This is a genomic window from Azospirillum brasilense (genome assembly GCF_008365405.1).
GTDB classification, from domain to species: domain Bacteria; phylum Pseudomonadota; class Alphaproteobacteria; order Azospirillales; family Azospirillaceae; genus Azospirillum; species Azospirillum brasilense_D.
Genome location: NZ_QOKV01000020.1, coordinates 1 through 56,183 on the forward strand (window position 1 = coordinate 1; position 56,183 = coordinate 56,183).

Annotated in this window: 56 protein-coding genes (1 of these 56 running past the window's edge); 28 read left to right on the forward strand and 28 right to left on the reverse strand. The window is 68.9% G+C overall.

The window, feature by feature from the left end:
* The 3 genes from DS837_RS32430 to DS837_RS24305 form a co-directional block, all read right to left on the reverse strand.
* Positions 1-1,115: hypothetical protein (locus tag DS837_RS32430; protein ID WP_211102404.1), on the reverse strand; the 1,115-nt coding region annotated here is incomplete at its 3' end.
* A 172-nt stretch (positions 1,116-1,287) separates the two neighbouring features.
* Entirely contained in the window at positions 1,288-1,524 is a 237-nt protein-coding gene (locus tag DS837_RS24300; protein ID WP_149167088.1) for a transcriptional coactivator p15/PC4 family protein, read from the reverse strand.
* Positions 1,525-1,540: 16 nt separating this feature from the next.
* Entirely contained in the window at positions 1,541-1,732 is a 192-nt protein-coding gene (locus DS837_RS24305; RefSeq protein WP_211102405.1) for a helix-turn-helix domain-containing protein, read from the reverse strand.
* Positions 1,733-2,465: 733 nt separating this feature from the next.
* Between DS837_RS24305 and DS837_RS24310 the strand changes: the two genes are divergently transcribed.
* Entirely contained in the window at positions 2,466-3,362 is an 897-nt protein-coding gene (locus tag DS837_RS24310; protein WP_149167090.1) for a diguanylate cyclase, read from the forward strand.
* 321 nt (positions 3,363-3,683) lie between these two features.
* Here DS837_RS24310 and dcd read toward each other — a convergent pair whose 3' ends face one another.
* Positions 3,684-4,268, reverse strand: coding sequence for a dCTP deaminase (gene dcd / locus DS837_RS24320; protein WP_109070429.1), 585 nt, complete (start codon positions 4,266-4,268; stop codon positions 3,684-3,686).
* 159 nt (positions 4,269-4,427) lie between these two features.
* On the opposite strand from dcd, the gene DS837_RS24325 reads away from it, so the two are divergent.
* Positions 4,428-5,330 (forward strand): hypothetical protein, encoded by a 903-nt coding sequence (locus tag DS837_RS24325; protein WP_149167091.1) that lies wholly within the window; start codon positions 4,428-4,430, stop codon positions 5,328-5,330.
* 13 nt (positions 5,331-5,343) lie between these two features.
* Here DS837_RS24325 and DS837_RS24330 read toward each other — a convergent pair whose 3' ends face one another.
* Positions 5,344-5,748, reverse strand: coding sequence for a four-helix bundle copper-binding protein (locus tag DS837_RS24330; RefSeq protein WP_149167092.1), 405 nt, complete (start codon positions 5,746-5,748; stop codon positions 5,344-5,346).
* Positions 5,749-5,908: 160 nt separating this feature from the next.
* Here DS837_RS24330 and DS837_RS24335 point away from each other — a divergent pair, with 160 nt between their 5' ends.
* Positions 5,909-6,658, forward strand: a complete 750-nt coding sequence (locus DS837_RS24335) for a sulfite exporter TauE/SafE family protein (protein ID WP_149167093.1) — start codon at positions 5,909-5,911, stop codon at positions 6,656-6,658.
* On the opposite strand, the gene DS837_RS24340 is transcribed toward DS837_RS24335, so the two are convergent.
* Positions 6,648-7,688 (reverse strand): SDR family oxidoreductase, encoded by a 1,041-nt coding sequence (locus tag DS837_RS24340; RefSeq protein ID WP_149167094.1) that lies wholly within the window; start codon positions 7,686-7,688, stop codon positions 6,648-6,650. The two genes, DS837_RS24335 and DS837_RS24340, sit on opposite strands and share 11 nt — an antisense overlap.
* 206 nt (positions 7,689-7,894) lie before the next feature.
* Between DS837_RS24340 and DS837_RS24345 the strand changes: the two genes are divergently transcribed.
* From DS837_RS24345 to DS837_RS24355, 3 genes are read left to right on the forward strand one after another with little or no spacing between them, the layout of a single operon-like run.
* Positions 7,895-8,131 carry a sulfurtransferase TusA family protein gene (locus DS837_RS24345; protein WP_149167095.1) on the forward strand — a complete coding sequence of 79 codons (237 nt, stop codon included), beginning with the start codon at positions 7,895-7,897 and terminating at the stop codon, positions 8,129-8,131.
* 48 nt (positions 8,132-8,179) lie between these two features.
* A complete protein-coding gene (locus DS837_RS24350; protein WP_149167096.1) occupies positions 8,180-9,418 on the forward strand; it encodes a DUF2478 domain-containing protein in 1,239 nt (412 codons plus the stop codon).
* An 11-nt stretch (positions 9,419-9,429) separates the two neighbouring features.
* Complete coding sequence (locus tag DS837_RS24355; protein ID WP_149167097.1) at positions 9,430-9,756, forward strand: DUF1244 domain-containing protein; 327 nt, start codon at positions 9,430-9,432, stop codon at positions 9,754-9,756.
* A gap of 47 nt (positions 9,757-9,803) precedes the next feature.
* Here DS837_RS24355 and DS837_RS24360 read toward each other — a convergent pair whose 3' ends face one another.
* Positions 9,804-11,054, reverse strand: a complete 1,251-nt coding sequence (locus tag DS837_RS24360) for a molybdopterin molybdotransferase MoeA (protein ID WP_149167098.1) — start codon at positions 11,052-11,054, stop codon at positions 9,804-9,806.
* A 400-nt stretch (positions 11,055-11,454) separates the two neighbouring features.
* Here DS837_RS24360 and DS837_RS24365 point away from each other — a divergent pair, with 400 nt between their 5' ends.
* The 7 genes from DS837_RS24365 to DS837_RS24395 all read left to right on the forward strand — a co-directional run bounded on the left by DS837_RS24365 (position 11,455) and on the right by DS837_RS24395 (position 17,414).
* The gene (locus tag DS837_RS24365) at positions 11,455-12,129 is read left to right on the forward strand and encodes an amino acid ABC transporter permease (protein ID WP_149167099.1); all 675 of its coding nucleotides are present in this window, start codon (positions 11,455-11,457) and stop codon (positions 12,127-12,129) included.
* A 14-nt stretch (positions 12,130-12,143) separates the two neighbouring features.
* The gene (locus DS837_RS24370; protein WP_149167100.1) at positions 12,144-12,797 is read left to right on the forward strand and encodes an amino acid ABC transporter permease; all 654 of its coding nucleotides are present in this window, start codon (positions 12,144-12,146) and stop codon (positions 12,795-12,797) included.
* Between the two features lie 35 nt (positions 12,798-12,832).
* Entirely contained in the window at positions 12,833-13,633 is an 801-nt protein-coding gene (locus DS837_RS24375; RefSeq protein WP_149167101.1) for a transporter substrate-binding domain-containing protein, read from the forward strand.
* A gap of 172 nt (positions 13,634-13,805) precedes the next feature.
* Positions 13,806-14,594 carry an amino acid ABC transporter ATP-binding protein gene (locus DS837_RS24380; protein ID WP_014197340.1) on the forward strand — a complete coding sequence of 263 codons (789 nt, stop codon included), beginning with the start codon at positions 13,806-13,808 and terminating at the stop codon, positions 14,592-14,594.
* Positions 14,595-14,619: 25 nt separating this feature from the next.
* Positions 14,620-15,558, forward strand: coding sequence for a 2-hydroxyacid dehydrogenase (locus DS837_RS24385; protein ID WP_149167102.1), 939 nt, complete (start codon positions 14,620-14,622; stop codon positions 15,556-15,558).
* 12 nt (positions 15,559-15,570) lie between these two features.
* Positions 15,571-16,623 (forward strand): LacI family DNA-binding transcriptional regulator, encoded by a 1,053-nt coding sequence (locus DS837_RS24390; protein WP_149167103.1) that lies wholly within the window; start codon positions 15,571-15,573, stop codon positions 16,621-16,623.
* 26 nt (positions 16,624-16,649) lie between these two features.
* Positions 16,650-17,414 (forward strand): 2-keto-4-pentenoate hydratase, encoded by a 765-nt coding sequence (locus DS837_RS24395; RefSeq protein WP_149167104.1) that lies wholly within the window; start codon positions 16,650-16,652, stop codon positions 17,412-17,414.
* Between the two features lie 70 nt (positions 17,415-17,484).
* Here the strand turns inward: DS837_RS24395 and edd are convergent, their stop codons facing one another.
* Positions 17,485-19,287 carry a phosphogluconate dehydratase gene (edd, locus tag DS837_RS24400; RefSeq protein WP_149167105.1) on the reverse strand — a complete coding sequence of 601 codons (1,803 nt, stop codon included), beginning with the start codon at positions 19,285-19,287 and terminating at the stop codon, positions 17,485-17,487.
* Positions 19,288-19,315: 28 nt separating this feature from the next.
* On the reverse strand, positions 19,316-19,819 hold the full coding sequence (locus tag DS837_RS24405; RefSeq protein ID WP_211102406.1) for a gluconokinase: 504 nt from the start codon (positions 19,817-19,819) through the stop codon (positions 19,316-19,318).
* Positions 19,820-19,985: 166 nt separating this feature from the next.
* Here DS837_RS24405 and gntR point away from each other — a divergent pair, with 166 nt between their 5' ends.
* Both gntR and gndA read left to right on the forward strand, forming a co-directional pair.
* The gene (gene gntR, locus DS837_RS24410; protein WP_486599239.1) at positions 19,986-21,044 is read left to right on the forward strand and encodes an HTH-type transcriptional regulator GntR; all 1,059 of its coding nucleotides are present in this window, start codon (positions 19,986-19,988) and stop codon (positions 21,042-21,044) included.
* A 64-nt stretch (positions 21,045-21,108) separates the two neighbouring features.
* On the forward strand, positions 21,109-22,527 hold the full coding sequence (gene gndA / locus DS837_RS24415) for an NADP-dependent phosphogluconate dehydrogenase (protein WP_149167107.1): 1,419 nt from the start codon (positions 21,109-21,111) through the stop codon (positions 22,525-22,527).
* A 112-nt stretch (positions 22,528-22,639) separates the two neighbouring features.
* On the opposite strand, the gene DS837_RS24420 is transcribed toward gndA, so the two are convergent.
* From DS837_RS24420 to DS837_RS24430, 3 genes are all read right to left on the reverse strand, one after another.
* Entirely contained in the window at positions 22,640-23,443 is an 804-nt protein-coding gene (locus DS837_RS24420; RefSeq protein ID WP_149167108.1) for an oxepin-CoA hydrolase, alternative type, read from the reverse strand.
* The gene (locus DS837_RS24425) at positions 23,440-23,871 is read right to left on the reverse strand and encodes a PaaI family thioesterase (protein ID WP_149167109.1); all 432 of its coding nucleotides are present in this window, start codon (positions 23,869-23,871) and stop codon (positions 23,440-23,442) included. Before DS837_RS24425 ends, DS837_RS24420 begins: the two co-directional genes overlap by 4 nt.
* 61 nt (positions 23,872-23,932) lie before the next feature.
* Positions 23,933-24,913: a S1C family serine protease gene (locus DS837_RS24430; protein ID WP_149167110.1), complete on the reverse strand. Its 981-nt coding sequence runs from the start codon at positions 24,911-24,913 to the stop codon at positions 23,933-23,935.
* A gap of 212 nt (positions 24,914-25,125) precedes the next feature.
* Between DS837_RS24430 and lysM the strand changes: the two genes are divergently transcribed.
* Positions 25,126-25,614, forward strand: coding sequence for a peptidoglycan-binding protein LysM (gene lysM, locus DS837_RS24435; protein WP_282187586.1), 489 nt, complete (start codon positions 25,126-25,128; stop codon positions 25,612-25,614).
* A 52-nt stretch (positions 25,615-25,666) separates the two neighbouring features.
* A complete protein-coding gene (locus DS837_RS24440; protein ID WP_247890106.1) occupies positions 25,667-26,653 on the forward strand; it encodes a hypothetical protein in 987 nt (328 codons plus the stop codon).
* Positions 26,654-26,668: 15 nt separating this feature from the next.
* Here the strand turns inward: DS837_RS24440 and DS837_RS24445 are convergent, their stop codons facing one another.
* From DS837_RS24445 to DS837_RS24470, 6 genes are all read right to left on the reverse strand, one after another.
* Entirely contained in the window at positions 26,669-27,421 is a 753-nt protein-coding gene (locus tag DS837_RS24445) for an ABC transporter permease (protein WP_282187587.1), read from the reverse strand.
* Positions 27,418-28,356 (reverse strand): ABC transporter ATP-binding protein, encoded by a 939-nt coding sequence (locus tag DS837_RS24450; protein ID WP_149167111.1) that lies wholly within the window; start codon positions 28,354-28,356, stop codon positions 27,418-27,420. The genes DS837_RS24445 and DS837_RS24450 overlap by 4 nt, the downstream gene beginning before the upstream one ends.
* Complete coding sequence (locus DS837_RS24455; RefSeq protein WP_149167112.1) at positions 28,353-29,525, reverse strand: ABC transporter permease; 1,173 nt, start codon at positions 29,523-29,525, stop codon at positions 28,353-28,355. The genes DS837_RS24450 and DS837_RS24455 overlap by 4 nt, the downstream gene beginning before the upstream one ends.
* 17 nt (positions 29,526-29,542) lie before the next feature.
* Positions 29,543-30,463 (reverse strand): glycine betaine ABC transporter substrate-binding protein OsmF, encoded by a 921-nt coding sequence (gene osmF, locus DS837_RS24460; RefSeq protein ID WP_149167113.1) that lies wholly within the window; start codon positions 30,461-30,463, stop codon positions 29,543-29,545.
* Positions 30,464-30,578: 115 nt separating this feature from the next.
* Positions 30,579-31,718, reverse strand: a complete 1,140-nt coding sequence (gene hemH, locus DS837_RS24465; RefSeq protein WP_149167114.1) for a ferrochelatase — start codon at positions 31,716-31,718, stop codon at positions 30,579-30,581.
* 41 nt (positions 31,719-31,759) lie between these two features.
* Complete coding sequence (locus tag DS837_RS24470) at positions 31,760-32,527, reverse strand: GntR family transcriptional regulator (RefSeq protein ID WP_247890107.1); 768 nt, start codon at positions 32,525-32,527, stop codon at positions 31,760-31,762.
* A gap of 267 nt (positions 32,528-32,794) precedes the next feature.
* Between DS837_RS24470 and DS837_RS24475 the strand changes: the two genes are divergently transcribed.
* From DS837_RS24475 to DS837_RS24515, 9 genes are all read left to right on the forward strand, one after another.
* The gene (locus tag DS837_RS24475; RefSeq protein ID WP_149167115.1) at positions 32,795-33,796 is read left to right on the forward strand and encodes an ABC transporter ATP-binding protein; all 1,002 of its coding nucleotides are present in this window, start codon (positions 32,795-32,797) and stop codon (positions 33,794-33,796) included.
* Positions 33,797-33,860: 64 nt separating this feature from the next.
* The gene (locus DS837_RS24480) at positions 33,861-35,192 is read left to right on the forward strand and encodes an ABC transporter substrate-binding protein (RefSeq protein ID WP_211102407.1); all 1,332 of its coding nucleotides are present in this window, start codon (positions 33,861-33,863) and stop codon (positions 35,190-35,192) included.
* A gap of 163 nt (positions 35,193-35,355) precedes the next feature.
* On the forward strand, positions 35,356-36,279 hold the full coding sequence (locus tag DS837_RS24485) for an ABC transporter permease (protein WP_137104899.1): 924 nt from the start codon (positions 35,356-35,358) through the stop codon (positions 36,277-36,279).
* 3 nt (positions 36,280-36,282) lie between these two features.
* Entirely contained in the window at positions 36,283-37,122 is an 840-nt protein-coding gene (locus DS837_RS24490) for an ABC transporter permease (RefSeq protein WP_149167116.1), read from the forward strand.
* Positions 37,123-37,135: 13 nt separating this feature from the next.
* Positions 37,136-37,882 carry an aspartate/glutamate racemase family protein gene (locus tag DS837_RS24495; RefSeq protein ID WP_149167117.1) on the forward strand — a complete coding sequence of 249 codons (747 nt, stop codon included), beginning with the start codon at positions 37,136-37,138 and terminating at the stop codon, positions 37,880-37,882.
* A 14-nt stretch (positions 37,883-37,896) separates the two neighbouring features.
* Positions 37,897-38,739 carry a GNAT family N-acetyltransferase gene (locus tag DS837_RS24500; protein ID WP_149167118.1) on the forward strand — a complete coding sequence of 281 codons (843 nt, stop codon included), beginning with the start codon at positions 37,897-37,899 and terminating at the stop codon, positions 38,737-38,739.
* Positions 38,740-38,856: 117 nt separating this feature from the next.
* A complete protein-coding gene (locus tag DS837_RS24505; protein ID WP_149167119.1) occupies positions 38,857-39,264 on the forward strand; it encodes an RcnB family protein in 408 nt (135 codons plus the stop codon).
* A 103-nt stretch (positions 39,265-39,367) separates the two neighbouring features.
* Entirely contained in the window at positions 39,368-41,326 is a 1,959-nt protein-coding gene (locus tag DS837_RS24510) for an O-linked N-acetylglucosamine transferase family protein (RefSeq protein WP_149167120.1), read from the forward strand.
* Positions 41,327-41,435: 109 nt separating this feature from the next.
* Positions 41,436-41,693, forward strand: a complete 258-nt coding sequence (locus DS837_RS24515; protein WP_035676379.1) for a hypothetical protein — start codon at positions 41,436-41,438, stop codon at positions 41,691-41,693.
* Here the strand turns inward: DS837_RS24515 and DS837_RS24520 are convergent.
* From DS837_RS24520 to DS837_RS24570, 10 genes are all read right to left on the reverse strand, one after another.
* Complete coding sequence (locus tag DS837_RS24520; protein ID WP_247890108.1) at positions 41,663-42,601, reverse strand: response regulator; 939 nt, start codon at positions 42,599-42,601, stop codon at positions 41,663-41,665. The genes DS837_RS24515 and DS837_RS24520 overlap by 31 nt on opposite strands.
* Positions 42,602-42,965: 364 nt before the next feature.
* A complete protein-coding gene (locus DS837_RS24525; protein ID WP_247890109.1) occupies positions 42,966-43,682 on the reverse strand; it encodes a response regulator transcription factor in 717 nt (238 codons plus the stop codon).
* An 82-nt stretch (positions 43,683-43,764) separates the two neighbouring features.
* Entirely contained in the window at positions 43,765-46,632 is a 2,868-nt protein-coding gene (locus DS837_RS24530; RefSeq protein WP_247890110.1) for a response regulator, read from the reverse strand.
* Positions 46,633-47,084: 452 nt separating this feature from the next.
* Positions 47,085-47,846 carry a hypothetical protein gene (locus DS837_RS24540; protein WP_149167125.1) on the reverse strand — a complete coding sequence of 254 codons (762 nt, stop codon included), beginning with the start codon at positions 47,844-47,846 and terminating at the stop codon, positions 47,085-47,087.
* A 148-nt stretch (positions 47,847-47,994) separates the two neighbouring features.
* Positions 47,995-48,768 carry a hypothetical protein gene (locus DS837_RS24545; protein ID WP_149167126.1) on the reverse strand — a complete coding sequence of 258 codons (774 nt, stop codon included), beginning with the start codon at positions 48,766-48,768 and terminating at the stop codon, positions 47,995-47,997.
* A gap of 21 nt (positions 48,769-48,789) precedes the next feature.
* The gene (locus tag DS837_RS24550; protein ID WP_149167127.1) at positions 48,790-50,043 is read right to left on the reverse strand and encodes an ATP-grasp domain-containing protein; all 1,254 of its coding nucleotides are present in this window, start codon (positions 50,041-50,043) and stop codon (positions 48,790-48,792) included.
* The gene (locus DS837_RS24555; protein ID WP_149167128.1) at positions 50,040-50,825 is read right to left on the reverse strand and encodes a GNAT family N-acetyltransferase; all 786 of its coding nucleotides are present in this window, start codon (positions 50,823-50,825) and stop codon (positions 50,040-50,042) included. Before DS837_RS24555 ends, DS837_RS24550 begins: the two co-directional genes overlap by 4 nt.
* Position 50,826: 1 nt before the next feature.
* Entirely contained in the window at positions 50,827-51,864 is a 1,038-nt protein-coding gene (locus tag DS837_RS24560) for an ABC transporter substrate binding protein (RefSeq protein ID WP_149167129.1), read from the reverse strand.
* A complete protein-coding gene (locus DS837_RS24565; protein ID WP_149167130.1) occupies positions 51,861-53,837 on the reverse strand; it encodes an MFS transporter in 1,977 nt (658 codons plus the stop codon). Before DS837_RS24565 ends, DS837_RS24560 begins: the two co-directional genes overlap by 4 nt.
* Positions 53,834-54,652, reverse strand: a complete 819-nt coding sequence (locus DS837_RS24570; protein WP_149167131.1) for a hypothetical protein — start codon at positions 54,650-54,652, stop codon at positions 53,834-53,836. The genes DS837_RS24565 and DS837_RS24570 overlap by 4 nt, the downstream gene beginning before the upstream one ends.
* Before the next feature lie 374 nt (positions 54,653-55,026).
* Here DS837_RS24570 and DS837_RS24575 point away from each other — a divergent pair, with 374 nt between their 5' ends.
* Together DS837_RS24575 and DS837_RS24580 are read left to right on the forward strand one after the other, a co-directional pair.
* Positions 55,027-55,998, forward strand: coding sequence for a response regulator transcription factor (locus tag DS837_RS24575; RefSeq protein ID WP_149167132.1), 972 nt, complete (start codon positions 55,027-55,029; stop codon positions 55,996-55,998).
* A gap of 162 nt (positions 55,999-56,160) precedes the next feature.
* Positions 56,161-56,183, forward strand: the 5' portion of a protein-coding gene (locus DS837_RS24580; RefSeq protein WP_149167133.1) for a helix-turn-helix domain-containing protein. The gene runs 1,144 nt beyond the window's last position; 23 of the gene's 1,167 nt are visible here — the first part of the coding sequence; the start codon lies at positions 56,161-56,163; the stop codon falls past the right edge of the window.

Genomic DNA, 56,183 nt, shown 5'->3' on the forward strand with positions numbered 1-56,183 from the left:
CCAGACTCTATCGAAGAACCGCGATGACCGCCCCGCTGTGGATAACCGGCCCGCCTACGCCAGCCATGGGAAGGCGCTGCGGCGGGCCGCTTCCCCACAGCTACACCACGCTTCGGGACACGACCAGCTCTTGCAATGTTGTGACGCGACCATAACGGGGTGGCATCCTGTTGCTGCTCTTGTTTGCCATGTGACGATTCCTCTACCGAAGTCAGCAGGTCAATGAGCCTCTGGCGCGGGCCGTCGCCTAGATCAGTGCGGCCAGCGGCAAAATTCGAGAGCGTAGAGCGTTCGACACCTACGGCTCTGGCGATGCCTGAGACGCCGCCGCGTCCGAGATCCAAAAGGCGGGATTTCAGGGCACAGCGGAGGGTGTCATCTGGAGGAACGACCACGGGCTGTGTCTCGAGATCGAAGGCGGTGGCGGTAAACGTTTGTCCATCGCCGGGCGGTTCGCTGTGGGGGGCCAAGATATATATAGCGGTTCCCGCATAGGGTACTTCGTTTAGTGATTGATTTTGCATGGTTTCTGAATCGTCGGAGTTCCCTACGCGGGAACCGTTTAAGTTCCCTACGCGGGAACTTGCGTTCCGTTTATCTCCCGCCGACCGTTTAGACCGTTCACTCCGCCCCACACGCGAGGCTGATCGGGCTTCAGTTGCAGTTCTCTCAACCTCTCTGGCCATTTCAGCCGTGATCGTCTTCCACTCGTTGCTTGGCGCCACATAGTACGAGCGCTCCCCAGGCCGTCCTTTAACGCTCGAATGATAAAAGGTAAGCCGGTAAAGGCTGGCGTGGTTCTCCACCACACCCTTTTGCCCTCCCTGCTGAACCTCAATTAGCCGCAACCCCTCGGCTTCTTGTATGGTTGCCTTGATGTATTTCCGGGGAATCCCGAATCTATCAAGCTGATCGTAAGTGGCCTTCAACTTCCCGTTTTCATAACCACCATGGGCCATGTGTTCGATTTGCAAGAACTCGATAAGGCGAACACAGTAAATCGACCGAGCTCGCCATGCCGGCGAACTCATCAATTCTGTTGACGCCCAGACCCAAGCTTGATCGCTAGGGGGGCCGCCGACATCCTTGATCTTCGGACTTAAAGGCTTTCCCATCGCACCATTCCTTCACGACCAGCGCCCCACCGCGCCCGGTGGGGTTTCGGCCAACTCTTTGAAATTGCGAGAAGGCGGCGGTCTGAGTTCGACCACAGTCCGGCCGCAGTTCGCCCACAGTCGATGTGACTGGGAGCAAACTTCCGGCTGGCGGGTGTTGCGCCTGCCCCCATCACAGCAGCCCCCGCCGCCGGGCCTCAGCTTCCGCGTCCTGGAGGCCGGCGATGATCTGCGGGAGCAACGCCACGCCGAACGTGACGCCCTTCTTCGTGGGGCCGATTTCGCTGGTGCTGCGGTACTCGACGAAGGTGCGGAGGTCGCACAGCGGATGGCCGTTGAACTCGGTCAGGGTGACGCGCAGTTCCTCCGCCACGTTCTTCTGGATGGCTGAGATGATTATGTCGGACACAGCTAGGCCTCCCTGCTTATCGTTTTACGGGGCGCCGAGGAAGATTAGCCACGTACTTCTCCAGAGAATTAGTCAAAATCAGCGTTTTGCGCCCAATTTTTACAGCATCAATTTTTCCCTCATTGAGAAGCTCATAAAACTTTGTCGTCCCGACACCAATTTTTGCTTTAGCTTCAGCAACAGTCATAGCGATAGGATTCGTCTGCATAGCAGGCTCCTTATGCACTTCATGCATATGAATGTTTCGCGGGGTGTTGTTGGATTGCGCTTTAAAGCGCTGGTGTTCGCATGAGTTCAACTATGCGAGTCGGAATCTCGCGGTCAAGCCTCTAGCCACCCCAAATTCCATTTTGTTTTTTGAGAATTTTGAAAACATCAGAAAATCAAGACGTTGAGATTTTCCAATTGAGGAAACACTCGCTTCAGCAACTTAATAATCAATCTGCTAATCTCATGTTTTGCGTTTTTTTGCTCGCTCTCAACATAGTGCGCGAGCTGGAGAACGACTTGGAGATCAAGCCGGAGAAGGAGTTGGAGAAGGAGTTGGAGAAGGAGCTGGAGAAGGAGCGGGGAAGGAGCCGCCGTAGGTGTCTAACATTTTCTGCTAAAGTGTCGCTGAGGTTCGCGGCACTTCGCTCTTCATCGGCGCCTGTTGATGGGCTTTTTGATGGGTAACAGAGACATGTCTATGTTAAATAGTTGATTTTATTCAAGTGTAAGTGGACACCCCATCCGCCACCCAATCTTCTGCCCGGAATGCAAAGCACCACCCCTCGTTCGAAATCTTCCAATTTTCAACGCACCGCGCTTGCATTCGCGCGATTTTCCCAACCGGGTCGGTGCTTGCAACCCCTTGATGCAAGCTCATTCGAAAATCCATACGGTTGTAATGTTTCCTTCAGGGCTTTGTGCTTCTCTGGAGCAATGGTCTCGGAGGCCGCATGCGGATTTTGGTGGTGGACGATTCGCGCATGGCGCGTACGGTGCTGTGCCAGCAGCTTGAAGGCTTCGGCCATCAGACGGCCTTCGCCGAAAGTAGCCACGCAGCGTTGGCACGTTGCCGTGATGAGCCCATCGACATCGCGCTCGTCGACTTCCGCGTCGGCGAGATGGAAGGGGTGGAGGTCTGCTGGCACCTGCGCGCGGCGCAGCGGGAACGACACCTCTATCTCATGCTGATGATCCCCGGCAGCATCACCAACCAGTTCTTCGAGGTCGTGGAGAACGGGGCCGACGAGTTCCTGCGCAAGCCGCTGGACCTGACATGGCTGCGTGCCCGGCTGCTCGCCGCCTCCCGCGTGGTCGACATGCAGCGCCAGCTGGAGCGGCTGGCCACCACCGATTCGCTGACCGGGGCGCTGAACCGCGGCCGTTTCATGGCACGCGCCGCCGACGAGGTGGCACGGGCGCAACGCAACGGCCAACCGCTGTCGGCGATCATGCTGGACATCGACCACTTCAAGAAGGTCAACGACACCTACGGCCACGCCACAGGGGACGAGGCCATCCGCAGCGTGGTCCGGGTCTGCCGCTCCATGGTGCGCGGCGCCGACGTCCTGGGCCGGCTGGGCGGCGAGGAGTTTGCCATCCTGCTGCCCGAAACGCCGCCGCAGGGAGCGGCTCTGCTCGCGGAGCGACTGCGCCGGGCGCTGGCGGAAACCGACGTGCGCATCGCCAACGGCGCCGGGTCCGCCCTCACCTTCACCGTCAGCATCGGGGTCAGCGCGCTCCGACCGGGGGAGACCAGCGTCGCCGCGGTGCTGGCGCGGGCGGACGAGGCGCTGTACCGCGCGAAGAACAGCGGCCGCAACCGCGTGGTGTGCGACGCGGCACTGTGATCCGACATCAAGCCGTCAGGTTTTCGGCACCAGCCAGGGCCGCGCCTCGACGTCCGCGCGGTCGAAGGCGTCGATGGCGTCCTGGTGGCGCAGGGTCAGGGCCACGTCGTCGAGGCCTTCGTACAGGTTTGGTCAGCAGCGATGTCGGGGATGCCAATGATCCAGACGCGATCAATCGGGCGCCTGCGGCACCGCCCACCGAAATCGGCGGGGTCCGCACCCCGAATGTGACGGAGATGGGAAAAGCTCGGTAAGACGGCGCCCAAAAGAAAAAGGCGCCTCGGAGGGGAGGCGCCTTTTCGTCGTACTTGTGGTTTGCCGTCAGGACTGTTCCAGATTGATCCGGCTTGGCAGCGGATCGAGCTGGTCGCGGTATTTGGCGTCGGGGCGCGCAGCGTAGGGCTTCGAAGTCGGCGACATCAGCGTCTCGAAGCTGAGGGCGCAGATGCGCATGCCCGGCCGCAGCGCCAGCGGCAACCGTCCGCAATTGAAGAATTCCAGCGTGATGCGACCGTTCCAGCCCGGATCGATGGTGTGCGCCGTGGCGTGCACCATCAGGCCCAGGCGGGCGAGGCTGCTGCGCCCGTCCAGACGGCCGGCGATGTCGTTGGGCAGGCCGATGCGCTGAACCGTGATGCCAAGCACCAGTTCGCCCGGATGCAGGAAGAACGGCTCGCCGACGGGAACCTCGACACGATCCATCAGCTTGTCGGGAACCTGGCTGGGATGGCCCTCGGGTGGGGCGAGGTCGACGAAGGCCGCCTTGCCCGGCGGGAAGACCTGGAAGGCGTTCCCGAGCTGGAGGTCGACCGACATGGCGCCGATCTGGCTCTCGGCCGGCAACGGGTCGATCTCGATGCGTCCTTCGGCGAGGTATCGGCGAATATCGACGTCTGACAGCTTCATTCTTTCCGACCCTCCTGTCGAAACCGCAATCGGCGCGGCTCCGGTCGCTTCCCTGGCGCACTCTATAGCCGGATCGACGCCTCTCGACAACACAATCACCAATCCCTTAGATGGCACCAGTCCCTTAGATGGGGCCGCTTTGCACAAGGGGTGATGGGAATGGCGGTATCCTCGATCGACGCGCCGGCAACGGACTCATCGGCGACAAACCAGGAGGCCGACCAGGAGGCCGAGTTGCGGCGCCTGTCCGTCATCCTGGGCGAGGTCCCGCCCGTGAACGCCCGGCCCGATGCGGTTTCGCTGTTCCGGACTCGCGTCACCGAACATGGGGAGCGGGTCCGCGCACTTCGCAACTCCGTGTCGCCGCTGTTCGTCGTCAACGGCGACCTCGCCGCCTACAGCGCCGAGGACGGCCCCCTGCCGGACCTGATCCTGGTCGGCGACAACCCGGGGCGCCGGGAGTACGAGCAGTCCGTCTATCTGTGCGCCCAGGGGCGCGCGGGGGCCATGGCGCACAGCTTCTTCGACGGCATCTTCGGCGCCGGGTCCTTTCGCAGCAAGGTGATGGTGCTGAACAAAAGCTCCTTTCACACGCCGCGCACGGTGGGGCTGAACGAGGCGATGCGCGGCGATCCGGGACTCGCCGAGGCGATCCGGCGCGACCAGGAGGAGAACGCGCGCCTGATCGCCGACTCGGTGGCCCTGCTCGGCGTTCCGGTCGTCACCATCGGCATGGAAAGCGGCGGGACGACCTTCCAGAGCTTCCGCAAGACGCTGGAGGCCCGCTATCGCGCCCTCGGCACCCCACCGGCGGTCTTCCAGAAGAAGCGCCTCGCCAGCCCCTTCCGCAAGGTGCCGCACTTCTCGCTGTCGAAGATTTTCTGCCGCAACGCCGATTCCGCCTGGAACGCCGCGTTGGACGGCTTCCTCACACGCCACGCGGCAATTCCAGGCCTGCGAACGGAAAACGGCAACGTGTCGTCCAAACGGCTGCTCGGGCTGGGCGATGGCCCGTTGCTCGCCGATTACCTGGACAGGGTGATCCTCGGCCACGGTGGGTGATCCTGCGCCTCCGTCAATGGCTTACGCCTTGCGCAGCCTTGCGGCAAGCGTCCTCACAGGTCCGGCAGGACTCGGCGCAGATGCGGCAATGCTGGTGCATGCCGGCGTGCCGCTCGCACTCTTCGGCGCACAGGCGGCAGGCGGTGGCGCAGGCATCGAGCATGGCGCGGATCACCGCCTCGTTGGAGCCGCTGCGCCGGGTGGCGACGGAGCCGGTCGCCGCGCAGACATCGGCGCAATCCATGTTCAGGCGGATGCACTGGACCAGTTCGGCCACCTGATCCTCGCCCAGGCAGGCGTCGGCGCAGGTGGTGCAGGTCTGCGCGCAGTCATAGCAGGCTTCGATGCAGCGGATGAGCGCGTCGTTGGTGTTTCCGCGGACATGCGGGTGCGTGCTGATCATCTCGCGGGCGTGCATGGGCAGCCTCCGAAGGGCAGGGGTGTGGGGATGTGGGCATCGGCGCCCTCCCCCACCAACAGCGCCGCACCGCCATGGTTCGGAATTCTTCCGCTCTTTCCCTGGTCCCACCCACCCGCGCCGGTTTACAAGCGACCGGTACGGCTTGGGGGAATTGCGGGTGTTCAACGAGACGGTCGGTCTGACGGCGCTGATCCTGGCCGTCGCCACGCTGTACGCCGCGGTCGGACAGGCCGGAGCCTCGGGTTATCTGGCGGTCATGGGCATTGTCGGGCTCGACCCGGCGACGATGAAGCCGACGGCCCTCGCCCTCAATCTCCTGGTGGCGACCATCGGCACCGTCCGTTTCGCCCGCGCCGGGCTGTTCGACTGGCGGGCCTTCTACCCGTTCGGCGTGCTGGGGATGCCCTTCTCGTTCCTCGGCGGCACGCTGCACCTGCCGCCGCACCTCTATTACCCGCTGGTCGGGACGATCCTCCTCTTGGCGGCGCTGGAACTGGCGCGGTCCACCTGGGCGGCGCGCGGAATGCCCGAACGGGCGGATAGAACCGCGCCGCCGTTTCTGCCGGCGCTCGCCGCCGGGGCTGCCGTGGGGTTCCTCTCCGGGATGACCGGCACGGGCGGCGGCATCTTCCTGGCGCCACTGATCCTGCTGATGGGTTGGGTCGAGACGCGTCGCGCCGCCGCCGTCTCGGCCGCCTACAATCTGCTCAACTCGGCGGCGGCGCTGGCCGGGACCTGGACGACCGCGACGACCATGCCCGCGGCCCTGCCCTGGTGGCTGGCGGCCGCCGGGATGGGTGGGGCGGTCGGCGCATGGTTGGGCAGCCGCCACCTGCCGACCGCCACATTGCGTTATCTGCTGGCGGCGATCCTCGCCTTGTCCGGCCTCAAGATGCTCACGGCCTGACCCTCGAACCCTCCCACGCCCGCCGCTCCCAGACATGGGCGGGCAGACGGCTCATCAGCGCGATGGGCAGCACGAACAGGGCGAGATTGGTCCAGGAGATGGCCCGGCGCCCGTCCGTCCGTCCCTGCGGCGCCTGCGCGGCGGCGCGCTCCATCCAGCCGCCGCTCGCCTCCCGGTAATCCGGCATGGCCTTCAGAACGCCGCCGGAGGTGTCGTGGGCCGGACGGTTGTCGAACATGTCGCGGTCCATCCGGTGGGCCAGCATGCGGTCGGCCAGCGCCGGCGCCACCACCTGCGGCAGTGCGGCGGAACGCCCCGCGGCTCCGACGAACAGCTCCGGCCGGGGGTTCTCGGCCAGGCGCAGGATGGCCTCGGCCACCTCCTCCGGCGGGCGCAGCGGCGTCATCGCCTTGACGGCGCGACCGGTGTAGTTGGCGCCATGCTGCCACAGCGGCGTGTCGACAGGACCGGGCAGCACGGTGCAGACTTGGATGCCGGGGTCCTCCACCAGTTCCTGCCTCAGCGTCTCGGAGAAGCCGCGCACCGCGAATTTGCTGGCGGAGTAGGCGGCGGCGTAGCGCTGCCCGATGATCGAGGCCAGCGAGGCGACGTTGATGACCGTCCCCTCCTCACGCTCCAGGAAATGCGGCAGCACGGCGCGGCAACCGTTGGCGGTGCCGAAGAAGTTGGTGCGCATCACCTCCTCGAAGACATCCTGCGGAGTCTCCTCGAAGCGCCCGAAGGCGATCACGCCCGCGTTGTTCACCCAGACATCGATCCCGCCGAACACCTCGATGGCGCGCTCGGCTAGCCGGTTCATCTGCTCCTGGTCGCGCACGTCGGTGGGCACGACCATCGCCCGCCCACCGGCCTCGATGCACTCCTCGGCGACCTCGTGCAGGGCGGCGTGGCGCCGCGCCGCCAGGACCACCGCGGCGCCGTGGCGCGCGAATTCCAGGGCGGTCGCCCGGCCGATCCCGCTGGACGCCCCGGTGATGACCACCACCTTGTCGAAATGCCGACCGGCCATAAGCGTTGCTCCCGCATTGTTCGTTCGAATCCGTTTCCTTGGCTAACACCCCAGCCCGGCAAAGGTGCCCCGGCCCTCCGGAACGCCCAACCATCCGGAACGCCCAACCATCCGGAACGCCCAACCATCCGGAACGGTGGAGACGGAGGCGCGAACCCGGTACAGTCGCGGCGTTCGGTGACGATGCGGAAGAAGAGGTTACGTTCGTGGCGGCCAAGGAACTCGACGTGAAGGGGCTGCATTGCCCGCTGCCCATCCTGCGGACGCGCGCCCTGCTGGACAGGATGGCCGAGGGGGAGGAGGTGATCGTCTACGCCACCGACCCGGCGTCGATCATCGATTTCAAGCATTTCTGCAACACGACCGACAACGTGCTGCTGGCGCACGAGACGCGCGGGGACGTGTTCGTGTACCACATCCGCCGCGGCGCCTCCGCCGCCTGATGCCCGTCCTTGCCTTGGCCGTCGTCCATTCCTGAAGGAGCCCGCCCCATGCCGACCCTGCGCCCCGCGGTTTCGCCCCCGCTGCGTCCCGGCGCGGTGGTCCATGGCCCCGGTTCCGCCGCCGTCGACGCGATGATCGACCGGTTCGTCACGGAACTGCAGCGGCGCGGCTTCCGCGTCGGCGGCGTGATCCAGCGCAACACCGGCGCGCCCGGCGACTGCGCCGACCTGATGGAGCTGGTGGACGTCGCCACCGGCAAGGCCTACGACATCTCGCAGCATCTGGGCCGCCAGTCGCAATCCTGCCGCGTCGACCCCCAGGGGGTGGCCGAGGCCAGCCAGGCGCTGCGCCGCGCCATCGCCGAGCGCGCCGACCTGCTGGTGGTCAACAAGTTCGCCGGGCTGGAGGCCCACGGCGAAGGGCTGGCGGACGAGCTGCTGGCCGGCATCGCCGAGGGTATTCCGGTGCTGACCAGCGTCGGCAGCCGCTTCCTCAACGAATGGCAGAGCTTCACCGGCGGCTTCACCTCGCTGATCTCGCCGGACGAGGACGCGCTGTGGCGCTGGTGGGGAGCGCACCGGCTCTACGACGACCTGTTGCACGGGGTGGAGGACGCCGAGGTCCGCGCCATCACCATCGGCGCCAAATGGATCATGGTGGAGACGGACGGCGCGACGGGACCCGGCATCGGGCTGGCCGCCCGCCCGCAGTCGGCGCCACCGCCCGATCCGGCGCGCTGGGCCGGGGTCGGCCTCGCCGGGCTGGCCGCCCACGCTGCGCGCTCCTGGGACCCGCAGGAGGCCGCGGTCGGCATGGCCGCGCTGAACGCCCACTACAACCGTCCGGACCTGACCGGCTCCGCGGCCAACGGGCTGGACCTGTTCGCCGGCATGGAGGGGCGCGTCGTCGTTTTCGGGGCCTTCCCCCAGATTGCCCGGCGCCTGCCCAACGCCCATGTGGTCGAAATGAACCCCAGCGACGGCGAGTATCCGGAGGCCGCCGGGGAATGGCTGCTGCCGGGGGCGGAGGGCGCGGCGATCACCGCCTCCACCCTGACGAACCGCACCCTGCCCCGCCTGCTGTCGGTGGCCGAGGGCACCCGCGTCGCCCTCGTCGGACCGGGGACGCCGTTGACGCCGCGGCTGTTCCGCTACGGCGTCGCCGCGCTGGCCGGCTTCGTGGTGGAGGACCGCGACGCCGTGGCCGAGGCGATCCTGGGCGGTGGCTCGTCTCGGAGCTTCCACCGTCATGGCCGCTTCGTCACGCTGCACAACGAACAGAATTGAGAGGGATTGGAATGGACGAGAAGACCCGCACCGAGCTGGAAGCCGCCGCGTTCCGCGGTCTGGTTGCGCATCTCCAGAAGCGCACCGACGTGCAGAACATCGACCTGATGAATCTGGCCGGCTTCTGCCGCAACTGCCTGTCCAAATGGTACGCCGCCGCCGCCAAGGAGCGGAACGTGCCGCTGACCGACGAGGAGGCCCGCGTCGCCGTCTACGGCATGCCCTATTCGGAATGGAAGGCGAAACACCAGAAGGAAGCCACCCCCGAGCAGCAGAAGACCTTCGAGGACACCAAGCCCCTGCACGCCGAGATCAGCGGCCACATGCCGAAGAAGTAAGGGCTCCCCTCCCTCTCCCGTCCTCCGGGAGAGGGATCGTCCGGCGCTCAGGCGAACAGGCCGGTGAAGGGCAGGAACTCCACCATGTCCCCCTCGCGGATCGTCGTGGCGTCCGCCGGCATATCCACCAGCCCGTCGGCCTCGACCATTGAGGTCAGGACGCCGGAGCTGTCGCTGGGGAACTTGTGGGCGACTGGGCGGCCATCCGCTCCGGTCGCCAGACGGGCGCGCAGGAACTCCCGCCGCCCAGGCTTCTTCTTGAACTCGAACCCGGCGACGACAAGGCAGCGGGGGGCCGGCGCGTTTTCCGCCCCCGACAGGCGCAGCACCAGCGGGCGCCCCACCAGCATGAAGGTCACCATCGCCGAGACCGGGTTGCCCGGCAGGCCGAGGAACGGCGTGGTCCCGATGCGCCCGAGCGCCAGCGGCTTGCCCGGCTTCAGCGCGAGTTTCCACAGATCGACGGACCCCAGTTCGCCGACCACCGCCTTCACATGGTCCTCCTCGCCCACCGAGGCGCCGCCGGAGGTGACGACGAGATCGGCGGTCGCCGCGGCATCGGCCAGGGCGGCGCGGGTCACGTCCGGCTTGTCCGGCAGGATGCCGAGGTCGCGCACCTCCGCCCCCAGCGCGTCGAGCTGGGCGGCCAGCGTGTAGCGGTTGGCGTCGTAGATCGTACCCTCCGGCTTGTCCGTCCCCGGTTCGCGCAGCTCGTCGCCGGTGGAGAACAGGACGACGCGCAGCCGCTTGCGCACCGACAGGCTGGACCGCCCGACCGCGGCGGCCAAGCCGATCTCCTGGGCGCGCAGCCGCAGGCCGGGAGTCAGCACGACCGACCCCGCCGTCATGTCCTCCCCGGCGTCGCGGATGTTGGCGCCGCGCTGGAGGGTGGCGGGCACCAGCACCGCACCGTCCTCGGCCCGGCAGTCCTCCTGCATGGCGACGGTGTCGACCCCCACCGGGATCGGCGCGCCGGTGAAGATGCGCACCGCCTCGCCCGGCCCGACCGTTCCGGGGAAGACGGAGCCAGCCGGCACACGCCCTACCACGGCCAACCGCAGAGGCTCGCCCACCTCGGCACCGTCCGCCTTGCCGAATCCCCAGCCGTCCATCGCCGAGACGGCGACCGGCGGCACGTTCACCGTCGCCGTCACCGGTTCCGCCAGGATGCGGCCGAGCGCGGCGCGCAGCGGCACCTCCTCCGGCTCCGTCACCGCGCCGTAGGTCCGCTGCACGCGGGCCAGCGCCTCGTCCAGTGGAAGGGGGGCGGTGGGGCCGGGGCCGGCGAAGCAGTCCATGCGACAATCCTTCTCCCTTGGCGCCGCCCTCGGGGGCGGCACCGCGTCATATCACCCCGGATAGTCCGGTGCGCGGCTCTCTTCCACCTTGATCATCGTCAAGACGCGGCGCGGCGCAAGCGTCCGTTCGTGGACGCACCATCGCGGTGGAATGCTCACGAGGGGAATTCGCGGCATGATTGTTGGGGGCACGAATTAAATTTCGCAGCGCTGTGTTTTCCGTCTTGCGCATTTGGATCGATCCAAATAGGCTCCTCGCAACATCCGGCGCCGGAGGCATTGCCGCGGATCGCCGGACGACGAGAGGCCGATAACGAGAATCCCGCACAAGGGACCGCTCACCGAACGCGCGCAGCGCCCTGGTCCGGATGCGGCCGGCCCGGATGCGGAGGAAAAGCCCGTGAACTACACCTTCGATTTCAAGGCGGTCGTCGATTCCTGGGACTATCTGCTCCAGGGCGCGTGGCTGACCGTGCAGTTGTCGATCGGCGCCATGGTTCTCGGCCTGATCGTCGCGATCCTCTGCGCGCTCGGCAAGACGTCCGGGCCGAAGCCGGTCCGCTGGGTGATCAACGCCTACATCGAGGTGGTGCGCAACACCCCCTTCCTGGTGCAGATCTTCCTGATCTTCTTCGGCCTGCCCACCATGGGCATCCGCCTGTCGCCCGACCTCGCCGCGCTGATCGCCATGGTGGTCAACGTCGGCGCCTACGCGACGGAGATCATCCGGGCCGGCATCGAATCGATCCAAAAGGGCCAGATCGAAGCCGGGCTCGCGCTGGGGCTGAGGCCGTTGCAGGTCTTCCGCTACATCGTCATCAAGCCGGCGCTGCGCACCGTCTACCCGGCGCTGACCAGCCAGTTCATCCTGCTGATGCTCAGCTCCAGCGTGGTTTCGGCGATCTCGGCGGACGAACTGACCTCGGTCGCCAACAACATCCAATCGCAGACCTTCCGCAGCTTCGAAATCTACATCGTGGTCACCGGCATCTATCTGGCGTTGGCAATGATGTTCTCCGCGCTGTTCGCCGGCATCTACAAGCTGGCCTTCGCCTACGACACCGACCGGCGCTGAGGGAGGGCCGAGCCATGATCCGCGCCTTCAGTTACAACGAGTTCCTCTTCCTTCTCAGCGCCATGCAATGGACGCTGGCGCTGTCGGCCATCGCCTTCATCGGCGGGGCCACGGTCGGGCTGGTCATCGCGCTGGCCCGCACCTCGGACATCAAGGCGGTGCGGCTGGCCGCCACCGGCTACATCCAGCTGTTCCAGGGCACGCCGCTGCTGATGCAGCTCTTCCTGGTGTTCTTCGGCGCCACGGTGATGGGCCTCGACCTGAATCCCTGGGCCGCCGCGGCGCTGGGCCTGACGCTGAACGCCAGCGCCTTCCTCGGCGAGATCTGGCGCGGCTGCATCCAGGCGGTGCCGCGCGGCCAGTGGGAAGCCGCTTCGGCGCTCGGCCTGCGCTATCCTGGGCTGATGCGCTACGTGATCCTGCCGCAGGCGGTGAAGGTCGCGGTGCCGCCGACGGTGGGCTTCCTCGTGCAGCTCATCAAGAGCACGTCGCTGGCCGCCATCATCGGCTTCACCGAGCTGACCCGCGCCGGGCAGATCGTCAACAACGCCACCTTCCAGCCCTTCCTGGTGTTCGGGATCGTGGCGGTGCTCTACTTCCTGATGTGCTGGCCGCTGTCGCTGCTCAGCGCCCGCTTGGAGCGGCGCTACGCCCTGGCGACCCGCTGATACTCCCCTTTCATAAGAACCGTGAGGAAACCCCAATGACCCTGTCGATCACCCGTCGCCTCGCCGTCGCCGGCGCCATGATGGCCGCTGCCGTCGCCCTGGCCGCCCCCACCGCCGCCCAGACCGTCGACGAGATCAAGTCGAAGGGCAAGCTGACCATCGGCATGCTGGTGGACTTCCCGCCCTTCGGCATCACCACCGCCGACGGCAAGCCGGACGGCTACGACGCCGACGTCGCCAAGCTGCTGGGGAAGCACATGGGCGTCCCGGTGGAGATCGTTCCGGTGACCGGCCCGAACCGCATCCCCTACCTGCTGACCAACAAGGTCGACCTGCTGGTCGCCTCGCTGGGCATCACCCCGGCCCGCGCCGAGCAGGTGCAGTTCTCCGAGCCCTACGCCGCCATCGAGATCGGTCTGGTCGCCCCGGCCAACACCAAGATCAAGGAGGCCGCGGAGCTGTCCGGCAAGCGCGTCGGCGTCGCCCGCGCCAGCACCCAGGACAACGCCCTGACCGCCGTCGCCCCGAAGGACGCGCGCATCATGCGCTTCGACGACGACGCCAGCGCCGTGCAGGCGATGCTGTCCGGTCAGGTGGACGCGCTGGGCCTCAGCAACGTCGTCACCAAGGAGATCAAGAAGCTGGCCCCGCAGGCCAACTACGAGATGAAGTTCGTGCTGAACCGTCAGGTCCAGGGCATCGCCATGCGCAAGGGCCAGGACGCCCTGCTGAAGTGGGTCAACGAGTTCATCGAGACCGCAAAGACGAACGGCGAGCTGAACGAGGTCCACAAGAAGTGGCTGGGCACCGACCTGCCCCCGCTGACCAAGTCGTAACGTCCCACATACCCTCTCCCGCCCCGGGAGAGGGTGCCCGCGAAGCGGGCGGGTGAGGGTCGTACGAGGATCAAGGTGCTGATTCTCGGCAGCACCCTCACCCTTCCCACGCTTCGCGTGGGTCCCTTCCCTCTCCCGGGGCGGGAGAGGGCCAATTTTGGAGGAGTCCCCCATGGCCTCGGCTTACGATACCACGGACGTCCCCGCGCCGCGGCCGGTCAGCGGCGAGGTCGTCATCCGCATGGCCGGTGTCCAGAAATGGTACGACAGCTTCCATGTGCTGAAGGACATCGAGTTGGAGGTCCACAAGGGCGAGCGGATCGTCATCTGCGGCCCCTCGGGCTCCGGCAAGTCCACGCTGATCCGCTGCATCAACCAGCTCGAGAAGCACCAGAAGGGCACCATCACCGTCAACGGCGTCACGATCGACGCCCACCACCGCCACCTCGATCAGGTGCGGCGCGACGTCGGCATGGTGTTCCAGCAGTTCAACCTGTTCCCGCACCTGACCGTGGTCGAGAACTGCATGCTCGCCCCCATGCGGGTGCGCGGCACCTCCAAGCAGGAGGCGCGCGACATCGCCATGAAGTATCTGGCGCGCGTGCGCATCCCGGAGCAGGCGGACAAGTATCCCGGCCAGCTTTCCGGCGGGCAGCAGCAGCGCGTCGCCATCGCGCGGTCGCTGTGCATGAACCCCAAGGTCATGCTATTCGACGAGCCGACCTCCGCCCTCGACCCCGAGATGGTCAAGGAGGTTCTCGACACCATGATCGGGCTTGCCGAGGACGGCATGACCATGCTCTGCGTGACGCACGAGATGGGCTTCGCCAAGTCGGTCGCCGACCGCGTCATCTTCATGGACCGCGGCGAGATCGTCGAGCAGGCCACCCCCGCCGAGTTCTTCACGAACCCGAAGTCCGAACGGACCCGCAACTTCCTCGGCCAGATCCTCACCCACTGAGCCCACTCCACGAAGGACGCTTTTGATGAAGCCGGAGATCCTCCTCGTCGAATCCATGATGCCGGACATCGAGGCGGCGCTGGACGCGGGCTACACCGTCCACCGCCTCGCCGGCGCGCCCGACCGCGACCGGCTGGTCGCCGAGGTGGGGCCGCGCGTCCGCGCCGTCGTCACCGGCGGCGGCACGGGCGTCAGCAACGCGATCATGGACGCCTGCTCCAACCTGGGGATCGTCGCGATCAACGGCGTCGGCACCGACGCGGTGGACCTGAAGCACGCCGCCAGCCGCGGCGTCCGCGTCACCAACACGCCGGACGTGCTGACCGACGACGTGGCCGACCTCGCCATCGGGCTGATGATCGCCGGGTCGCGCCGCACGATGGTCGGCGACCGCTTCGTGCGCGCCGGACGCTGGCCCGGCGGCGGCCTGCCGCTGGCCCGCAAGGTGACCGGCAAGCGGCTGGGCATCCTGGGTCTGGGCCGCATCGGGATGGCCATCGCCCAGCGCGCCGCCGGCTTCGGCATGGACATCGCCTACACCAACCGCAAGCCGCGCAGCGACGTGCCCTACCGCTTCGTCGCTTCCCCGGTCGATCTGGCGCGGGAGAGCGACATTCTGATCGTCGCCGCCTCGGCCGGGCCGGACGCCCGCAACATGGTCAACCGCGCGGTGATCGAGGCGCTGGGGCCGGACGGGCTGCTGGTCAACGTCGCTCGCGGCGCCGTCGTGGACGAGCCGGAGCTGGTCGCCGCCCTGACCGACGGGCGCCTCGGCGGGGCCGCTCTGGACGTCTTCGCCAACGAGCCGCACGCGCCGGAGGCCCTGTTCGGCCTGGACAATGTGGTGCTCCAGCCCCATCAGGCGAGCGCCACGGTGGAGACCCGGATGGCGATGGGCAATCTCGTGCTGGCGAACCTGTCCGCCTTCTTCGCCGGCCAGCCGCTGCCGACCGCCGTCGTCTGAATGGCGGCGTGAATGACCATCCTCGACGAGCGCGGCGGACCGGCCCGCATCACCCTGACGGAGGTGGCACACCACGCCGGGGTGTCGCGGTCCACCGTCTCGCTCGTCCTGCGCGGCAGCCCGCTGGTCGCCGCCGAGACGCGGGAGCGCGTGCAGGCCGCCATCGCGGCGTTGGGCTACGTCTACAACCGCGGCGCCGCGACCCTGCGCGCCGCCCGCACCGACACCGTCGGGCTGCTCGTCTGCGAGATCAACAACTCCTTCTACGGCGAGCTGACCGCCGGGGTGGATGACGTCCTGGGTGAACAGGGGGTCGTCGCCTTCCTCGCCAACACCGCGGAGTCGGGGGAGCGGCAGGATCGCTACCTCCAGCGGATGCGCGAGCAGAACGTGGACGGGGTGATCATCTGCCCCGCCGCCGGCACGTCGCCGGCGCTGCTGGACCGGCTGCGCCAGTGGCAGCTTCCCGTCGTCCAGGCGCTGCGCTTCATCTCCGCCCGCGAAGGCGACTACGCCGGGGTGGATTACGAGTTCGGCATGGAGATGGTGACCGAGCATCTGCTGCGGCTCGGCCATCGCCGCATCGCCTTCGTCGGCGGCAACCTGTCCCACTCCGCCTTCGCCGGGCGCCGCGTCGGCTTCGCCGCGGCGCTGCGCCGCCACGGCCTGACCCCGGACCTTGTCGTGCGCTGCCCGGCCACCCGCCGCGGCGGGCTGGACGCGGTGGGGCCGCTGATGGACCTTGCCGACCCGCCCACCGCGATGCTGTGTTACAACGATCTGGTCGCGTTCGGCGTGATGCTGGGGCTGGAGGCCCGTGGTCTGCGGGCAGGACGGGACATCGCCGTGACCGGTTTCGACGACGTGACCGAGGCGGCGATGAGCCGCCCCGCCCTGACCACCGTCGCCACCTCCGCCCGCCAGATCGGGCAGGAGGCCGCCCGCCTGCTGCTGCGCCGCATCGCCGACCCGCAGGGGGCTCCGGAGCGCGTGATCCTGCCCGCCCGGCTGGTCATCCGCGAGTCCTGCGGCGCCATGAGAGTCCAACCCGACAAGCACCAATAACCCAAGAAAAGCGAAGGCCCGAGACCATGCCCGAAGAGAAGAACGACGCCGCATTCAACGATTCCGTCGACGCCCTGATCCAGGCGCGGAAAAGCCGCGACTGGCTGTCCGCCCTGCCGACCCGCCCCACCAGCGAGGCCGAGGCCTACGCCATCCAGGACGCCGTGGCCCGCCGCCTCGGCCCGGTCGTCGCCTGGAAGGTCGGCGCCCGCACCCCGGACTCGGAGCCGTTCCGCGCTCCCATCCACGCCGACACGCTGTTCTTCGACACCACGGTGCTCCCCGCCGCTGACTATCAGGTCATCGGCATGGAGGCCGAGATCGCCTACACATTCGCCAAGGACCTGCCGCCCCGCGCCGAGCCCTACAGCCGCGAGGAGGTTCTCGACGCCGTCGAGTCCGTCCATCCCGCCTTCGAGATCGTCGACACGCGCTTCGCCGGCTTCGGTTCGCAGGAGTGGTTCAGCCACATGGCCGACCAGTTCAACCACGGCGCCCTGGTGGTCGGTCCGGCCATCGCCGACTGGCGCTCGTTGGAGCCGCTGAAGGAGCGGGTCGCCCTCGTCGTCGACGGCGAAACGAAGGCCGAGACGGTTGCCGGCAACTCGGCGGGCGAGCCGGTGCGGCTTCTGGTGTGGATGGCCAACACCGGCGCGGTCAGCCTGGGCGGCCTGAAGGCCGGCGACGTGGTGACCACCGGGTCGCACGTCGGCACCGTCATGGTCCCGGCGGGCAGCACGTCGGTCGCCGTGTACGGGACGATGGGCACCTACGAGCTGACGGTGATGTAATCGGACTGCCCTGGCGCCCACCAGGGCAGCTTTTGTAACCCTCTCCCCTCTGGGGAGAGGGGACCACTCCTCACCCGAACACCGACGCCCCGGCCTCGGCACTGCCGACCGCCCGGCGGAACACGCCGAACAGCTCCCGCCCGCAGCCGACACCGGCATCGGCCGGCGCGTCCGCCAGCGGGCGGGCGTTCCATTCCGCGTCGTCCACCAGCACCTCCAGCGTGCCGCGCTCGGTGTCCAGCCGCAGCCGATCGCCGTCCCGGATGCGCCTCAGCGGCCCGCCCGCGGCGGCTTCCGGCGTGACGTGGATCGCCGCCGGGACCTTGCCCGACGCTCCCGACATCCGCCCGTCCGTCACCAGCGCCACGCGGTAGCCGAGATCCTGAAGCACACCCAACGGCGGCGTCAACTTGTGCAGTTCCGGCATGCCGTTGGCCTTCGGCCCCTGGAAGCGGACCACCACCACAACGTCGCGGTGCAACTCGCCGCGGCGGAACGCCGCCTGCACCGATTCCTGATCGGTGAAGACGCGGGCCGGCGCCTCGATCACGCGGTGATCCGGCTTCACGGCGGAGACCTTCACCACCGCGCGGCCCAGCGGCCCGCTCAGCACGCGCAGCCCACCCTCCGCCGCCATGGGCGACGACACCGGAGCCAGCACGGCGGGGTCGAGGCTTTCCCGAACCGGCGCGCCGCGCACCAATTCACTCCCCTCCAGCCGCAGCGGGCGGCGGTAGGCGGCGATGCTGTCGTCCTCCCACACCGTGGCGGCGTCGCCGTGGAGAAGCCCGGCGTCGGTCAGTTCCCCGATCAGGAAGGCCATGCCGCCCGCCGCCTCGAAATGGTTTACGTCGGCGCTGCCGTTCGGGTAGACGCGGGCGAGCAGCGGCACCACCGCCGACAGCTCGGCGAAATCCTCCCAGGTCAGGGTGATCCCCGCCGCCGCCGCAATGGCCGGCAGATGCAGCGTGTGGTTGGTCGAGCCGCCGGTCGCCAGCAGCCCGACCACCGCGTTGACGATGGCGCGCTCGTCGACGATCTCCCCGATGGGCGTGCGCAGGGCGACCACCCGCCGCGCCGCCGCGTCGTTCAGCGCGTCGCGCAGCGGCGTGCCGGGGTTGGCGAAGCTCGCCCCCGGCAGATGCAGCCCCATCATCTCGACCAGCATCTGGTTCGAGTTGGCGGTGCCGTAGAAGGTGCAGGTGCCCGGCGCGTGGTAGGACGCGGCCTCCGCCTCCAGCAGGGCGTCCTTGTCCAGCTTGCCCTCTGCGTATTGCTGGCGGATGCGCCCCTTCTCCTTGTTGGGCAGGCCGGAGGGCATCGGCCCGGCGGGCATGAAGACAGTAGGCAGATGGCCGAAGGACAGCGCGCCGATCAGCAGTCCCGGAACGATCTTGTCGCAGACGCCGAGGCACAGCACGCCGTCGAAGGTGCCGTGCGACAGGGCGACCGCCGTCCCCATGGCGATCACCTCGCGGGAGAACAGCGACAGCTCCATCCCCGGCTCACCTTGGGTGACGCCGTCGCACATGGCCGGCACGCCGCCCGCCACCTGGGCCACGCCGCCCGCCGCGCGCACCGCCGCCTTGAGCCGCTCCGGGTAATCGCCGTAGGGCTGATGAGCGGACAGCATGTCGTTGTAGGAGGTGACGATGCCGATGGCCGGCGTGGAGCCGCCGCGCAGCGCCGCCTTGTCCTCCGCCGCGGTGCAGCCGGCGAAGCCGTGCGCCCGGTTGGCGCAGCCCAGCGCCAGACGGCGCGGCCCCTGCGCCGCCGCGGCCCGCAACCGTTCCAGATAGGCGGCTCGGGTGGGCTGGCTGCGCTCCCGGATGCGGCGGGTAACGGCGTCGAGGACGGGATGAAGACTCGTCATGGCGCGATCCTTCCAGACGGCGGACTGTTCAGGCAGCGGGAGCGATCCGAGAGGAAACGCGGGCGGCGATCTCCGCCGGGCTGGCGTCGATGTCGCAGACGATACCAAGCTCTCCGGCCTCCAGCGGCTCCAGCGCCGCGAACTGGCTGTCGAGCAGGGTGGTCGGCATGAAATGGCCGGCGCGCAGCGCCATGCGGGCGTGGATGGTGTCCCGGCTGCCGTGGAGATGGACAAACAGGACGCGCGTCCCGCCGGCGCTCAGCCGGTCGCGGTAGCGCCGCTTCAGCGCGGAGCAGGACACGACGATCGGCGCCTTCGCCTCCCGCGCCAGGACGATGTGGGCGGCGATGGTGTCCAGCCAGCCCCAGCGGTCCTCGTCCTGAAGCGGGATGCCGGCGGACATCTTCGCGATGTTCTCCGGCGGGTGGAAGCCGTCGCCCTCCAGGAACTGCCAGCCGAGCCGCCGAGCCAACTCCTCCCCCACCGAGGTCTTGCCGCAGCCCGCCACGCCCATGACCACGATCGCGTCCACGGCCCCGCTTATGTTAGCGGTAACATCAGGAGTCGGGAGAGCGCTCATGCCGGTCGGTCCTCGAAACAATATGAGTGGGGAGTGATGCGCATGTTACCGCTAACAAACGAGGCTTGTAAAGCCCAATCCGGCGCGGGATAATGGCCGCCGGACAACTGGAACGCTGATGACCGCCACTCCCCGCAAACCCCGATCCTCACGCAGCGGACGCGCCACCATGGCGGACGTCGCCGCCGCCGCCGGGGTCAGCGCCATGACCGTGTCCCGCGCCCTGCGCCGGCCCGACACGGTCAGCGAGGAAGTGCGCGCCCGCGTCGAGGAGGCGAGCCGCCGCCTGGGCTTTGTGCCCAGCCGCGTGGCGTCGGCGCTGGCCTCGGCGCGGACGATGACGGTGGCGGTGCTGATCCCCTCGCTAACCAACGCCGTCTTCATCGACCTGCTGGCCGGCGTGCAGGAAGCGCTGAGCCCGCAGGGCTACCAGCCGCTGATCGGCATCACCGGCTACGGCCCTGAGGCTGAGGAGCGCGTCCTGCGCACGCAACTCGCCCACGATCCGGACGGAGTAATCCTGAGCGGGCTCGACCACACGCCGGGCACCTGGGATCTGCTGCGCAGCCTGACGATCCCGGTCGTCCACACCATGGACCTGACCGCGGAGGTTGAGCACGGCGACTGCCCGGTGCAGACGGTCGGCTTCTCGCAGTACGACGCCGGCTACGCCGTCGGCGCGCATCTGGCCGCGCGCGGGCGGCGGCGGATCGGGTTGATCGCCGGGCAGCTCGACCCGCGGACGCGGCAGCGCTGCGACGGCTGGCGGCAGGCGCTGCGCGACGCCGGGCGGCACGACCCGGCGCTTGAGTTGATGGTGCCGGACGCCACCTCCGTCGCGCTGGGCGCGGAGCTGCTGGAGCGCGCGCTGGCCACCCACCCCGACACCGACGCGCTGTTCCTGTGCAACGACGATCTGGCGCAGGGCGCGCTGTTCCAGTGCGCGCGGCTCGGCATTCCGGTGCCGGAGCGGCTGGCCGTCGCCGGCTTCAACGATCTGGCCGGGGCGGCCTGGACCGTCCCGCCGCTGACCACCGTCGCCACCCCCCGCCGCGCCATCGGCGTGGAGGCGGCCCGCCTGCTGATCGCGGGCATGGCGGACCGGACACCGAAAGACCGGGAAAATCCGCGCCGCGTGGATCTGGGCTTTCGCCTGATGGTCCGCGAGACCACTTGAGAGACCGCAACCGACCCCCGCGCTGCGGGGTTCCATCAAAGAGAATGTACGGGAGTTCGTCGTAATGGTGCAGGGCAACTCGACCAGGACCGGAGCGGATATCGCTGTCCTCGGCCTGGGCGTGATGGGGCGCAACCTCGCCGCCAATCTGGCCGACCATGGGGCCGTGGTGGCGGGCTACGACCTGGACGAGGGGCGCCGCGGCGCCTTTGCCGCCCAGGTGGGCAACGCCGTCCCCTGCGCGTCGGTGGAGGACCTGCTGGGCGCGCTCAAGGCGCCGCGGACGATCCTGATGATGGTGCCCGCCGGCGCCCCGGTGGACGAGCTGACGGCCGCCCTGCTGCCCCGCCTGTCGCCGGGCGACGTGCTGATCGACGGCGGCAACTCCCATTTCCGCGATACCAACCGCCGCGCCGCGCTCGCCGCGACGGCGGGCGTGCGCTTCGTCGGGCTGGGCGTGTCGGGCGGCGAGGAGGGAGCGCGGCGCGGACCGGCGCTGATGGCCGGCGGCGACGCCGAGGCGCTGGCCCCCGTCGCCCCGCTGCTGGCCGCCATCGCCGCCCGCGCCCCGGACGGCGAGTCCTGCTTCGCCCGCGTCGGGCCGGAAGGGGCCGGCCATTTCGTCAAGATGATCCACAACGGGATCGAATACGCCGACATGCAGCTGATCGCCGAGGCGTATCATCTTCTGCGCGAGATCGGCGGCTGCTCCTACGAGCGTCTGGCGGACATCTTCGCCGAGTGGAACGGCGGGGAACTGGCCTCCTACCTGATGGAGATCACCACCGACATCCTGCGCACCAAGGACGGCGAGACCAACGCCCCGATCCTGGAGGTGATCCGCGACGCCGCCGGCCAGAAGGGCACCGGCCACTGGGCGGCGACCACCGCGCTGGAATTGGGCATGCCCGCCCCGACCATCGCCGAGGCGGTGCACGCCCGCTGCCTGTCCGCCCTGAAGGACGAGCGCGTGCGCGCCGCCGAGGCGCTGGCCATCCCGCACGCTCCCTCCACGGAGGATCTGGTCGCGTCGGTCGGCGACGCGCTGCTCAGCGGACGGATCGCGGTCTACGCCCAGGGCTTCGCGGTGATCGCGGCGGGCAGCCGACAGTTCGGCTGGGACGTCGATCTGGCGGCGGTGGCGCGCATCTGGCGCGGCGGCTGCATCATCCGCGCCCGCCTGCTCGACCGCATCCTGACCGCGCTGAACCGCGCGCCGGAACTGCCGAACCTGATGCTGGACCCCGACATCGCCGGCCTGATGACCCGCGGCGACGCCGGCTTCCGCCGCGTGGTGGCCGCCGCGACCCTGGCCGCGGTGCCGGTGCCGGCGATGGCCTCGGCCCTGTCCTACTGGGACGGCTACCGCAGCGGCCGGCTGTGGGCCAACATGATCCAGGCCCAGCGCGACTACTTCGGCGCCCACGGCTATGAGCGCACGGACCGTCCGGGCATGGTGCACACGGAGTGGAAGGGGGCCTGAGGCCGCCACGCTGCCCCCTCCCCGGCCCTCCCCCGCTTTGCAGGGGAGGGAGTCTTGTCCCCTCCCCTGCGATAGCGGGGGAGGGCTAGGGAGGGGGCCCCGTCGCGACCTCTCACCCCTTCGGAAACACCGGCGCCCGCTTCTCAAAGAAGGCGGTCACGCCCTCCCCGGCCTCGTCGTGGAACAACGACTCCACGAAGGCGTCGCGCTCGCGGTCGAGCTGGTCGGCCAGCCCGCCGTAAGCCACCTCCAGCAGCCCCTTGGCGCGGCCCAGCGCGGCGGTCGGGCCGGCGGCCAGCCGCTCCGCCCAGGCGGTCGCCTCGGCCAGCGCACCGCCCGGAGCGGTCAGCCGGTTGATCATGCCGAGTTGCGCCAGACGCGGCGCCCCGACGCGCCCGCCCTCGAACAGGATCTCCGCGGCGAGCTGCGGCGGCAGCGCGCGGGCCAGCGACGCCGTGCCGCCGCCGTCCGAGGTCAGCGCGACCTTGATGTAGGACAGGGTAAACACCGCGTCCTCCGCCGCGACGATCAGGTCGCAGGCCAGCGCCAGCGGGAAACCCGCCCCGCCCGCCGGCCCCTCGACCGCAGCGATCACCGGCTTGGGGCAGGCACGCAGGCTGCGGATCATGGCGTGGAAGCTCTCCACCCCCGCCCGCACCGACTCGCGGTCGCCGCCGCGCGCCTCCTTCAGCCATTTCAGGTTGCCGCCGGAGCAGAAGGCCCCCTCGGCACCGGTCAGCACCACCGCCCCGACGCTCGCGTCCGCCGCCGCCGCGTCAAAGGCGGCGCGGGCCGCCTCCATCAGCGCCGGGCCGATCGAGTTGCGGGTGGCCGGGTCGTTGATGGTCAGGCGCAGGACACGGCCGTCCTGCGCGATGTCCAAACCAGTCTTCTTATCGTTCGTGTTGTTGGTCATCGGGACGTTCCCTCCGGATTTTCGCTTCCGGGGGCATATTTGAACATTCCCTCGGCGGACGCCAGCAGCGCGCCGTCGTCCTTGCGCCGCACCTCGCCCCGGCAACCCACGATCTTGCGCCCGCCGCCCAGCAGCGTGCCGCGCGCCACCACCGTGCCTTCCGCCACCGCGCCGAGGAAACTGGAGGACAGCGACAGCGTGACCAACCGGCGCGAATGGCCGGGCACCGCGCAGTGGGTCGCCGCGAATCCCATGACGGTGTCGAGCAGGGTCATCAGCGCGCCGCCGTGCAGGACACCGCCCCGGTTGCGGTGCTGCGGAGCGATGGTCAGTTCCACCTCCGCCATGCCCTCCTCCCAGCGCACCAGCGTGTAGCCGAGCAGGGTCTGGAAGCCGGAGGCCGGTTCCCCCTTCATCAAGTCGTCCATAAAAGCGCTCTCCAACCCGTCTTCTTGGTTCTGGAGCGCCAGTGTCGCACACATCCGCCTGTCAGTGCCGCCGCGCCGCCTTCAAAAAGCGCTCGCGGTCGCTGGAGCCGACGCGCATGTCGAAGATGTCGCCTTCCCGTTCCATGGTCAGCGGCACGTCGACCCCCGCCGGGCCGAGGTTCCACAGGGCGCGGTAGAAGTCGGCCAGCGAGCCCACCGGCTGCCCGGCCACCGCGCGCACCACGTCGCCGGCCCGCAGTTCCGCCCGTTGCGCCGGTCCGTCGCCGGCCAGACCGACCAGCACCACGCGCTCCCGCTCGTCCTGCGTGGCGTAGAGGCCGAGCCAGGGGCGCGGCGGACCGCTGACCTTCCCGCGGGTCATCAGGTCGTCCAGGATCGGCTTCAGCAGGTCGATCGGCACGTTCATGTTCAGCGGCAGGACGCGCTCCTCCGGCGCCCGGTATTGGAGTTGCAGGGAACCGATGCCCAACAGTTCGCCCCCCGCCCCCAGCATCGCCGTGCCGCCCCAGTTGGGATGGGCCGGCAGGGTGAACAGGGCGTCATCGATCATGTACTCCCAGTAGCCGGCGAATTCCTGCCGGGCGACCACCCGCGCGGTCAGCGACCGCTCGCGCCCGCCGGCCCCGGCCACCACCACCGGGTCGCCCAACTCCACATGGCGGGAGGAGCCGAGCATCAGCGCCGGCACACCCAGCGGCGACAGCGCCTGCACCAGCCCGAACCCGCTGGTGTGGTCGTAGGCGACCACATGCGCCTGCACCGCCCGCCCGTCGTTGGTGGTCAGCCAGACCTCCTCGGCCTCCGCGATCAGATAGCCGATGGTCAGGACCAGCCCGTCCTCGCGGATGACGGCGCCCTGCCCGGCGCGCTCCGTGCCCAGCACGCCGGCGGTGTAGGCGTCTTCCGGAACGCTGGCCCGCAGTCCGACCACGGCGGACAGCGCCCGGTCCAGATCATAGGCCAGATCATCCGGGTCGGGCTGGAATTGCGGCGGAATCCGCCAGTCGTCGGACGGGTTCATCGGCGGCTCCTTTGCGCAGGGGGGCGGTATGATCCTCTCCCCTTTCGGCGTGATTCTCTATGACGTTATTTGGGTTCCATGGCCTTATTTGGGAAGTCGATGGCGCCTGCTAAGCCCGGCGTTCCATCCCCCCCTCCTCCGCGCGTGAAACCAGCGAGCCGCAGCGATGTTGTCCGGGATCGCTTCACCAAGGCGACCAACCGAGGGAGGACATGATGGGCCTGTTCGATTTCTTCCGCCGCGATCATGGCGAGAAGGTCGGTGCCGCGGACACTCCGACCGCCGACGAGCTGAAATCCCACCTGACGCAGGTCGGCCTGCCGACCAACGGGCTGGACATCCAGGTCGCCGACGACACGGTGACCGTCCGCGGCAGCGCCGCCTCTCAGGAGGAGAAGGAGAAGATCGCGGTGGCGCTCGGCAACGTGAAAGGCGTGTCGCGGGTGGATGATCAGACCGCCGTCATCGCCAAGGACCAGGGGCCCGGCGGCCCGGACCAACCGACCGCGCCGCCCACCGAGCAGCCGGCCAGCCAGACGCAGTTCCACACAGTGGAGAAGGGCGACACCCTGTCCGCCATCGCCAAGAAGGTCTACGGCGACCCCAACCGCTACAACGCCATCTTCGAGGCGAACAAGCCGATGCTGAAGGACCCGAACAAGATCTACCCCGGCCAGGTCCTGCGCATCCCGCCGCAGTGAGACGGCACCGTCCCGCGGCGGCGAGGCTCCGCCGCGGGATCGGTCCGCAAAGGTGCAGATCGCGCCGGATACTCCCGTCATTCCGACCGATCTCGAATTGCTCCGCCCAAGCCCGTCCGGCAGGCTCCCCACGGCAATCGGCAGGGAGGCGCAGGCCATGAAGATCATTGGATATCCGGACGAACTCATTCCGCGCGTCGCGGCGGCCAGCCTGGGAACCTGCCAGGACCGCCCGGCCTGTGCGAAGTTCCTGGAGGGACTTGCCGCCGCGGAAAAGGCGTTCGAGTCGATCACCTGGAACCGGGTGATGCTGCACGCCCTCGCCAAGCCGGAGCCGCTGGACGACGACGTCATCAGCACCTACGAAGCCGAGGTGGCCAAGGTCATCACCCTCCTGCTCCGGAAACTGAAGACCGTTGGCACTCTGGCCGCGGAGGCCGCGAAGGATCTGGGTGTTCTGACGAAGGCCCACCCGAAGGCCACGGTGGCGAAGAAGGCTCTGGCCTTCGCCAAATCGGTGCCGGGCGTCACAACCAAGCTCATCAAGGCGTTCGAGGAGGCCATCGCCAAGGATCGCAAGGACATCAGCGCCCGGCTGGCGAAGGATGAAGCGGCCTATGAAAAGCAACGGAAGGCGGACCAGAAGGCGCAGACCAAGGACAGTCCGTTCGTGAATCCCTTCGAAAAGAAGGGAATTGAGGAAATCCTGAAAAGCAACAAGCTGACGCTGCTGTTGCACGCCGTCGCCGAGCAGGGGAAAACCGGCGAGAACATCGAGTTCCTCTCGATCACCCGCAAGGGCGTTGATCAGAAGAACGCACCCAAGCTCTACAAGGTGTTTATCAACCAGAACAGCGCCAAGGGCCTGAACATCGACGATCATCTGCGGAATGATTTTCTCAACGGGATCGACAGCGGCGCCTACACGGACGCTCTGAAGAGCATCCGGACGCATGTGCTGAAAGTCGTGAACGAGGACACGCTGCCGCGCGCCAGGAAGCTCGACGAGACGGCCTTGCGCAAGCTCGGCTACAAGTGACCGTCAGGCCGCGCCTCAATCGGTGCCGGCTCGCCAGCGGGTCAGGCGCGCCGCCAGCCGGTCGAAGCCGGCGTCCAGCACCACCGCCAGGGCGGCTACGATCACCGCACCCTGGATGACGTAGGCTGGGTTGGAGCCGTTCAGCCCGACGATGATCGGCAGGCCGAGCGTCTTCGCCCCGACTGTGGAGGCGATGGCCGCCGTGCCGAGGTTGACGACCGCCGCCGTCCGCACCCCGGCCAGGATCACCGGGGCGGCCAGCGGCAGTTCTACCCGCCACAGCATGGCACCCGGCCCCATGCCCATGCCGCGCGCGGCCTCGCGCACCGGTTCCGGCACCGATTCCAGGCCGGCCACGGTGTTCTCCACGATGGGCAGCAGTCCATAGAGGGTCAGGGCGATCAGCGCCGGGGCCGGGCCGAAGCCGAGGACGGGGACCGAGACGGCCAGCACCGCCACCGGCGGGAAGGTCTGGCCCATCGCCGCCACCGCGTCGAGGATGCCGCGGAACTCCCGTCCGAAGGGCCGGGTCACCGCGATGCCCGCCGCCCCGCCGAGCAGCACCGCGATCAGGCTCGCCCCGCCGGCCAATGCCAGATGGTCCAGCGTCAGGGCGAGGAAGCCGTCCGCCTCGTACAAGGGCCGGTCGAGCGCCGGGAAGGCTGCGGCGAACAGTGGCTTCAGCGCCGGCATCCCCAGCACCAGCGCCGCCAGGACGAGGAGCCCCAGCGCCAGCCGGTCCGCCAGCAGACTTCGCAGGCGGCTCACGACCGGCCCGGCCCGCGCAGCAGGTCGGCGAGGTGGAGCGCGCCCGCCGGGCGTCCCTGCCCGTCCGCAACGGGTAGCCGGTCGGTCCCGCGCGCCACCATTGCGGCCAGCGCCTGACGCAGCGACGCCCCCGCCGCCAGGGGATCGCCCGGCGCCGTTTCGCCGGGGCGCATCCGCTCCGCCACCGTCTCCACGGCCAGCCGCTTCAGCCCCCAATCCTCGCGCCCCACCAGATCGCGCACCCGGTCGTCGGCGGGATCGGTCAGGATGTCGAGCGGCGTGCCGGTCTGCACCAGCCGCCCGCGGTCCAGCACGGCGATCCGGCTGGCCAGCGCCAGCGCCTCGTCCATGTCGTGGGTGACGAAGACGATGGTGGTCCCGGTCGCCTTGTGGATCGCCGCCATCTCCGCCTGCAAGGCGCCGCGGGTGATCGGGTCGAGCGCGCTGAACGGCTCATCCATCAGCAGGATGTGCGGCTCCGCCGCCAGCGCGCGGGCGACGCCGACGCGCTGCTGCTGCCCGCCGGACAGCTGGTGCGGGTAGGCGCCGCGGTAGCGCTTCGGGTCGAGATTCAGCAGAGTGAGAAGTTCGGTCACCCGGTCGCGCACCCGCGCCTTGGGCCAGCCGAGCAGGTCCGGCACGGCGGCGATGTTGCGCTCCACCGTCCAGTGCGGAAACAGCCCGATGCTCTGGATCACGTAGCCCATGCGGCGGCGCAGCGCTTCCGGCTTCAGGCGGGCGATGTCCTCGCCCTCCACCCGGATGGTCCCGGCGTCCGGTGCGATCAAGCGGTTCATCATCCGCAGCACCGTCGACTTGCCGGATCCGGACGGTCCGATCAGCACGCGGAACTCACCCGCCGCCACGGTCAGCGACAGGTCGTCCACGGCGGTCCACGCGCCGAACCGCTTGGTCACTCCCTCGAAGTTGATCACGCCGCCGGCCTCCCGAGTCGCGACAGCGCCAGCGCCGAGGCCAGCTTCAGCGCCGCGTCGGCGGCGACGGCCAGCAGGATCACCGGCACCGCCCCCAGCAGCACGAGGTCCAGCGCGTTGGCGAACAGCCCCTGGAACATGATCGCCCCCAGCCCGCCGGCGCCGATCAGCGCCGCCACCGCGGCCAGCCCGACCGCCTGGACCAGCGTGATCCGCAGCCCGGCCAGGAACACCGGCAGGGCCAGCGGCGCCTCGACCCGCCAGAAGATTTGGCGTGGAGTCATGCCGATGCCGCGCGCCGCCTCCCGCACCGGCTCCGGCACGCCGGCCAGCCCGGCGGCGGTGTTGCGCGCGATGGGCAGCAGCGAATAGAGCGTCAGCGCGATCACCGCCGGCACCGGCCCCACCCCGCCGATGCCCAGCCCCGGAAAGGCGGCGGCCAGCGCCGACAGCGGGGCCAGCAGCAGCCCGAACAGGGCGATGGACGGAATCGTCTGCACGACGTTCAGCACCGGGAAGACCAGCCGCCCCACGGCGGGGGAGCGCTGCGCGGCGATTCCCAGCGGCACGCCGATCAGCAGGGTCGGTGCCAGGGCCGCGGCGACCAGGGCGGCGTGGCGCAGCACGGCCCCGGCGAAGACGTCCCGCTGGTTGGCGTATTCCTTCATGATCGAGAGCTGGTCGAGATGCCCGGCGGCGAACTGCCCGCCGATCAGCGCCGCTGCCAGAGCGCCCACGGCGACCCGCCCGGCAGGCCCCAGCCCCAGCCGCCGTACCCCGTCGAGAACAGCAAGCAGAGCCGCCGCCTCCATCACCCAGAAGCCCGCCCCGAAGGAGGTCCGCGCCGCCGGGCTGGCCGTCGCGGCGAGTTGTGCGGCGTGCTGCCCGGCCAGCCAGACCAGCCCCGCCGCCGCCAGAACGCCCGCCCCGACATACAGGGCATTCACCGCCCGGCCCGCCCGCAGGAAGGGCACGGCCAGCAGCAGGGCGACCGGCAGCAGCGCCGCCCCGCTCCACCCGGCGCCCGCCACCGCGCTCAGCGCGATGGCCTTGCCCGACAGCAGCCGATTTGGCGCGAAGCCGAGGAACGGCAACCCGAGCGCCGCCGCCACGGTCATGACGGCGAGCAGCAGGGCGACGCGGTTGTGGATCAAACGAACGCGGGCCATTCCGTAGGTTCAGGCCGTCAGTTCAGGAAGCCTTTCGACTTCAGGTACGTCGTGGCGACCGCGCGCGGGTCCTGCCCCTCCACGGAAATCTTGGCGTTCAGCCCGCGCAGGGTCTCGGTGTCGAGGGACTTGAAGACCGGGTCCAGCAGGTCGCGGATCTTGGGATGGGCATCCAGCACCCCGTCGCGGATGGTCGGGGCCGGGGCGTAGACCATCTGCGCGTTCTTGGTGTCCTTCATGACCACGAGGTCCAGCGCGGCGATGGCGCCGTCCGTGCCGTAGACCATGGCGGTGTTGACGCCGGACGTGCCCTCCGCCGCCGCGCGGATGGTCGCCGCCGTGTCGCCGCCGGCCAGCACCAGGATCTGGTCGGGCTTCAACGTGAAGCCGTAGGATTTCTGGAAGGAGGGCAGCGCCGCCGGGCTTTCCACGAACTCCGCCGAGGCGGCGAGCTTCGCCGTGCCGCCGGCACCGACCCAGCGCGAGAAATCCTCCATGCTGGCGAGATTGTTGGGCGCCGCCACGTCGCGGCGCAGCGCGATGGCCCAGGTGTTGTTCGCCGGGGCCGGGGTCAGCCAGACGATGTTGTGTTTGTCCCGGTCGAGCTGCTTCACCGTCTCATAGCCGGCGGCGGCGTTTTTCCAGGCCGGATCGCTGTCGAGGTTGAAGAAGAAGGCGCCGTTGCCCGTGTATTCCGGATAGACGTCGATCTCTCCGGCAAGTAGGGCGCTGCGCACGATCCGGGTGGGGCCGAGCTGGATCTTGTTCTCGACCGGAATGCCGTTGGCCTCCAGCACCTGCAGGATCATCGTGCCGAGCAGGCCGCTTTCGGCGTCCAGCTTCGATCCGACACGGACCTTGTCCGCCGCCGCGGCGCTCCCCACCGTCAGCAGCGCTCCCAGCGCCAGGGCGGCTACCGCCCGAACCACACGCCGCATCCCCCGCATCCTCCCAACCATCGTCCAATCTGTCCGTCCGCCAGCATGGGGAAGCCGGGCCGCCCCGGCAACCCACCCTTTCCGCCTGTGCGGCCCTCCATTTTGGAGAAGAGGGTCACGCCGTGACGTGGTCCTCCGCATCGCGGGCCGCCCGCGCCCCGGCGCCGTCCACCCAGCCGCCCAGCTCGCGCTCGACAAGATCGGCCAGGAAGATGACATGGTCGGGATGGTCGTTCAGGCAGGGGATGTAGGTGAAGCGCTCGCCACCCGCCGCCATGAAGGCGTCCTTCACCTGGAACTGGATCTCCTCCAGCGTCTCCACGCAGTCGGCGGAGAAGCCCGGCGCGATCACCGCGATCTTGGTCTTGCCGGCGCGGGCCAGCTCCTCGACCGTCTTGTCGGTGTAGGGCTTCAGCCACTCCGCCTTGCCGAAGCGCGACTGGAAGCTGTACTGCACGCGTCCCGGCTCCCAGCCCAGCCGCTCGGCCAGCAGGCGTGCGGTCTTCACGCAGAAGCAGTGGTAGGGGTCGCCGCGGTCGAGATAGACCTTCGGCAGGCCGTGGAAGCTCGCCAGCAGCACGTCCGGCGTGTGGTCCAGCGCCGCGATGTGCCGCACCACCGAGCGGGCCAGCGCCTCGATGTAGCCCGGCTCGTCGTGATAGGCGGGGACGGTGCGCACCGCCGGCTGCCAGCGCATGGTCATCAGCTGGCGGAAGGCCTGATCGTTGGCCGTGGCCGTCGTGGTCGCCGAATATTGCGGGTAGAGCGGGAACAGCAGGATGCGGTCGCAGCCCCGGTCCTTCAGCCGCTGGATCGCCGGGCCAACCGCCGGCTGGCCATAGCGCATGGCCCAGTCCACCACCACGCTGTCGCCGTGCCGCGCCGCCAGCGCCGCCGCGACACCCTCCGCCTGGGCGCGGGTGACGGTCTTCAGCGGGCTTTCGTTGCGCTCCTCGTTCCAGATGCTTTTGTAGGCATGGCCGCTCTTGCCTGGACGCACGGTCAGGATGATGCCGTTCAGCACCGGCCACCAGACCGCCTTCGGCACCTCGATCACGCGGGGGTCCGACAGGAACTCCTTCAGGTAGCGGCGCATCGACCAGTAGTCGGTCGCCTCCGGCGTTCCGAGATTCATCAGAAGCACACCGACGCGGCGCGCGGGAACCGGCGGATGGTCGGCGGGCTTGGAGATAGGCTGCATGATGTCGGTCACCTCGATGTCGCGGCGGGCAGCATAATAGCGGGCCGAACCCATCGGAAGCAGCCCTTTGTCCCTATGCGGTCGATAGGGCCGGGCTATCCTCCGGCCGTTCGGACAGGCTCTTCCGTCCGGTCCGCCGGCCGATCCGCGAAAACGGATTTCAGATCGACCGCACCGTCCGACCGCGCGTCGAGGTCGAGTTGCCTCTCCACTTCGTCGAGATGCTCCATCATCAGCCGCATCGCAGCACCCGGCGGGCCGGACTCCAGCGCCTCGACGAAGCGTCGGTGCTCGGTGGCGGAGCAGGAGTGGGAGGACCGCCGCTCGAACGCCGCGATGGCGAGGCTGGAGCGGTCGATCAGGTCGGCCAGGATGCCGGCCAGCGTGGCGTTCCCGGCGAAGTCGGCCAGCAGGTGATGGAACTGCCCCGACAGGCGGATCAGCGCCATGCGGTCGCCGGCCCGGTCGGCCTCCTCCTCCCGCGCCAGATGGGCGCGCAGCTTCGCCGACATCTCGTCCGGCAGGGGGCGGGGGGTGCGCTCCAGCGCCTCGACCACGGCGCGCTCGATCACGCGGCGGGCCTCGAACACCTCGCGCGCCTCCCGCGCGGTGGGCTTGGCGACGAAGGCGCCGCGGTTGGGGATCAGCGTCACCACGCGCCGCTGCGCCAGCAGCAGCAGCACCTTGCGCACCCGCTCGCGGCTGACGCCGAACACCTCGGCCAAGCTCTCCTCCGCCAGCTTGGTGCCGGGCGGCAGCCGGCGGTCGGCGATGGCCTCGCCGATGCTGCGGACGATGCGGGCCTCCGCCCCCTCCCCCCGCCCGCGAACGGCGCGGCGGGGGGCGCTCAGGACAGTTTTCATGACGGCACGGGCGCTGTTCAATTCGTTGCCGCAGATTGTGCACAAAACGGACCAGCGGACAAACACGGTCGCCGCGCCTTGCCCATGCATCGGGCACAGTTCACCCATGCACAATTTCGCGCCACAGCGCTGAAATCCTGACCAATCGCTGATTGTCGCCGCCGAAAAGTCGCGGAATTCCGCCATTTGCACGCTGGCATGGAACTTGCGGACAGTCTCGACAGCCGCAGCGGGACCTGCGGATTGTGCACAAAACGGGAGAGAGCCATGACCACCGGATCGACTGTCGAGCTGGTGAAGCTGCGCAAGTTCTACGGCTCCACCGTCGCCGTCGATGGCATCGACCTGCGCATCGCCGCCGGCGCCTACTGCTGCCTGCTCGGCCCCAGCGGCTGCGGCAAGACCTCCACGCTGCGCATGATCGCCGGGCATGAGGACATCTCCGACGGCGACCTGCTGATCGGCGACACGGTGGTGAACGGGGAGCCGCCGGCCCGCCGCGGCACCGCCATGATGTTCCAGAGCTACGCCCTGTTCCCGCACCTGGACTGCACCGACAACGTCGCCTTCAGCCTAAAGATGAAGGGTGTCGCGAAGGAGGAGCGGCGGCGCCGCGCGCGGGAGATGCTGGACCTCGTCCACATGTCCCAGTACGCGGACCGGCTGCCCGCCCAGCTCTCCGGCGGCCAGCAGCAGCGCGTGGCGCTGGCCCGCGCGCTGATCACCCGGCCGGGCGTGCTCCTGCTCGACGAGCCGCTGTCGGCGCTCGACCCCTTCCTGCGCATCCGCATGCGCGAGGAGCTGAAGCGTCTGCACACGGAACTCGGCATCACCTTCGTCCATGTCACCCACAGCCAGACCGAGGCGATGGCGCTGGCCGACCTCGTGGTGGTGATGAACCAGGGCCGGATCGAGCAGGCCGGCCCGCCGCGCGAGGTCTTCAACCAGCCGCGCACCGCCTTCGTCGCCCGCTTCATCGGCGGCCACAACGTGGTGGAGGACGCCGCCGGCCGCCGGGCCGTGCGGGCCGACCGCATCCTGCTCGGCCAGCCGGCCACTTCCGCTGAGGGGACCGACCACCAACTGGAAGGCACCGTCCGCGCGCTGGAGTATCACGGCGCGTCGGTCCACCTGACGCTCGACGTGCCGGGCGCCGAGGACTTCGCCGTGGTGCTGGACGAATCCCGTTTCTACGACGCCCCGCTTGCCATCGGCGACCGCGTGACCGCGGGCTGGAAAGCGCGCGACGTCCACCCCCTGGTTGCCTGATTTCCCGACCAATCCCCAAGAACCGACTCCCAAAAACCGACCGACCATACTGGAGGCACAGAGCATGACCGAGACGCGCACCGGCTCGCCCCTTTCCGCCGGAATCACCAAGGGCGGGACCACCACGGGCGTCAGCCGCCGCACGCTGCTGAAGGGCACCGCCGCCGCCGCGGGTGTCGCCATCGGGTCGGGGGCGATCACCGGCTTCCCCACCATCTGGGCGCAGAACATCAAGAACGTCACGCTGCGCCAGTTCGGCACCGGCGTGTCGAACCTGAACGCCGTCGCCGACAAGGTGAAGGAGGATCTGGGTTTCACCCTGCAGATGACCGCGCTCGATTCGGACGCGGTGGCCCAGCGCGCGGTGACCCAGCCGAAGTCCTACGACATTGCCGACATCGAATACTGGATCTGCAAGAAGGTCTTCCCGGCCGGCGTGATGCAGCCGATGGACGTCTCCAAGATCAAGAACTTCGACAAGATCGTCCCGATCTTCGTCAACGGCAAGCTGACCCCGGAGAGCGCCGTCGCCCAGGGCACCGCGCCGCACACCGTCGGCTTCGTGGAGGGCAAGGACAGCATCAAGTTCGCCAAGTCGGCGACCCAGTGGATGACGCTGATCCCGACCATCTACAACGCCGACACGCTGGGCATCCGCCCCGATCTGGTCGGCCGCCCGATCAGCAGCTGGAAGGACCTGCTCGACCCGGCCTTCAAGGGCAAGGCGTCGATCCTGAACATCCCCTCCATCGGCATCATGGACGCCGCCATGGTCTGCGAGGCCATGGGCGAGGTGAAGTACGGCGACAAGGGCAACATGACCAAGGAGGAGATCGACAAGACCCTCAAGATCATGACCGACGCCAAGAAGGCCGGGCAGTTCCGCGCCTTCTGGAAGACCTTCGACGAGAGCGTCAACCTGATGTCGTCAGGCGAGGTCATCATCCAGTCGATGTGGTCGCCGGCCGTCGCCGCCGTGCGCGCCAAGGGCATCCAGTGCCTCTACCAGCCGCTGAAGGAAGGCTACCGCGCCTGGGGCGGCGGCCTCGGCATCGCCAAGCATCTGAGCGGGCTGGAGCTGGAAGCGGCCTACGAGTACATCAACTGGTACCTGTCGGGCTGGGTCGGCGCGTATCTGAACCGCCAGGGCTATTACTCCGCCGTGCTCGACACCGCGAAGGAGCACATGTCGCCGGACGAGTGGGCCTTCTGGATGGAGGGCCAGCCGGCCAAGACCGACATCCTCAGCCCCGAAGGCAAGGTGATGGAGAAGGCCGGCGCGGTGCGCGACGGCGGGTCGTTCCAGGACCGCATGGGCCGCGTCGCCTGCTGGAACGCGGTGATGGACGAGGACCGCTACATGGTCCGCAAGTGGAACGAGTTCGTCGCGGCGTAAGGCACGAGGCCCCCTCCCTTCCCGCGGCGCGGCCGCGGGCCCCTTCCCTCCCCCGCTTCGCGGGAGAGGGGGATCATCCCCTCCCTCGCCGAAGGCGGGGGAGGGTCAGGGAGGGGGCACCGCAAATTCCCTTCACTCCCCCACGGCACCGGACCCCTCCGCCATGACCGTCTCCGCCGTCCCATCCGAAGCGTCCAGCGCGTCCGCGGCACCGCGGGGCGGCGGGGTGCGCCGTTCCGTGCTGCGCCGGGTCGCCCCCTATCTTCAGGCCGGGCCGCTGGCCTTGACGCTGCTGGTCTTCCTGCTGATCCCCATCCTGACCATCGTCGCGGTCAGCTTCTGGGACTACGACAGCATCCGCATCTACCCGGACTTCGTGCTGACCAATTACGAGGAGCTGCTGACCTCCCCGGTCACCTGGAAGACCTACCTGAACACGGTGAAATTCGCGGCGCTGACCTGGGTCATCACGCTGCTGATCGGCTTCACAGTGGCCTATTTCCTGGCCTTCCACGTCCAGTCCACGACCTGGCAAATGGTGCTGTTCCTGGTCTGCACGATCCCCTTCTGGACCTCCAACATCATCCGCATGATCTCGTGGATTCCCTTCCTCGGGCGCAACGGGCTGCTGAACTCCGGACTGATCTCCGCCGGGCTGATCGACCAGCCGCTGGAGTTCCTGCTGTTCTCGGACTTCGCGGTGGTGCTGGCCTTCGTGCACCTCTACGCGCTGTTCATGGTGGTGCCGATCTTCAATTCGATGATGCGCATCGACCGCGCCCTGGTCGAGGCGGCGCGCGACGGCGGCGCCAGCGCGGCGCAGGTGGTGTGGAACGTCATCCTGCCGCTGGCCAAGCCGGGCATCGCCATCGGCTCCATCTTTGTGGTCACGCTGGTGATGGGCGATTTCATCACCGTCCGCCTGATGAGCGGCGGGCAGAGCGCCTCGATCGGGCTGATGATCGCCAACGAGATCTCGCTGCTCCAGTATCCCGCCGCCGCCGCGAACGCGGTCGTGCTGCTGGCCGTCGTCCTCATCATGGTCGTGGCGATGCTGCGCATCGTCGACATCCGCAAGGAGCTGTAAGCGATGACCGGCACCGGCAACCGGCGCGGCCTGTCCTTCTACCTGCTCGCCGCCTTCTTCGGGCTGTTCGTCCTGTTCCTCTACGGGCCGATCGCCACCATCACCATCCTGTCCTTCCAGGGGCCGGAGGGCGGGTTGACCTTCCCGATGAACGGCGTCTCCATCCACTGGTTCAAGAACCTGTTCGAGCAGCAGGCGGTCGGCGATTTCGGCGGCTCCTTCCGCCGCTCCATCGCGCTGGGACTGACGGTGATGGTGCTAACGGTGCTGTTCTCGCTGCTCGCCGGCTTCGCCTTCCGCCGACGCTTCCTGGGCAGCGGGGCGCTGTTCTATCTGGCGGTGGCGAGCCTGATTGTGCCGTCGATCCTGGTCAGCCTGGGCATCGGCCTGCTCTTCAACATCCTCGGCATCGAGCCGACCTGGTACGGATCGGCGCTCGGCGCGCATCTGACCTGGACGCTGCCCTTCGGCCTGCTGATCGTCTTCGCCATCTTCAACCGCTTCAACCCGGCCTACGAGGAGGCGGCGCGCGACCTCGGCGCCACGCCCTGGCAAACGGTGCGCCATGTGGTTCTGCCCATCCTGCTGCCCAGCCTGATCGGCGTCGGGCTGTTCGGCTTCACCCTGTCCTACGACGAGTTCGCGCGCACGCTGATGACCGCGGGGTCCTTCAACACGCTGCCGCTGGAGATCTACGGCATGACCACCAACGTCACGACGCCGGTGCTCTACGCGCTGGGCACGCTGACGACGCTGTTCTCCTTCACCGTCATCGGCCTGTTCCTCGCCGGGGTGATGATCCTGCGCCGCCGCCGGCTGCGGCGGACCGGCGCCGCCGGTTGAGGAAGGACTGATCATGCGCATCCTGGTCGTCAATCCCAACACCACAGCCTCGATGACCGAGAAGGCCGGGGCCGCCGCCCGTGCCGTCGCGGCGCCGGGAACGGAGATCGTCGCGGCCAACCCAGCCATGGGGCCCGCCAGCATCGAGGGCTATTACGACGAGGCGCTCGCCGTCCCCGGCCTGCTGGAGGTGATCGCCGCCCATGAGCGCACGGCCCCCGGCATCGACGGCGTGGTGATCGCCTGCTTCGACGATGTCGGGCTCGACGCCGCGCGCTGCCTCGCCGCCGTCCCGGTGGTCGGCATCTGCGAGGCGGCGATGAAGACCGCCACCCTGCTCGGCGGGCGGTTCAGCTTGGTCACCACCATGCCGCGCTCCGTCCCGGCGCTGGAGCATCTGGCGGAGCGCTACGGCGTGGCCGGACGCTGCCGGGTGCGCGCCGCCGGCGTGCCGGTGCTGGCGCTGGAGGACCCGGCGTCGGGCGCCGTGGAGCGGGTGCGCGACACCATCCGCCAAGCCATCGCGGAGGATGGGGCGGAGAGCGTCGTTCTGGGCTGCGCCGGCATGGCCGATCTGGCGCGTGCCCTGACCGCCGAGATGGGCGTGCCGGTGGTGGACGGCGTCACCGCCGCGGTGAAGCTGGTGGAGGGGCTGGCCGCGCTGGGCTTGCGCACCGGCAAGACCGGCGGTTACGCTTTCCCCCTGCCCAAACCCTACGCCGGGGACATGGCGCGCTTTGCCCCCGCCCCGCAGCCCTGAACCGGAGGGACGCCATGGAAGGCTACCGCGTGCGCGTGATGAGCCGGACCGAGCTGGATCTGGCCGTCGACTGGGCGCGGGCGGAGGGCTGGAACCCCGGCCTGCACGACGCCGGGGCCTTCCACGCCGTGGACCCCGAAGGCTTCCTGATCGGGGAGCTGGACGGCAAGCCGGCGGCCTGCCTTTCCGTCGTCCGCTATCCCGAGAACTTCGGCTTCCTCGGCTTCTACATCGTGCGGCCCGGGATGCGCGGGCGCGGCCTCGGCTGGGACCTCTGGCGGGCCGGGCTGAGGCATCTGGAGGGCTGCACCGTCGGACTGGACGGGGTGGTGGCGCAGCAGGACAACTACCGCAAGTCCGGCTTCGCGCTGGCCCATCGCAACATCCGCTACGGCGGAGCGCCGCCCGCCGGAACCTCCTCCGCCGCGGCGCTGGTGGACGCGCGGACGGTGCCCTTCGACCGGCTGCTCGACTGGGACCGCGCGCTGTTCCCGGCGCCGCGCGCTGGCTTCCTGTCCAACTGGATCACGCTGCCCGGCGCCTCCGCGTTGGCCGCCGTGGTCGACGGGGCGTTGCGCGGCTTCGGGGTGATCCGCCCCTGCCACAGCGGCAGCAAAATCGGCCCGCTCTACGCCGCCGACCGCGGCACGGCGCGTGATCTGGCGCTGGCGCTCGCCGCTACGGCGGGAGAGGGTCCTATCTTCCTCGACGTGCCGGAGGTCAACCGCGACGCCGTCCTGCTGGCGGAAGAGTTGGGCCTGACCCCGCAATTCGAAACCGCCCGCATGTATCTCGGCCCAGCCCCAACCATCGACACCGCGCGCCTGTACGGCGTGACGACCTTTGAGTTGGGTTGAGCCGTAACAGTCCGTTACCAAACAGGGGAGCGCCGGACACACGCCGGCAACAGGGGACGCGCAGCATCGAAGGCATCGGGATCACGATCCCGGCCTGATGAGAAGAGGGACACCCCCATGTCGCGCATCCTGATCGCCGCCATGACCACCGCCTTGACCGCCGCCTCCGTGCTGGTCGGCCTGGGCACCCAAGACGCCGCCGCCGCCGGCTGGGGACAGGATCATCGCGAGCCGCCGCGGATGGAGCGGGACCACCGCGGCCCCGACCTGCACCGCCCCGATCTGCACCGCCCCGATCTGCACCGCCCGCCTCCGCCCGTCCACCGCGCGGCGCGGCATTGGAGGCCCGGCGACCGCCTGCCCGCCGCCTATGCGTCGCGGCGTTACGTCATCGCCACGCCCGCCGCTTATCATCTGCACCGGCCGCCGCGCGGCCATCACTGGGTCCGCGCCGGGTCGGACGCCGTTCTGGTGGCGTCCGGATCGGGCGTCATGGTCCGGATCGTCCCCGGCCTGTTCCGGTGAGAACCCGCCCTTCCCTCATGGACGTGCCATGGCCAGGCGGTCTACTCTCCCCCGAGTTGCACCGCCCTTCCCCGCGATGCACGCTCCTCAAGATGGACGCTCCATGACGGACCGCCGCAGCCCCTGGCCCTCGCTCACCGATGCCCTGACCCTGCACAACGACGGCCGCGGCGGCGAGGCGGAGCGGGCGTACCGCCAGATCCTGAAGCGTGAGCCGCGGAACCCCGACGCTTGGCATCTGCTGGGCGTGCTGCAGTCCGAACACGGCGACCACGACTCCGGCATCGCCAGCATCCGCACCGCCCTGTCCATCCGGGACGCGCTGGAGTACCACCTGAATCTCGGCTCCGCCCTGCTCGACGCGGGCCGCGTGGACGAGGCCCTGGACGCCCTGATGGCGGCGCTGCGCCTCGGCCCGGACCGGGCGGACATTCATTTCCGGCTGGGCAATCTGTTTCGCCTTCAACGTCGGCCCAACGAAAGCGTCGCCGCCTACCGTCAGGCCATTGCGCTCCAGCCCGGCTTTGTGGAGGCGCTGAACAACCTCGGCTCGTTGTTCCTGGAGGTCGGGCAGATTGACGCCGCCATCGCCGCCTTCACCGACGCCATCCAGGCGGCGCCGGCCAACGCCGACGCCCATTGCAACCTCGGCTACGCCCTGGACCTGCAGGGCCGGCTGGGCGAAGCGGCAGCGGCCCACCGCGTCGCCCTGACCTTCCGGCCCGATTTCGCCCTGGCCTGGTCCAACCTCGGCAACACGCTGAAAGGACAAGGGCATCTGGAGCAGGCCATGGCCGCCTACCGTTCGGCGTTGACGCACTGTCCGGACTACCCGATGGCGCACAGCAACGTTCTGATGGCGCAGCATTATGTGCCGGAGTGCGGGAACGCTGATTTCCTTACTGCCGCCCGCGACTGGGCCGAACGAAGCGGCGGCTCACTCCCGGCGGCCGCTCCGGTGGTCCGCGACGACCGCCCCCGCCCGCTGCGCATCGGCTACGTCTCCAGCGACTTCAACAGCCATCCCGTCGGCTACTTCCTGGAAAGCGTCCTGAAGGCGCACGACCGCAAGGCGGTTACCGCCTTCGCTTATGCCAACAACGGCCGGACCGACGACGTGACGGAGAGCCTTCGCGCGGCCGCCGACGGATGGCGCCCGATCGTCGGCATGGACGACGGGGCGGTGGCTGACCTGATCCGGCGGGACGGCATCGACATCCTCGTCGACCTGTCCGGCCATACGGGAAACAACCGCCTCACCCTGTTCGCCCGGCGGCCCGCGCCGGTCCAGGCGAGTTGGCTCGGCTATTTCGGGACGACCGGCCTGCCGGCCATGGACTGGATCATCGCCGACCGCCACGTCCTGCCGCCGGGGGAGGAGCGGTTCTTCACCGAGAAGGTCTGGCGCCTGCCTGACAGCTATTTGTGTTTCACCCCGCCGGCGGAGGATGTGCCGGTCGGGCCACTCCCGGCGCTCAGCGGCGGTCCGGTCACGCTCGGCGCCTTCCACAACCGGGCCAAGATCACCCGCCCAACCGTCGCGCTGTGGGCGCACGTCCTGGCCGCCCTGCCGCAAGCCCGCTTGCTGCTGAAATCGCGGGAGTTCGGCGATTACGGGGTGCGTCAGGCCCTGCGCGACCAGTTCGCCGCGCACGGTATCGCGCCGAACCGCCTGCGCATGGAGGGGAAGACGCCGCGGGTCGACTATTTCCGCAGCCATAACGGCATCGACCTCGCGCTGTCCCCCACCCCCTTCGGCGGCGGCACGACGACGGCCGAGAGCCTGTGGATGGGCGTGCCGGTGGTGACCCTGCGCGGCGACCGCTGGGCGGGGCGGATCGGGGTCAGCTTCCTGGAAACGCTCGGCCTCGCCGACCGGCTGGTGGCGGACACCCCGGAGGACTACGTCGCCAAGACCGCCGCCCTCGTCGGCGACCTGGAGTCCCTGGCCGCCCTGCGCGCCGGCCTGCGGGAACGCCTACGCCAGTCCCCGCTGTGCGACGCGCCGGCCTTCGCCCGGTCGCTGGAGGAGGCCTATCGGTCGATGTGGCGCGAACCGTAAGGGGGCCGTGGCCGTGCCAAAGGGAGTCCTTCCGATACGCCCTGGCACAACGGCGCCGAACATGCGTTGAAGGAACCGACGACGCAGCGGAAGCGAGGCCGAGACGCCGATGATGAAAGATCCCAAACAGATCGCGCGGGTTGCCCTGCAATCGGCCCGCGTCAATGTCGAGGTCTACGAGGCCTGCGGCCTGATCGACACGCCGTCGGCCCACGGCCTGCGCTACAAGATCGCCGTGCAGGCCAGCGACGTGAACGGCGACGAGTGCCGCTTCCCCTCCTGCGCCTGCCCCTGGCCGGACTGTTCCCGCCAAGCGGAGGCCGGAGCGGAAGGCGATCAACCCAGCGGCCCGACCGTCTCCACGTAACGCTCCATGGCGGCCACGCCCTCCTCGGTCAGTTCGATGAAGACGCGGCGGCCGTCCTTGTCGTCGGCGATCCGGCGGACCAGCCCGCGGTCGTGCAGGTCGGTGATGCGGCGCAGCGCCGTGGTCTGGGCGACCCCGGAGGCGATGCACAGCGACGACACGGAAATCCGCCGCTCCTGGAGATGGTTGATCATCAGGTCCAGCAGCATGTCCCAGCACGGGTCTTCGAACAGACCCTTGGGAAAGAACTTCTCACGGGCGGCGCGCTTGCGCCGGATCGCCGTCAGGATGCCCAGGCTGTCCGGCGCGCCGCTTTCCGACACCGGTTCGCAAACGGGTTGAGCCGCGGCCGTGATGGCCGTGGGAGTCGTTGCGGGTGCGGCCGCCGCGCGATGCGTCGTGACGAAGGGCATCACGCGGGCCGCCGCGGCCTCGCCACGCAGAACACGCACCGTCTCGACCAACGCCAGCCCGTGGCGGTAGGCCTGTTCCAGCGCGTCATCATGGCTGCCCATGGACACCGGCGGACGTTCCTGGTCAGACGACGTGTTGTCCTCCCTGCCGCTGAGGACACGGGCCAGCGCGCGGTCGATCTGCGCCTCGTCCTCCGGATCGGTCACGACGTCGGCGGCTTCCAGCCGCAGGGCGCGCACCACGTCGTCCGCCTCCGGGTTTCGGGCGAAGAGGATGCAGGCGAGGCCGCGGTGGGTGCGGTGCAGCCGTTCCATCAGCGCCAGCCCGTCGAACCAGGGCGACCCGCCATCCACGAACACGACACCGATACTGCGGTCCACATCGAGCAGGCCCAGCGCGGAAATCACGTCGCGCGTGTCCTGCACCCGATGGCCGAGCCTCAGGGCGCAATCACGGATCCCGGCGATGGCCGCGCTGTCATTGCCGACGATCAAAATGGAAGGCGCCGCTGCTGAGTAACGCGGTGCCGAGTAATCCGTCACCGTTTGACTGGCCGCCGTTTGATTGGCCGCCATGCGACCAGTCAGCGCGAGACGCTCCGCCGAACGCGAAACCAGGGACCGTTGCATGCCGCTCTCACCCGCATCAGATCGCACGCCGGTGGCCGGCGGCGGTGTCAGGCCCGGCGCGGCGACCCGATGCGGCGGAACGCTCCACCACCTCCGGGTACCCGCTTGGAACCGTCAATCATTCGTTGGGTGATGTATAGCATTACCCCGTTCGAACGCGTATCAACGGCCGTTGATACTTTTCGAACGGAGTAACATGCGATTTATTATTGCATATTAATCATTATCGTCAAGATTCGTCAGATTCCAACGCATAACCGACCCCGCGGATGGTAATGATCGGTGAAGGCGCGCTGTCGTCCAACCGCATCTTGCGACGCAGCCGGGTGATCAGCGTGTCCACCGTATGCTCGCTGATGGAGCGCGGGTCACGGTTGCTGATCACGTCGAGCAGGTATTCACGGCTGACCGGGTTTGGCCGCATGGCCGCCAGCGCTGCCAGGATGTTGAACTCCCCCGTCGTCAAAGCGAGGTAGGAGCCATCGGGACGGAACAGCGCGCGGCGCACCAGATCCAGACGCCATCCCTGAAAGGTCAGCGGCGCGTCGGGCGACGGAACCGCTCCACCTTCCGCGGATGCCGCCGGAACGGCGGACGCTCCGGAGCGGCGCAGCAGGTTGCGGATGCGGATCAGCAATTCGAGCAGGTCGACCGGCTTTGTCACATAGTCGCCGCCATGGGACAGGCCGGCGATACGGTCGGTCGGGCTGTCGCGGCCGGTCACGAAAATCAGCGGAACGGCTTCTCCCAGGCGCAGCCGCTCGGCAAGGGCCAGCCCGTCGCAATCCGGCAGGTTGATGTCCAGCAGCACGAGATCGGGCCGGTCTTCCGCAATGCGCGCGGTCAGTTCCGCCCCATTCGCAGCCCGCAGGACCCGCAGCCCCTGATGTTCCAGATAGGTCGCGATCAAATCCTGCGTCTCTGGGGAGTCCTCGACCACCAGCACGGTCCGCCCGACCAACTCCGATCCGACGCTCATGATGCCCTGCCCGCCGCTGCCGTTCCCGCCGCAACAACCCCTGTCGCCGTCATGTCAGTTTCGCCTCCCCTTTTTCGATGGCGCGCAGGGCGGCGTGAAGCCGGTCCCGAAGCGCCGCCGCGTCCCCTTGCATGGAAGCGGCCCCCCCGCTTCCGTTTTCGACGGCCTGCGCCGTCCGCTCCAGCGCCCGCGCCGCGGCGCTCACCTCCGGAAAGCCATAGGTCCCGCCGCTGCCCTTCATGCGGTGGGCCGCGTCGACCACGCGCCGGGGCGGCGATTCCGGATCTTCGAGAACCGCCAGCACCTCCCGGCAGGCCTGGGCGAAGCGGTCCATCAACCGCGCCCGGTCCGCGACGGTTAGACCTCCTGTGACCGGTGCCGCCGTGGGCGGCGCCCGCTGGATCGCGAAGGCCGGAGCGGGTGCGCAGGAGCCGGACGGCGCGTGTCGGGCGAGCGCGTCCTGAAGCGCGTCGGGGTCCACCGGCTTCGCCACCACCTCGTCCACGCCGGCGTCCAGATAGTCCGCCCGGTCCTCCGGAGAGCTGTTGGCGGTCACCGCGATCACCGGTATCAGCGCCCGCTCGGCGTCCGGCAACGCGCGGATGCGCCGCGTCACCTCCACCCCGTCGATGCCCGGAAGCCGCATGTCGAGCAGCACGACGTCCACGACGCGACTGGCCAGCACCGCCAGGGCCTCCTCGCCGCTGTCCACATAGACGGCGCGGTGGCCGCCGGGCGCCAGAAACTCACGAAGGACGGCTTGGTTCTCCGGCGCATCCTCCACCACCAGGATGTCCAGGCTGCCCGGAACGGGCATCGGAGCGGCGCGGTCCGGCGACGGGGCAGCGACCGGCAACGGGGGTGTCGGCAGCGAAACGGTGAAGAGGGAGCCGCCGCCCGGCCGCCCCTCCAGGCAAACATCGCCCCCCATCAGCCGGACGAGCCCATCGACGATGGCGAGGCCAAGCCCGGCACCGTCACGACGGTTGCCTTCCAACCGGTTGCCCTCCAACCGATGGAAGGGCTCGAAGATGATGGCCTGCGCCGCCCGCGGCACGCCGGGTCCGCTGTCCGCCACGGACAGACACAGAACGACCGTCCCACTTCCCGTTTCCGTCCCGCTTCCCGTTTCCGACGGTGCCGGCTTCGTGGTCAGCGTCACCTCCACCCCGCCACGTTCGGTGAATTTCACGGCGTTGCTCAGCAGGTTCAGAACGATCTGCCGCAAGCGCAATGGATCGATCCAAAAGCGCGCCACCCCCAACCCGCTCACCGTCAGGGACAGGGCTAGCCCCTTCTCCTCCGCGCCGGCACGCATCAGCGCCACGGCGTCCTCAACCAGGGCGACCACGTCGGTGGGCTGGGGGTGCAGTTCCATCCGACCCGCTTCCAGCCGCGACAGGTCGAGGATGGTGTCGAGCATGGAAACGAGATGCCTCCCCGCCCCGTCCGCGACGCGCAACCGCTCGTCCATCTGGTCGGTCGCCCCCTCGCGGCGGATCACCCGCACCATGCCGAGAATGGCGTTCAGCGGGGTCCGGACCTCGTGGCTGAGGTTGGCGAGGAAGCGCTCCAGCGTTGCGGACTTGTCCGACAAGGCGCGGGTGCGCTCGGCGATCTGGCGCTCCAGCCCCTCGTTGAGGGCGACCAGTTCCTGCGACAGCCGGCGTTCGTTGAGGAAGGCCGTCTCCACCCTCCGCCCCAGCACCAGCGCGTGGCTGAACAGGAACAGCAGCGCGCCGTAGGGAACGAGGTCGATGCTTTCGAAGAAATGCGCGTACATCAGCGCGTCGTGCACCACCGACCCCAGGAAGGCCAGCGCCCCCGCCCCCAGCAGGAGCGCACCGGAATGGCGGCGCAGGGCGGCCACGGCGAGGCGCCACGCGAAATACAGGGCCGACAGCACAAGCAACAGACTCGCCACGTCGCGCAACCGGGTGAACTGCGCCGGTTCGGTCACCAGCACCAGGAACACACCCGGCACGGCGACCGCCAGCATGGCGCGCCCGACCCCACGGTGCAGGCATCCGGGAAACAGCTCGCGCAGCAGGTGGAAGTAGATCGGGTAGAACAGGTAGATTGGCAGATACTCCAGCCGGTAGGCCCACACCTCCGACACGCCGGGAAAGAAGACGCGCAGCAGTTCGCTGGTGCAGATCAATCGCATGGCGCAGGCGGCCAGAAGCATCACCAGGAACAGCGGAGCCGCCGAGAGGCGTCGACGGAGGAAGGCGCCGATGAACAGCGCCATCAGGGACAACGACATCAACGCCCCGGCGTTGGTCATCAGCTGCCGCTGCCACAGCCGCGACAGCCCGCCGTTGGCGTCGAGATAGATCGTGCGCCCGATCCCGCCTTCGAAATGGAAATGGTTGGAGACCTCCACCGCCAGTTCGATCACCCGCTGGCCGCCATGCAGCGTGACGAAACGGGAGACGGAGGAGGACTGCTCCTGCGCGGCGGCCAGGGCCGGAACCCCGGCGGCGGCGACCGAGCGGCCGTCGACCCACACCCGCATGGCGGAGTTGACCGGCGGCATCTTCAGCGTCAGCGGCGGCATGCCCGGCGGCAGCAGGATCTTCAGGCGGAAGGTGGCGGCTCCCATCCCGTCCATTTCCCGGCCGTCCGGGCGCTCGGCGCCGTTCCAGATCGCCGGCAGGGTGAAGGGCGTCCACAGCCGGCCATCCGGCTCCGGCAGGGGATTCAGGCTTTCCTCGCCGGCCAGACGGTCCCAGGACACCAGCCATTCGCCGTCCAGGGACACCGGACCGTCAAGATCGGCGTACCAGCCACGCAGATCGAGCACGCCGCCCTCCGCCTGCGGCAGGACCGAGGCCAGGGCCGGAGCGGTGCAAAGAAGGGCAAGGAACAGAATCGCGCCCAGCCGCCGGGTTGCACGCGCAAGGACAGCGCTCATGAACGGCACGACGGCAGGCGGCAGAGACACCGGGGCAAAGTTCCTTCGACAGGCGCATGGCACGGGCCGCGGCCCGACCCGCAGGTCGAAAGGCGCCGAGCCGATCCCATCATGAGCGGTATCGCATAACGGTTGTTGCGGATATACCGATGCACCCAGGCATTTAAAGCCGACACCCCATGAAACCGAAACCGGCCACGCTGCGAAGTATAATCAGCCAACGACGCAACAACGACTCAGAAATTTGCAACAAGCTTGATCAATCGTAAATCCTATAGAAAATGTGGATTTAACTTCTCAGTCGGGGACTCGGCCTGTATTTGCCACCGACCGTCGAATGCGGCATTTCCAACAGATTCCGCTAATGGAAAAGCGTCCGGATTCGCCTGAACACCGGCGAACGTCCGGACGCCTCACCCTTTGCACCCGATGGACCGCCGCGCTGAACGCGGTCAGGCCATGGCCTTCATCTGCTTGTCCATGCGGGCGAGCACGGCCATCACCTCCTTGCAACGGCTCTTCACGTCCTCGTCGGTTTCCGGAATGCCGTCCTGGGACGAGATGTTGCGCCAGTCCTTCAGAAAGGCCTTCAGCTCGGGCATTTTCGGCAGCTGGGTGCCGACGCCGCGGATATCCTCCTTCCACAGGTCCTGGTAGTCGCTCACCGTCTTCGCCGTCTTCAGCTTCTTCGCCAGGGACAGCATGTACTTCTCCAGGATCTCCCGCCCCTTGGCGCGCACCTTGTCGGCCTTCTCGATGGCGTCCTTCATGCCCTCGTAATCATCGACGATCTTGTCGCCGAGCGAGGACTGGTTGAAGGCGACGAAGAGCTGATCGGCGGCCTTGGCCACCTTCTCCGCGTGAGCGGCGGAGTCCTTCGGAATCAGCTTGTTCGACTTGAACTTCTTCGCCGTCGCTTCAGCCAGATCGCGAAGCTTCTGGAGCTGGGTGCGCAGCGGCTCGACCGAGCGCTTGTACTCCGCCCGCGCCTCGTCCAGCAGCGAGTCGAGGTCGTCCAGCGTCGCGTTGCTGGGAGAGTTCACCGACACGCTCAGCTTCTTCCAGTCGATGGCGCCGTGCGCCTTGTCCACCGCCTTCATCGCGTCGCCAATGCCGGTCTTGCCGGCGATCTTGGCGATGGCGCCCTTCTTCTTGTCCCAGTCCTTCTGGGTCAGGATGTCCGGGATGTCGATGCGCTTCAGGGGACCACCCATGTCTCAGCTCCTCCGCTTAACCAAGTCTTCACCCTATCGGTCCGCATGGTAGGAGGCGGGCGCGCCCCTCGGAATCGGCGATTGCTCCTCTCCCACCGCTACCGGAACCGAATGGGTCCAAAACGGCGGCTTCCCTCCCCGCCTCGTTTCAGCGGCCGCCCACCAGCTGCACCACGCCCTTGCAGACGGTGGCGAACTCCTTGATGAGGTCGGTGATCTGACGGGCGGTGTAGTCGGGCGGCACGCGCATCGGCGGCCCGTCGCCGCCCTGCCCGGCCCAGGGGGCGAGCTTCCGGCGGTAGAAGTCCGGATCGGCGCGCAGCCCGTCCAGCGCCTTCGCCGCGGCGAGCTGGGTGGCGAGATCGCGGGCCAGCGCCGGGAACAACTCGTTGTAGGTGTCCGGCGTCGGCTTGGCGCGCACCTTGGCGACCCCGGCGGCGGCGCGGGCCAGCGCGCCGTTGATGTTCGCCTCCCACCGCTTCTGCGCCCGCTCCGCCGAGGCGGCGTCCTTCTCGGCCTGCGCGGCCTGCGCCTTGAAGCGGTCGGCGTCCGCGCCGATGTCCGCTTCCAACTCGGCAACATCCTTGGCGAGCGCCTTCATCGCCCGCTCGCAGGCCGCCGCCGCGGCCTTGTCGCCACGGCTCGCCGTATCCTCGTCCAACGCCTTTGCCAGCACGGCCAAATAGGCCTTGCGCGCCTTCACGGCGTCCTTTCCGGCGGCAACAAGTCCCTTCGCGGCCTCCTCGCCGCCCATCGCGGCGCGGTGGACGGCGTCGCCGGACTTCAGCGCCTTGACCAGCACGGCGTCGCCGTTCAGCGCGGCGGCGACCGCCTTGGCGTCCTTAGGCCGGTGCTTCGCCGTTGCGGCCTCGAAGCGCTTGCGGGCCGATGCCCAGCGCTGCTCGTATGGGACATGCGCCATCGCCGCCCGCCCGCTCCGACGCTACGCGACGGTCGGCTGGAGGCGGTCCTCCAGCGAGCGGATGGCGGCCCAGTCGCGCTCGAACACGGCGCGGTCCGGATGGGCGAGATAGATTTTCGCCAGCACCTGCGTCAGATCGAGCGTCGGCACCACCTCGTCCCCCAGCCGCGGCACGAGGCCGTAGCCGCGCACGCTCGCCATCCCGTCCAGAATGGAGAGATCCGGAAGCGCCTCCACCCGGCCCGACACCAGCACCGGCAGATAGAGGACCATCGCGTCGGCCAGGAACCGGTAATGGCCGTCGAGCAGCGGCCCGACCGCCGCCGCCCCGTCGAAGGCGTCGACCAGCAGATCCACCTGGTCGTGCCCGGTGCCCGCCGCGATGCCGGTGGTGGAGCCCGCCGGCCCCATGGCGCGCGCCGCGATCTCCACCAGCGCCGGGCCGCGCGCGGTCATCCGCACTTCGGCATGGCCGGCGCCGTCGGTGATCTCCAGCGCGTCGAGAACGCGGCGGATGTAGGCCATCAAGGCCTGCGCCACCGGCTCCTCCGGCGGCAGCAGCCGATAGTAGTCGTAGACGAAGGGCGACCCGTTCAGCGCCCGCTTCGCGGACAGCAGCACGTCGCAGACATAGTGGCGACCGCCGCGGCTCACCGTGTTGACGACGTATTCGAGGCCGTCGAGATAGGTCTGCACCAGCACCCGCTCGTTGGCCGAGCCGCAGAAGTCGCGGCTGCCCAGGATGGCGTCGACGGCGGCGCGCAGCTGCGCAGGGGTGTCGCAGAAATAGACATGGTCGGTGGAGGCGCTGGCCATCGGCTTCGCCACCACGGGCCAGCCCGCCTGCGCCGCCCACTCCACCGCCTCCGCGGCGCCGGTCGCCATGGTCTGGCGGGCGGTCAGCAGGCCGGCGGCGGCCAGCCGCTCGATCATCATGAACTTGTTGCGGCGCGCGGCGGTCAGCTTCGGGCTGTTGCCCGGCGTGCCCAGGACGGCGCCCAGCGCGTCGGTCAGCTCCACCGCCGACTCGTTGCCCGGAAGGATGAAGGATGGGGCCAGCGGGCGCAACCGCTCGGCCAGCGCGTCGAGATCGCCGTCATGGAGGATGTGCGCCGCGAAATCGTCGGGCTGGCAACTGCGCAGCAGCGACGGCGCGAGGTCCGGGCGGCTCTGCACCGCGACCACGTCGTAGCCCCGCGCGCGCAGGCGCGGCGCCAGAAGGATGCCGGTGGAATAGGGGTCGACGACGACCGCCGTCCTGCGGGGGGCGCTCACGGCAGGGCCTCCAGCGCGGCATCCTGCGGCACGGCCTGCACCGCCTGCACCGGGCGCGCGTAGGTGACCAGCGGCACGGGACCGTCCAGCTCCACCGAACGCCCGACCCAGCCGGCCTCGATCACCGCCCTCTGCTCCTCCAACTCCGGCACGGCGAAGACGCGCTCGCTGCCCGGCACCCAGGCGGGCGGCGCCGCGCCGAGGTCGCGGTGCAGCAGGTAGCGCAGCCGGCCGCTGGCGTGCATGACCAGAACCCGCCGCACCAGGAAGCCACCGGCCAGCAGGTTCGACAGGCTGCGCGGATTCGACAGGGCGACGCGTGAGAGCAGATGCGGGCGCGCCGCCCCCAGCGCGTGGAGCGTGCGCAGCGTCACCAGCAGCCGTTGCAGCCCGTTGCCGCGGAAGTCCGGATGGACCATGCAGCTCGCCATGTGGGCGGTGGCGGCCACGGCAGGACGGGCATGCGGCAGGTCGTCCACGAAGGCCGGCATGCCGGGCATGGGCAGCCCCAGGATGGCGCAGCCGATCAGTCGCCCCTCGGCCTCCAGCCCCAGCGTCACACCGCGCTCGCCCAGATGCAGCCCGGTGAACTCCGGCGTTTCGGGGAAATAGGCGTCGATGTCCGGCAACTGCCCGAAGATGTAGCCGCGGAACGCCTCCAGAGCCGGCAGGTCGGCGGGACCGAGGAAGCGGATGCGGTAGGGAACGCAGACCGGCTCGCCGCGCCGGACGCGCAGCATGCCCGTGTGGACCGTCTGTTCAGGGGATAAGAGGACCGTCATGTCAGGCGTCCTGCACGATTTCGGCGATGTTGAGCAGGCGCATCGGCGGGTAGAGGTCCAGTTGCTTGGCCGCCCCGATGCGCAGCAGCAGGGAGAAGCGGTTCAGCGTTTCCACCGGGATGGTGTCGGCGGGCTTGGCCCCGGTCAGGATCTCCACCGCCTTCAGCCCGGCGAAGCGCCCGACGTTGACCGCCGGGCTGACCAGCCCCATCAGCAGGTTGGCCCGGCGGATCGGCAGCTCGGTGGAGCAGAAGGTGGCCAGCCGGTGCGCCAGCGCGTGCTCCGCCACCACGGCGTTATTGCCGGAGGCGACCAGCGTGTCCGGCCCGATGTAGACCAGCTCCGACCCGGCGCGCGCCGCGTCGGCGATCAGGTCGGGGATGGCGGCGGCGACCGGCGCGCCGGAGGCGTCGCGCGGCAGGGCGGCGTCGTGAACCTCCACCCCCTGGCGGGCGGCCTCCTCCTTCAGGTCGCGCACGGCGACGACCATGTTGTCCTCCGCCGGGTTGTAGACCGCGGCGATCTTTTTCCAGCGCCGGTAGGACAGCATCGTCTTCATCTGCACCGCGACCGGCGCAATGTGCCGCGTGCCGGTGACCGCGCGCCCCGGACGATCGAGCGCACGCACGACGCGCGACGCCACCGGGTCGGTCACCGAGGTGAAGACCACCGGCACGTCGGTCAGGAAGCGCGACGGATCCGGATCGTCGTAGCGCCCGACCGTTCCCAGAGTCAGCGGCGTGAAGACCGTCACCACCAGATCGGGCTTGGACGCCCGGATCTCCGGCAGCAGCGCCGGCATGGCGGAGGCCTGAGGCACCTCGCGCACCTCCACCGTGGCAGACAGGCCGCTCGACGCGATGAAGTCGCGCAGGCCCAACACGTCGCCCACATCCTTGCGTGGGGTCAGCACGACGATGCGCGCCGGCTTGGCGGCGGTGAAGGTCCTGGCCGGCTGCGCGAAGGATGGCACGGCCCCGGCCAGCAGAGTTCCGGCGCTCAGGGCGCCCGTCAGGACGGTGCGGCGGGACAGGCTCATGCGGGGGTCCTCTGCGGGAAATCGGCGGGCGGGCGCGGGCGGAACAGGGCGCTCAGCAGAAGCTGCACGGCGACGCAGGCCGCCAGCACCGCGCCGATGCCCTTCAGCGCCCCGGCGTAGCCGTAGTGGGCCAGGAACAGCCCGGCCAGGAAGGGGGCGACGACGGAGCCCAGCCGCTCGATCAGGCGGAACATGCCGATCACCGTGGTCTCGCCCAGCGCCGCCCTCTCCTTCACGCAGACATCGGCGAGCATGGCCAGCTGCGGCGCGCCGAGCATGGCGTGCGCCACCCCCAGCAGGGCGACCCCGGCCAGCGCCGTGCCGAGCGAACCCGGCATCGACAGCACATACGCCGCCCCGGCGGCGGTCAGCCCGCCCGCCACCAGGAAGCCGATGCGCTGGCCCGAGCGGTCGGACAGCTTCGCGGCCATCGGCGACACCACGATCATCAGCAGCCAGTAGAGCAGCAGCACGCGCCCGATCCACGACTGGCTGACGCCCTGGTCGTCAAGCGCCAGCGGCAGCAGGAAGAACAGAAGCGCCGTCAGCCCCAGCTTGGCCGGGACCGCGCTGAAGACGGCCAGCCCGACGAAGCGCGGGTTGCGCAGGCACAGCACGGCGTCGGCCAGACGCAGGCCGCGGCTGGATTTCGCCTGCGCCGCGCGCACCCGCGGCAGCACCTGCCACGCCATGAAGGCGGCCAGCAGCGCCAGCCCGGCGGAGATCAGGAAGGTCGTGCGGAAGCCCACCTGCCCGGCGATCACGCCACCGATGGCCGGGCCGCAGACGCCGGCGCTGAGGATGCCGCCGGCGTACATGGCGATGGCCTGGGCGCGCTGCTTGGGGTCGGTGGCGTCGATGACGAAGCCCTGAGCCGCGATGAAGACGCTGGCGTAGCCGATTGCGGTCAGGCAGCGCGCGACGATGAGCTGGATGAGGTCGGTGGCGAGGCCGGAGCCGACCAGACCGACGAAGGAGAGCAGCGCCCCGCCAAGGAACACGGCCCGCCGCCCGCGCCGCTCCGACACGCTGCCGGCGATCGGCTGGCTGACCGCCCAGAGCAGCATGAACAGGGCGATCGGCGCGCCGATGACCATCTCCATCGACAGGCCGGGCACCGGCTCGAACAGCTGCTTGATGTAGACGGACAGGAAGGTGCGGGTCAGCTCCTCCGCCAGGGAGAAGATGAAGATGGCGAAGCGCAGCTCCACCACCCGCTGCATCATGCCGATCTTGGTCATGGCCTGCTCGGAGGCGGTCATGTCGGCCTTGTGCTGCACGCTGTCCAGCGCCCAGTCGACGGCGCGCGACAGCTCGCCCACCTCGTCGCGGTTGCGCAGGGCGACGCGCACGCCGAGATGCCCGTCGGCGGCCTGCTTCATCACCGCCGTCACCCGGCGCAGCGGCGCCGCGACGGAGGAGCCGACGACCAGCAGCAGAATCTCGATGTTGAGCAGGATGGCGACGATCAGCACGGAACCGAGATCGAACACCACCTCGTTCATGGCGGAGCGGACATAGCCGGAATCCACGCCGACATGCAGCCGCGCCTCCTCGTTGCCCTCCAAGGGCAGGACGGTGTCGAGGAATTGCGGGGACTCGCCGTCCGGCGGGGCGTCCGCGACGGTCAGGCGGCTGCCGGACCGCGCCTCCTCGGTCCCGGAGAAGGCGTGGAGGCGCCCGCCGATCTCCAGCGCCAGATACTTGACGTCCGGGTTCGCAGCCAGCGCATCGGACAGCAGCTCGTCCATCCCGACCAGCTTGTCCAGCTCGAAGCCGAGCGCCACCGCGCGGTCGATCTGCGCCACCACGTAGGAGCCGACGACCTCGGCCTTGCGGGCCAGTTCCGGCTCGATCAGCGGGCGGAACAGCGTGTTGACGTGGTTGGTCTGGACGGCGAGGCTGACCAGCATCAGGACGGACACGACGCCCGTCAGCATCCAGTTCAGGCGGCGGATGAAGGACAGCTTCATGGCGTGACTCCCGCCGGGCGCGCGGTTTCCGCCGCTGGACCGGTGGGCTGGGGATGGTCTTCCTCCGCGCCGTGCTGCTGCTCCAGGATGCGGTCGGCGAAGTCCTTCAGGCCGGGGGCGAAGGCCACCAGTTCCGGGGTCAGGTTGGGCGGCTCGCCCATGCCCAGCATGTTGATGCTGGCGGTCATCTCGCGCAGCCGCCGCTGGATCGGGCGCAGCAGCAGCCAGACCGCCACCATGGTGACGAGAAGCCCGGTCAGCAGATTGATGCCGCCGGACAGCAGCAGGTCCGGGATGGTGCCACGGATGCCAGCCTGCACCTCGCCCAGCGAATAGGTCAGGGCGACGCCGCCGGCCACGCCGCCGAAGGCGTTGCGGATGCCGAGCAGAAGCGCTTGGCTGTCGCCGTCGGCGACGGCGGCCACCCGGTCGGACTTGCCGTCGCGGGCGAAGGCCGCCTTCCAGCCGGCGGGGATCGCTCCCACCGGCCCGCTATGTCCCGCCACCCGGCCCGCCGCCGCCAGCACCTCCCCCGTGTCGGTGAACAGGACCAAGCCGGTGATCCGGTCGTCCCGCGCCATCGCGCGCTGGATCAGCGCATCGAGATTGCGCAGGGCGGTGATGGACACGCCGAGGCTGACGGCGCCCTCCACCTCTCCCGCCAGCCCGCGCAGGGCAACGGTGAAGCGGGACGCCACGGTGTCCTCCACCATGCGCTCCATCTTCAGATAGGAGAGCGCCGCGGTGGAGAGCAGCGCGAAACAGAGCGCCACCTGCAGCAGCAAAATGATCTTGGTGGTCAGGGTTAGGCGCATGGGTCCGGTGCCGGCAAGGGGTGCGGCCAACCTTACGCGCATCGCGCAAGCCGCCGATTCCAAGACGGGTCCAGTCTGGAGAAGACCCCGGCGACATGGCTCCGCTCCGGCCCGACCCTGCCGAACGCGCACCCTTGCCCACCGCACCGCAACCAGAAAGGGCAAACCATTGAATTTGACTTATCAAACCAAGAATAGAAGACGCGGCGAACTCATCGTCTTATGCCATTCCGCCTAATCCATCAAATTTTTGCGGAATTTTGAGACATTTTTCGATTGCTCTATTTTGGACCATGATTGCATCCATGATGGTTTGCTTTGCGTGGTAATCCTTAAGCACAGCATTCCATGCACCCAACGGGGGAAGGGCTTCGATGCGGATCGAGTTGGAGCGACCCTTGGCGTGGCCGGTGCGCCCGGTCCAAACCACCACCGGCCTTCATGTTTCGGCGACGTCCATCCTGATCGCCTGCGCGGACCGCGCGCTGGGCATCGGCATGCACGACGCCTTCGAACGCAACGGCCACCGCATCCATGTGACCCACGACCCCATCGCGGCGCTCGACACGCTGGAGGCGGACGGCAGCATCGGCATCGTGGCGGTGGAACTGGCCCTTCCCCATTTCGACGGGCTGGCCCTGGTCGAGCGGATGCGCAAGAGCGTGCAGCGGCACCTCCAGGTCATCGTCGTCGCGCCCAACGCCACGGCGGCCGACGTCGTCCGCGCCATGCATCTGCGCGCGGCGGATTTCGTCAGCGATCCGCAGGACGGCAGCCAGCTTCACGGCGCGCTCGCCCGAGCACTGGCCGCCCATCAGGCGGCGGCCCCCTTGCCCGCCCCGCCCCCGCCAGCCGGCAATGGCGAGTTGCAGGGTGCGCTGGAGGACGCCTACCGCCACGGCCTCGCCCTCATCGAAGCGGTGAAGGCGCTGCGCGAGGGCCAACCGGCGGCTGCCGCTCCGGTCCCGGTCCCCGCTCCCCCCGCCTCTACCTCCGCCGCGACAGGAGAGAACCGGCGCCTGGCGGTGCTGAGAACCCTCCAGCAATCCCGCGTCGCCCGCGACAAGTATTTCCCGAAGGGGCTGTTCGAGGACCCCTGCTGGGACATGCTGCTCGATCTGATGGCCAACCATTTGCGCGGGCGGCGGATTTCCGTGTCGTCGCTGTGCATGGCCTCCGGCGTGGCCCAGACCACGGCGCTGCGGCGGATCACCGAACTGCACGACCGTGGGCTGGTGCGCCGGATCGCCGACGAGAAGGACGGCCGCCGTGTCTTCATCGAACTGACCGAGCAGGGGATCGCCGCCCTGTCCGACTATGTCGAGCACATTCAGGAATTGACCTGACCGGCAGGAGTTGACCTGACCGGATCGGCGCGAATTGGCCCGGTCCGGCGGGTTTCCCGCCCAGACTGCTTCAACCGGGACCCGTCCCGGATCGACAGCGCACTCCGAAAGCGGCCAACATCGCGGCAAGGAACGCCCTGCGCGCAGGACGGCGGAGACCCGATGGCCGACCAGAAACTGAAGGA

Excerpts from the sequence above, each read along its gene's own strand:
- DS837_RS24305 (WP_211102405.1), bottom strand. The coding sequence starts at position 1,732 with ATGCAGACGAATCCTATCGCTATGACTGTTGCTGAAGCTAAAGCAAAA.
- DS837_RS24310 (WP_149167090.1), top strand. The coding sequence starts at position 2,466 with ATGCGGATTTTGGTGGTGGACGATTCGCGCATGGCGCGTACGGTGCTG.
- dcd (WP_109070429.1), bottom strand. The coding sequence starts at position 4,268 with ATGAAGCTGTCAGACGTCGATATTCGCCGATACCTCGCCGAAGGACGC.
- DS837_RS24325 (WP_149167091.1), top strand. The coding sequence starts at position 4,428 with ATGGCGGTATCCTCGATCGACGCGCCGGCAACGGACTCATCGGCGACA.
- DS837_RS24330 (WP_149167092.1), bottom strand. The coding sequence starts at position 5,748 with ATGCACGCCCGCGAGATGATCAGCACGCACCCGCATGTCCGCGGAAAC.
- DS837_RS24340 (WP_149167094.1), bottom strand. The coding sequence starts at position 7,688 with ATGGCCGGTCGGCATTTCGACAAGGTGGTGGTCATCACCGGGGCGTCC.
- DS837_RS24350 (WP_149167096.1), top strand. The coding sequence starts at position 8,180 with ATGCCGACCCTGCGCCCCGCGGTTTCGCCCCCGCTGCGTCCCGGCGCG.
- DS837_RS24355 (WP_149167097.1), top strand. The coding sequence starts at position 9,430 with ATGGACGAGAAGACCCGCACCGAGCTGGAAGCCGCCGCGTTCCGCGGT.
- DS837_RS24360 (WP_149167098.1), bottom strand. The coding sequence starts at position 11,054 with ATGGACTGCTTCGCCGGCCCCGGCCCCACCGCCCCCCTTCCACTGGAC.
- DS837_RS24370 (WP_149167100.1), top strand. The coding sequence starts at position 12,144 with ATGATCCGCGCCTTCAGTTACAACGAGTTCCTCTTCCTTCTCAGCGCC.
- DS837_RS24375 (WP_149167101.1), top strand. The coding sequence starts at position 12,833 with ATGACCCTGTCGATCACCCGTCGCCTCGCCGTCGCCGGCGCCATGATG.
- DS837_RS24380 (WP_014197340.1), top strand. The coding sequence starts at position 13,806 with ATGGCCTCGGCTTACGATACCACGGACGTCCCCGCGCCGCGGCCGGTC.
- DS837_RS24385 (WP_149167102.1), top strand. The coding sequence starts at position 14,620 with ATGAAGCCGGAGATCCTCCTCGTCGAATCCATGATGCCGGACATCGAG.
- DS837_RS24390 (WP_149167103.1), top strand. The coding sequence starts at position 15,571 with ATGACCATCCTCGACGAGCGCGGCGGACCGGCCCGCATCACCCTGACG.
- DS837_RS24395 (WP_149167104.1), top strand. The coding sequence starts at position 16,650 with ATGCCCGAAGAGAAGAACGACGCCGCATTCAACGATTCCGTCGACGCC.
- edd (WP_149167105.1), bottom strand. The coding sequence starts at position 19,287 with ATGACGAGTCTTCATCCCGTCCTCGACGCCGTTACCCGCCGCATCCGG.
- gntR (WP_486599239.1), top strand. The coding sequence starts at position 19,986 with ATGACCGCCACTCCCCGCAAACCCCGATCCTCACGCAGCGGACGCGCC.
- gndA (WP_149167107.1), top strand. The coding sequence starts at position 21,109 with ATGGTGCAGGGCAACTCGACCAGGACCGGAGCGGATATCGCTGTCCTC.
- DS837_RS24420 (WP_149167108.1), bottom strand. The coding sequence starts at position 23,443 with ATGACCAACAACACGAACGATAAGAAGACTGGTTTGGACATCGCGCAG.
- DS837_RS24425 (WP_149167109.1), bottom strand. The coding sequence starts at position 23,871 with ATGGACGACTTGATGAAGGGGGAACCGGCCTCCGGCTTCCAGACCCTG.
- DS837_RS24430 (WP_149167110.1), bottom strand. The coding sequence starts at position 24,913 with ATGAACCCGTCCGACGACTGGCGGATTCCGCCGCAATTCCAGCCCGAC.
- lysM (WP_282187586.1), top strand. The coding sequence starts at position 25,126 with ATGATGGGCCTGTTCGATTTCTTCCGCCGCGATCATGGCGAGAAGGTC.
- DS837_RS24455 (WP_149167112.1), bottom strand. The coding sequence starts at position 29,525 with ATGGCCCGCGTTCGTTTGATCCACAACCGCGTCGCCCTGCTGCTCGCC.
- osmF (WP_149167113.1), bottom strand. The coding sequence starts at position 30,463 with ATGCGGCGTGTGGTTCGGGCGGTAGCCGCCCTGGCGCTGGGAGCGCTG.
- hemH (WP_149167114.1), bottom strand. The coding sequence starts at position 31,718 with ATGGGTTCGGCCCGCTATTATGCTGCCCGCCGCGACATCGAGGTGACC.
- DS837_RS24470 (WP_247890107.1), bottom strand. The coding sequence starts at position 32,527 with ATGAAAACTGTCCTGAGCGCCCCCCGCCGCGCCGTTCGCGGGCGGGGG.
- DS837_RS24475 (WP_149167115.1), top strand. The coding sequence starts at position 32,795 with ATGACCACCGGATCGACTGTCGAGCTGGTGAAGCTGCGCAAGTTCTAC.
- DS837_RS24480 (WP_211102407.1), top strand. The coding sequence starts at position 33,861 with ATGACCGAGACGCGCACCGGCTCGCCCCTTTCCGCCGGAATCACCAAG.
- DS837_RS24485 (WP_137104899.1), top strand. The coding sequence starts at position 35,356 with ATGACCGTCTCCGCCGTCCCATCCGAAGCGTCCAGCGCGTCCGCGGCA.
- DS837_RS24490 (WP_149167116.1), top strand. The coding sequence starts at position 36,283 with ATGACCGGCACCGGCAACCGGCGCGGCCTGTCCTTCTACCTGCTCGCC.
- DS837_RS24495 (WP_149167117.1), top strand. The coding sequence starts at position 37,136 with ATGCGCATCCTGGTCGTCAATCCCAACACCACAGCCTCGATGACCGAG.
- DS837_RS24500 (WP_149167118.1), top strand. The coding sequence starts at position 37,897 with ATGGAAGGCTACCGCGTGCGCGTGATGAGCCGGACCGAGCTGGATCTG.
- DS837_RS24505 (WP_149167119.1), top strand. The coding sequence starts at position 38,857 with ATGTCGCGCATCCTGATCGCCGCCATGACCACCGCCTTGACCGCCGCC.
- DS837_RS24510 (WP_149167120.1), top strand. The coding sequence starts at position 39,368 with ATGACGGACCGCCGCAGCCCCTGGCCCTCGCTCACCGATGCCCTGACC.
- DS837_RS24515 (WP_035676379.1), top strand. The coding sequence starts at position 41,436 with ATGATGAAAGATCCCAAACAGATCGCGCGGGTTGCCCTGCAATCGGCC.
- DS837_RS24530 (WP_247890110.1), bottom strand. The coding sequence starts at position 46,632 with ATGAGCGCTGTCCTTGCGCGTGCAACCCGGCGGCTGGGCGCGATTCTG.
- DS837_RS24540 (WP_149167125.1), bottom strand. The coding sequence starts at position 47,846 with ATGGGTGGTCCCCTGAAGCGCATCGACATCCCGGACATCCTGACCCAG.
- DS837_RS24545 (WP_149167126.1), bottom strand. The coding sequence starts at position 48,768 with ATGGCGCATGTCCCATACGAGCAGCGCTGGGCATCGGCCCGCAAGCGC.
- DS837_RS24555 (WP_149167128.1), bottom strand. The coding sequence starts at position 50,825 with ATGACGGTCCTCTTATCCCCTGAACAGACGGTCCACACGGGCATGCTG.
- DS837_RS24560 (WP_149167129.1), bottom strand. The coding sequence starts at position 51,864 with ATGAGCCTGTCCCGCCGCACCGTCCTGACGGGCGCCCTGAGCGCCGGA.
- DS837_RS24565 (WP_149167130.1), bottom strand. The coding sequence starts at position 53,837 with ATGAAGCTGTCCTTCATCCGCCGCCTGAACTGGATGCTGACGGGCGTC.
- DS837_RS24570 (WP_149167131.1), bottom strand. The coding sequence starts at position 54,652 with ATGCGCCTAACCCTGACCACCAAGATCATTTTGCTGCTGCAGGTGGCG.
- DS837_RS24575 (WP_149167132.1), top strand. The coding sequence starts at position 55,027 with ATGCGGATCGAGTTGGAGCGACCCTTGGCGTGGCCGGTGCGCCCGGTC.